This is a genomic window from Rhodoferax sp. (assembly GCF_030646845.1).
Lineage (GTDB): Bacteria > Pseudomonadota > Gammaproteobacteria > Burkholderiales > Burkholderiaceae_C > Rhodoferax.
Window position 1 is genome coordinate 57,672 of record NZ_JAUSLE010000076.1, and the last position, 46,160, is coordinate 103,831.

Annotated in this window: 38 protein-coding genes (1 of these 38 only partly in view); 14 read left to right on the top strand and 24 right to left on the bottom strand. The window is 56.7% G+C overall.

The window, feature by feature from the left end:
• The 5 genes from Q7T10_RS18935 to Q7T10_RS18955 all read right to left on the bottom strand — a co-directional run.
• Positions 1 to 540: the beginning of a carboxylate--amine ligase gene (locus Q7T10_RS18935; RefSeq protein WP_304751185.1), read on the bottom strand. Its footprint begins 630 nt before the window's first position; 540 of the gene's 1,170 nt are visible here — the first part of the coding sequence; the start codon lies at positions 538 to 540; the stop codon falls past the left edge of the window.
• Positions 541 to 649: 109 nt separating this feature from the next.
• Complete coding sequence (locus Q7T10_RS18940) at positions 650 to 1,549, bottom strand: glycosyltransferase family A protein (RefSeq protein ID WP_304751187.1); 900 nt, start codon at positions 1,547 to 1,549, stop codon at positions 650 to 652.
• Positions 1,550 to 3,010 carry an oligosaccharide flippase family protein gene (locus tag Q7T10_RS18945; protein WP_304751189.1) on the bottom strand — a complete coding sequence of 487 codons (1,461 nt, stop codon included), beginning with the start codon at positions 3,008 to 3,010 and terminating at the stop codon, positions 1,550 to 1,552.
• A gap of 37 nt (positions 3,011 to 3,047) precedes the next feature.
• Positions 3,048 to 4,292 (bottom strand): glycosyltransferase, encoded by a 1,245-nt coding sequence (locus tag Q7T10_RS18950; protein ID WP_304751191.1) that lies wholly within the window; start codon positions 4,290 to 4,292, stop codon positions 3,048 to 3,050.
• 42 nt (positions 4,293 to 4,334) lie between these two features.
• Positions 4,335 to 5,096 carry a tetratricopeptide repeat protein gene (locus Q7T10_RS18955; protein ID WP_304751192.1) on the bottom strand — a complete coding sequence of 254 codons (762 nt, stop codon included), beginning with the start codon at positions 5,094 to 5,096 and terminating at the stop codon, positions 4,335 to 4,337.
• Between the two features lie 785 nt (positions 5,097 to 5,881).
• Here Q7T10_RS18955 and Q7T10_RS18960 point away from each other — a divergent pair.
• Together Q7T10_RS18960 and Q7T10_RS18965 are read left to right on the top strand one after the other, a co-directional pair.
• Entirely contained in the window at positions 5,882 to 7,087 is a 1,206-nt protein-coding gene (locus tag Q7T10_RS18960; protein WP_304751194.1) for a 3-deoxy-D-manno-octulosonic acid transferase, read from the top strand.
• 82 nt (positions 7,088 to 7,169) lie between these two features.
• Positions 7,170 to 8,147 (top strand): GNAT family N-acetyltransferase, encoded by a 978-nt coding sequence (locus tag Q7T10_RS18965; protein WP_304751195.1) that lies wholly within the window; start codon positions 7,170 to 7,172, stop codon positions 8,145 to 8,147.
• Positions 8,148 to 8,334: 187 nt separating this feature from the next.
• Here the strand turns inward: Q7T10_RS18965 and Q7T10_RS18970 are convergent, their stop codons facing one another.
• The 13 genes from Q7T10_RS18970 to Q7T10_RS19030 all read right to left on the bottom strand — a co-directional run bounded on the left by Q7T10_RS18970 (position 8,335) and on the right by Q7T10_RS19030 (position 20,478).
• Entirely contained in the window at positions 8,335 to 9,585 is a 1,251-nt protein-coding gene (locus Q7T10_RS18970) for a glycosyltransferase (protein WP_304751197.1), read from the bottom strand.
• A gap of 159 nt (positions 9,586 to 9,744) precedes the next feature.
• Positions 9,745 to 10,497 (bottom strand): FkbM family methyltransferase, encoded by a 753-nt coding sequence (locus Q7T10_RS18975; protein ID WP_304751198.1) that lies wholly within the window; start codon positions 10,495 to 10,497, stop codon positions 9,745 to 9,747.
• Between the two features lie 81 nt (positions 10,498 to 10,578).
• On the bottom strand, positions 10,579 to 11,739 hold the full coding sequence (locus Q7T10_RS18980; protein WP_304751200.1) for an acyltransferase: 1,161 nt from the start codon (positions 11,737 to 11,739) through the stop codon (positions 10,579 to 10,581).
• Entirely contained in the window at positions 11,739 to 12,623 is an 885-nt protein-coding gene (locus Q7T10_RS18985) for a hypothetical protein (RefSeq protein ID WP_304751202.1), read from the bottom strand. Before Q7T10_RS18985 ends, Q7T10_RS18980 begins: the two co-directional genes overlap by 1 nt.
• A 118-nt stretch (positions 12,624 to 12,741) precedes the next feature.
• Positions 12,742 to 13,584 carry a 3-deoxy-8-phosphooctulonate synthase gene (gene kdsA / locus Q7T10_RS18990; RefSeq protein ID WP_304751204.1) on the bottom strand — a complete coding sequence of 281 codons (843 nt, stop codon included), beginning with the start codon at positions 13,582 to 13,584 and terminating at the stop codon, positions 12,742 to 12,744.
• 23 nt (positions 13,585 to 13,607) lie between these two features.
• The gene (locus tag Q7T10_RS18995) at positions 13,608 to 14,933 is read right to left on the bottom strand and encodes a 3-deoxy-D-manno-octulosonic acid transferase (protein WP_304751206.1); all 1,326 of its coding nucleotides are present in this window, start codon (positions 14,931 to 14,933) and stop codon (positions 13,608 to 13,610) included.
• Between the two features lie 37 nt (positions 14,934 to 14,970).
• Entirely contained in the window at positions 14,971 to 15,987 is a 1,017-nt protein-coding gene (locus Q7T10_RS19000) for a KpsF/GutQ family sugar-phosphate isomerase (RefSeq protein ID WP_304751208.1), read from the bottom strand.
• On the bottom strand, positions 15,980 to 17,038 hold the full coding sequence (locus Q7T10_RS19005; protein ID WP_304751210.1) for a GNAT family N-acetyltransferase: 1,059 nt from the start codon (positions 17,036 to 17,038) through the stop codon (positions 15,980 to 15,982). The genes Q7T10_RS19000 and Q7T10_RS19005 overlap by 8 nt, the downstream gene beginning before the upstream one ends.
• A 3-nt stretch (positions 17,039 to 17,041) precedes the next feature.
• A complete protein-coding gene (locus Q7T10_RS19010; RefSeq protein WP_304751212.1) occupies positions 17,042 to 18,202 on the bottom strand; it encodes a DegT/DnrJ/EryC1/StrS family aminotransferase in 1,161 nt (386 codons plus the stop codon).
• A complete protein-coding gene (locus Q7T10_RS19015; RefSeq protein WP_304751214.1) occupies positions 18,199 to 18,489 on the bottom strand; it encodes a hypothetical protein in 291 nt (96 codons plus the stop codon). The genes Q7T10_RS19010 and Q7T10_RS19015 overlap by 4 nt, the downstream gene beginning before the upstream one ends.
• Entirely contained in the window at positions 18,482 to 19,351 is an 870-nt protein-coding gene (locus tag Q7T10_RS19020; protein ID WP_304751216.1) for a hydrolase 1, exosortase A system-associated, read from the bottom strand. The genes Q7T10_RS19015 and Q7T10_RS19020 overlap by 8 nt, the downstream gene beginning before the upstream one ends.
• Positions 19,348 to 20,214 carry a hydrolase 2, exosortase A system-associated gene (locus Q7T10_RS19025; protein WP_304751218.1) on the bottom strand — a complete coding sequence of 289 codons (867 nt, stop codon included), beginning with the start codon at positions 20,212 to 20,214 and terminating at the stop codon, positions 19,348 to 19,350. The genes Q7T10_RS19020 and Q7T10_RS19025 overlap by 4 nt, the downstream gene beginning before the upstream one ends.
• Positions 20,215 to 20,226: 12 nt before the next feature.
• A complete protein-coding gene (locus Q7T10_RS19030) occupies positions 20,227 to 20,478 on the bottom strand; it encodes an acyl carrier protein (protein WP_304751220.1) in 252 nt (83 codons plus the stop codon).
• A 125-nt stretch (positions 20,479 to 20,603) separates the two neighbouring features.
• On the opposite strand from Q7T10_RS19030, the gene Q7T10_RS19035 reads away from it, so the two are divergent.
• The 11 genes from Q7T10_RS19035 to Q7T10_RS19085 all read left to right on the top strand — a co-directional run bounded on the left by Q7T10_RS19035 (position 20,604) and on the right by Q7T10_RS19085 (position 36,609).
• Positions 20,604 to 22,220 (top strand): acyl-CoA ligase (AMP-forming), exosortase A system-associated, encoded by a 1,617-nt coding sequence (locus Q7T10_RS19035; protein ID WP_304751223.1) that lies wholly within the window; start codon positions 20,604 to 20,606, stop codon positions 22,218 to 22,220.
• 80 nt (positions 22,221 to 22,300) lie between these two features.
• Entirely contained in the window at positions 22,301 to 23,506 is a 1,206-nt protein-coding gene (locus Q7T10_RS19040) for a pyridoxal-dependent decarboxylase, exosortase A system-associated (protein ID WP_304751225.1), read from the top strand.
• A 174-nt stretch (positions 23,507 to 23,680) separates the two neighbouring features.
• The gene (locus Q7T10_RS19045) at positions 23,681 to 25,492 is read left to right on the top strand and encodes a hypothetical protein (RefSeq protein WP_304751227.1); all 1,812 of its coding nucleotides are present in this window, start codon (positions 23,681 to 23,683) and stop codon (positions 25,490 to 25,492) included.
• Positions 25,493 to 25,653: 161 nt separating this feature from the next.
• Positions 25,654 to 27,066: a TIGR03013 family XrtA/PEP-CTERM system glycosyltransferase gene (locus Q7T10_RS19050; protein WP_304751229.1), complete on the top strand. Its 1,413-nt coding sequence runs from the start codon at positions 25,654 to 25,656 to the stop codon at positions 27,064 to 27,066.
• A 52-nt stretch (positions 27,067 to 27,118) separates the two neighbouring features.
• The gene (prsK, locus tag Q7T10_RS19055; protein WP_304751231.1) at positions 27,119 to 29,230 is read left to right on the top strand and encodes an XrtA/PEP-CTERM system histidine kinase PrsK; all 2,112 of its coding nucleotides are present in this window, start codon (positions 27,119 to 27,121) and stop codon (positions 29,228 to 29,230) included.
• The gene (gene prsR / locus Q7T10_RS19060) at positions 29,227 to 30,588 is read left to right on the top strand and encodes a PEP-CTERM-box response regulator transcription factor (protein ID WP_304751233.1); all 1,362 of its coding nucleotides are present in this window, start codon (positions 29,227 to 29,229) and stop codon (positions 30,586 to 30,588) included. The genes prsK and prsR overlap by 4 nt, the downstream gene beginning before the upstream one ends.
• 39 nt (positions 30,589 to 30,627) lie before the next feature.
• Positions 30,628 to 33,402, top strand: a complete 2,775-nt coding sequence (gene prsT, locus Q7T10_RS19065) for an XrtA/PEP-CTERM system TPR-repeat protein PrsT (protein WP_304751235.1) — start codon at positions 30,628 to 30,630, stop codon at positions 33,400 to 33,402.
• A gap of 281 nt (positions 33,403 to 33,683) precedes the next feature.
• Positions 33,684 to 34,304: a hypothetical protein gene (locus Q7T10_RS19070; protein WP_304751237.1), complete on the top strand. Its 621-nt coding sequence runs from the start codon at positions 33,684 to 33,686 to the stop codon at positions 34,302 to 34,304.
• A gap of 3 nt (positions 34,305 to 34,307) precedes the next feature.
• A complete protein-coding gene (locus tag Q7T10_RS19075; RefSeq protein WP_304751239.1) occupies positions 34,308 to 34,598 on the top strand; it encodes a hypothetical protein in 291 nt (96 codons plus the stop codon).
• A gap of 2 nt (positions 34,599 to 34,600) precedes the next feature.
• On the top strand, positions 34,601 to 35,515 hold the full coding sequence (locus Q7T10_RS19080) for an HprK-related kinase A (RefSeq protein ID WP_304751241.1): 915 nt from the start codon (positions 34,601 to 34,603) through the stop codon (positions 35,513 to 35,515).
• The gene (locus tag Q7T10_RS19085) at positions 35,512 to 36,609 is read left to right on the top strand and encodes a nucleotidyltransferase family protein (protein ID WP_304751243.1); all 1,098 of its coding nucleotides are present in this window, start codon (positions 35,512 to 35,514) and stop codon (positions 36,607 to 36,609) included. The genes Q7T10_RS19080 and Q7T10_RS19085 overlap by 4 nt, the downstream gene beginning before the upstream one ends.
• 135 nt (positions 36,610 to 36,744) lie before the next feature.
• Here Q7T10_RS19085 and xdp1 read toward each other — a convergent pair whose 3' ends face one another.
• Positions 36,745 to 37,515, bottom strand: coding sequence for an exosortase-dependent surface protein XDP1 (gene xdp1, locus Q7T10_RS19090; protein WP_304751245.1), 771 nt, complete (start codon positions 37,513 to 37,515; stop codon positions 36,745 to 36,747).
• Positions 37,516 to 37,702: 187 nt separating this feature from the next.
• Entirely contained in the window at positions 37,703 to 40,540 is a 2,838-nt protein-coding gene (prsT, locus tag Q7T10_RS19095; RefSeq protein ID WP_304751247.1) for an XrtA/PEP-CTERM system TPR-repeat protein PrsT, read from the bottom strand.
• Positions 40,541 to 40,677: 137 nt separating this feature from the next.
• Between prsT (Q7T10_RS19095) and Q7T10_RS19100 the strand changes: the two genes are divergently transcribed.
• Positions 40,678 to 41,493 (top strand): serine protease, encoded by an 816-nt coding sequence (locus tag Q7T10_RS19100; protein ID WP_304751249.1) that lies wholly within the window; start codon positions 40,678 to 40,680, stop codon positions 41,491 to 41,493.
• Between the two features lie 24 nt (positions 41,494 to 41,517).
• Here Q7T10_RS19100 and Q7T10_RS19105 read toward each other — a convergent pair whose 3' ends face one another.
• The 4 genes from Q7T10_RS19105 to Q7T10_RS19120 all read right to left on the bottom strand — a co-directional run.
• Positions 41,518 to 42,831: a GNAT family N-acetyltransferase gene (locus Q7T10_RS19105; RefSeq protein ID WP_304751251.1), complete on the bottom strand. Its 1,314-nt coding sequence runs from the start codon at positions 42,829 to 42,831 to the stop codon at positions 41,518 to 41,520.
• Positions 42,832 to 42,951: 120 nt separating this feature from the next.
• Positions 42,952 to 44,430, bottom strand: a complete 1,479-nt coding sequence (locus tag Q7T10_RS19110; RefSeq protein ID WP_304751253.1) for a mannose-1-phosphate guanylyltransferase/mannose-6-phosphate isomerase — start codon at positions 44,428 to 44,430, stop codon at positions 42,952 to 42,954.
• Positions 44,431 to 44,478: 48 nt separating this feature from the next.
• On the bottom strand, positions 44,479 to 45,582 hold the full coding sequence (locus tag Q7T10_RS19115) for an NDP-sugar synthase (protein WP_304751255.1): 1,104 nt from the start codon (positions 45,580 to 45,582) through the stop codon (positions 44,479 to 44,481).
• Between the two features lie 52 nt (positions 45,583 to 45,634).
• Positions 45,635 to 46,160, bottom strand: a 526-nt coding sequence (locus tag Q7T10_RS19120; RefSeq protein WP_304751257.1) for a GDP-mannose 4,6-dehydratase, incomplete at its 5' end; no start/stop codon positions are given.

The following is a 46,160-nucleotide window of genomic DNA, read 5'->3' on the forward strand; positions in this document are numbered from 1 at the left end:
GGCTGATTTCACGACGTAGGCTTTTTTGAAGCGTGCGCCATAGCCCGCGTTCTTTAGACCGGGCTTCAAGACACAGGGAAAGCGGAGTTGCGTGAGCAGGCCCAAGTCGGCCTTGCTGCGCAGACGCACTGCACGAGGAATGGGCAGGCCATGACGCTCGGCGTGGGTCTGCACGCCTTCCTTGTGCGTTAGATCCAGCATCACCTCATGCGAACCCAGCCGGAAGCGGTAACGATCCTGCAAACGCCCGCGCGCCGCGGAGACCACGCGCACTGCCTCTTCCTCAGTCAGGAACAGCACTGGCCGTCCACCCAGTTCATCGGCCGCGGCGAGCAATCGCTCAGGCAGGCCCGCGTAGTCAGCCGCGAGGAGGCGGCGAACCGCATAACGTGAGCGCATGGCAGGGGCACCGGCATGTTTAGCCAGCACCGCGACTCGCACGCCGCTGCGTCCCAGGCTGCGCACGACGCCGAGTGCATTGAGCCCTGCGCCAACAACTACTGCCCATTCACCACCTGGCGTTGCTGTCCGTGAATGCATCTTCTTCTCTCAAACTAAATAAAAAAACACCAGAATTCGACTAGTGGATTCTGTTCGGCTGCCATTGTGAGGGTAACCCACTGAGGAAACTGCAAGACTAGGCACAGACTCAAAAGAGGTGCCTGGTGAACGTCACGTAGCGTAACCCGCCGGGGAGGAGCAAGCTGCGCAAATGATGGCTAACTGCCTTTCCACGCAACCCCTGCGCCAAGGCGTTCGATGCGAGGTCATGCTCCGCCCTTGACAATCGTTCCTTCGCGGTACGAATCGCACTGGGTGGCAGGGAAAGTTTCAAGACCTCACGCAAAACCGTGGCATGCGCCTCCGAGTAGGCGGACGTCTTTGACAGGGAGTTGGGGGTGTCGTGAATGACATAAGAGGGCTCATTCAAGACGCAAAATGGGCCCATTCCTAGCAGCTTATAGGCGAGATAGGTCCATTCATGGTGAGACGGAATTTTGGCAAAGGTTTCAGCCGGCACGAGATTGGTACGAAAGAGTGCGCCGCAGGAGGTCATCCAGTTGTTGCTCGCCAGTTCGCCGTACGGGTCGACCTTGGCTCTTGGCAGGTTGTAAGCACTTGCGGTGCGCTGCCCATCCATTTCGCGGTATCCCTGTGACACGACCATCGCGCAATCTGAATTCGACTGCAGCGATTCGACTCTATTCGCCAGCGATTTGGGCAAGTATTCGTCGTCATCATCCAGAAAAGAAAAGAAAGGAGAACGGACTTCGGTCCTTCCCTTATGAAGCGCTGCGACGAGGGACGCCGTCAAAAGTCTCACCACTCTGATATCGCTTCGAGCCTCAAGTTCTGCAAGCAACAATGGGTCATATCGCTGTCCGTTGACCACAACCAGGACCTCGGTCGCCATCTCGTTCTGATTCGTGATGCTGGAAATGGCGCGTAGCAGCGATGCGGCGCGCGCCGAATCCGCTAGCGTTGGAATAATGACTGTGACAACTGGATTCGATTCTGAGCCGGTGCTTTGCATAAGGATGATTTTCAATCAACGCGTGGCTGTGATTTTGGCTCTCACGAAACGGAGTATCTCTCTCTCGTGTGAATCTGGTTTTCCGGCAAGCATCCAAAGCACTGCGATCGACACAACGTAGACGATGCCGGCGAAGATGATTGTGCCGAGCAGGTTTGGAATTGACGGCATCAAGGAGTTGCTCAGAAAGATCACCAGTAAGCCCATTGGAAGAGATGCAAGGGCAGGACGCAAGCAGACCAATAGGCATGACGAAATCTTGATGCGGATTTTTCTGGCCAGAAAGATATGACTTACCGCCATGAACGACACACTGGTTAGAAGCATCGCAAAGGCGGCCCCCATTACGCCGTACAGTGAAGTGAAAATGAACAGTGTTATCAGCAGGAGTCCAGCCCTTAGTGTGGAGAGGATGGCGCTTGCCTTCGATTCACCCAGTGAGAGTAAAACCACTCCATTATTGTTCACCAAAGCAGTCGGTAGAGCTGCCATTGCCAGTATCGGGATCAATTGAATAACGTCCAGCCAACGATTCCCCAATATGGCAGGTACGAAAAGCGGGGCGATTGTTCCAATCAGGATTGCCGCGGGTATCAGCACTAGCGCAGTTGCTGCAAGAGTTGATTGATAGACACGGACCAGTTCCAACGGCTCGTTCTGCAGTTTTGCGTAGGCAGGCATAGCTGCTCGGTTGACGGGTGCGGCAATTTCTGTCACCGGAACAGACGCGACTTCGTTGGCGAGATTAAAGATGCCCAATCCGGCAGAGCCCGAAAGCTTGGCAACAATGAAGTCCGCCGATCTGGTGTTTAGGAAATAGACGATATTGTGTACAAATAGCCAGGATGCAGACTTGAAGATGTCCTGGCGTTTTGCCAGAGAAAAGCGAGGTCGAAATGGATGTCTTGCGTAACTCAGAGCAACTCCGAATACGGAGCCAGAAAAAACGCCCACTAGAAGTGCGCGGTGATCCCGAAGGAAGTAGGCAGTTGTGAGCGTGGTGGAAACCGTGACTAATTTACCGGCGATGCCGTAATAGAAATCTTGACCGAATTGCAGGTTTTTTCTGAAGTCTATAACGCCAACATTTGCGAAGCTGGATATCAGTTTTGTCAGTGCAATAACAAGGAGCGCCAACACTAACCGATCCTCATTGTAAAAATCTGCAAAAAACCAGGCTCCGCCCGCCAGAATGGTGGCGAAAAGCGCACCAAATAGGATGCCTATGGTCCAAACGGTGTCGTAATGTTCACGTGTGGCATCCTGCAGCTGAATAAGCACGGTATCGAAGCTGAATGCTCCCATCAACTCAAGTGCTGCAAGGATGGATGTCGCAATCATCACGATTCCAAAGTGGTCGGGCAACAACCAGCGGGCCAGCACAAAAGTGCTGATCAAGCCCAAAAACTTGTTTGCGAATCTGCCGGCAATCATCCACGCCGCACCGCGTCCCATGGACTCGCCTATATTTTTCATTGCTTCTTCTTGGTAGGGTGCTGGACCGTGGCATTCGTCATCGTTGTATCCGCAGCACGGCCTCCATATGGCCGGCTAAAGTTTGGGTTCGCGCTTGACGCGACGCTGCCTGGATTGCCGCCAGTGTCGATGACTCTGCGCGGCCCAAGCGGACTGCGTCGACAAAGGAGGGCAACTGCCGTTCGATGTCATCGGCCGATGCCAGATTGCTTATCGCGTTAATGCCCGCATTTCGCAATACGGCGGCGGTATCTCCGCGTGGATCGGTCAGCCCCAGGATGGGGCGCCCGCTGCGCAGGTACTCGTAGACCTTGGCGGGGATCTGCTCATTGCAGCCCGAGCCTTGCATGACCATCAAGGCGTCAGATTGCAGGATTTCCTGCAGAGCCGCTCGATAGGGGATGGGCGGTAAGACCTCGACCAGCTCCTGCACCTCATTCGCGGCGGCCAATTCGTTGAGCAGGCGATCGTGCACTGCGGCTCGAAAACGCAGCTTGACCTCGCCACGCAGTAGTTTGCCCGCGCGCTTGAGCCGACCCAGCGCGACGAACAGGGCCGTAGGATCGCGCTCGCTGGGGTAGACGATGCCGCTGTGTAACAGGGTAATGGCGCCTGGATTCAGGCTCTCGCGGGCCGCGGCGTCGGTGCCGGAAAAACTGTCCTCGTCATAGCCATTTTCGATCACCGTTATGCGCGACGCCGCATCGGGGTAGCGCTCGCCGTACATGCGCGCCGCGCCGGGTGTCGTGAAGATATTGAGTCTGGCGTGTTGCATGGCGCTCTGTTCGATGGCACTGAACTGCTGCCAGGTTTTCGGGTCAGCCGGGTAGCCCTCTTGTGCCATCGGATCGCGGAAGTCGGCCACCCAGGGCAGGCCACTGCGGCGCGCCAGCTCGGCGCCGATCACATGAGCCGTGGCAATCGGATAGGTGGACCAGATCAGGTCTGGCTTGAATTCGCGGATCATGCGCAGACCCTCACGCACCGCGCTGAATTTCCAGGTCGCCCAGCGGTCGGGTCTTGCCATTGCCGCCACATAGCGGCCGGCAATCGCCAGATGGCGTGCCGTGTCGAGCGCGAAGGCGCGTCGCACCACGCAGTCCGCTGACACCTCGGCGTCGAGATCCGGGCTGCAGCGCTCATAGGCGCGCGGATGCGCGGTCAGCACCAGCGGTTGCCAGCCGAAAGCGGGCAACTGCTGAACAAACCGCAGCGTGCGCTGAATGCCGCTGCTGCCGGCAAGGGGCGGGAAGTGATAGGCGACCATCAGCACACGCCTCATGCCACTCCGCCCGTGATCAGAAAGTAACTGGTTGACATCCAGCTAGTCCGTCTGCGTTGCAGGCGCAGAGGCTGCTGAGATTGGCGCTGGTGCAGATGCCGCCGATGCCGGCAATCCGCCGCTCTCGGCTGTTGGCTCGGTCCAACGTCCGACGCTCTCAAGCCGTTGGCGCAGTTGGGGCCGGTCGAACCCCAATGCCATTGCCTTGTGTGCATAGGCCAAAGCCTGTCCATAGTCCTTCATGTCCGAGTAGAGCAAGCCGATGTTGTAGGTCGCGAAACCGTTATCGCTGACCATCTTGGCGACGAGTTCGAGCTGTTTGCCGGCATCGGCTGTGCGCGCTTTGTCGATCAAGAACTGGGCGTATAGCATGCGCACGATATGGTCGTCAGCCCTGAAACGAATCCCCCGTTCGAAATAGCATTCGACCGGATATGTCATGTTTGGCAGTTGATCCTTTTTTTGTTCCACTGCACGACGCGCGATGGAGATCAAGGCCCTGTGATGATTCGGTATACGGAGAATAGTGTAGTCAATGTCTGATCCCAAATGTCCGCGATTGCCCCGAATCCAAAGCTCCACGTGCGGTGGAAAGTGGGCTCCCTCAACTTGATTGACGTACCCACTCTTCGGCAATCGATAGTCGGAAGCGCTGGCGGCAATTGGCCCACACAATTCCGGAGTGACCTGCGCAAGCAACTCCCCTGGAAGCACCGAAAAAAACAAGAAGACGACTAGCAACTGAACGAACGCGCGAGCACAACTTGTAGCACGGGAAATTCTCTCAATGTTCGTGTGGGGCATGGGAGTCCTTTATACGGAATCGAAACTGCTAGCTTCGGACCACGGGATGGGTAGGCACTCTGTCATGGCCTGATCGCCGCACCAAGCCCTGCAAAGCGTCCCGGATTAACGCCATGTTGAAGAACGTCGCCAACGGGCTGCCTGCCGGAACAGAGTCCAACTCTGGATTGATCCCGAACCGCAGTGTGTTTCGCTTAACTACGACGTTACGCACGCTCAGGTTCGGAACTTCGCCTCGAATCCGTAGAACGTGCGCTTGGGTTTCTATGTCCATGTGTTTGCTATTGCGTCAGGGGCGAGGGCATAGTTGCCATGTTCAACCGTACATCTTAACCGGGCAATTTTTCCGGGCGATGTTTTCACTCAGTTGCGGGATTGTGTTGGACGTCATGAATACTATGCTGGCGCCTTGGCTGGATGAGTCTTTGGGTCGAAAAGTGCTGAACAGTGTCTTCGGAGCTTCAACTGCGGCACAGAAAAGTGTACTAGGACCGACTCTTGTGCGGCTGCATTCCGTGTGCGATGAAGTCGTTGACAATTCTCAAGGATGGACTCTCAATTAGGCTGGAGTATATCCAGCCAAGTTCAAATAGATCGACGCTTAAATTGAGTAGCGTGGCTGGCGCATAAATCAAAACCCCGTCCTTTTGGTGCACACCCGCTGCCACTCCATGAAATTGCTAACAATCAAGGAGCAGGGTCTCCTTCGGGTATTCAGGGGGGTCGAGGGTCTCTTGGGTTCTCGCGACGCAGTGCGAGGCAAGTCAAGTCGCGGAGGCGCTGAAATGTCGGGTTCTGGTCGACGATGGCTTTGGGTCTACGCATATGCCGTTGGCGAGCTCGGTGTTGCAGAGTTGCTTTTGCAGCCGCTGTTAGAGCGATGCCCCGAGCTCGGCTTACTCTTCATTGTCGGCAAGGGCAACTACCACAGCGCCTACCAGGCTCGATTCCCTCTCTGCGAGACGTGGAATATTGACCCCTGCGGGACGTCCGAGATCGAAAGAATGGCGGTGCAGTGTCCGCCTGCGGCATTGCTAATCATTGAGATGCCTTGCTTCCTATGGGAGGCGCCGTGCAGGTTTCCATTTTCTGTTGTCGAGCGAGCAAAGGCTGCTGGCGCGTTCGTTGCCGTTATTAACGGCTGGCTTTATGAAGCGCAGCCTTCATGTCGCATGGATCGACTCGAGAAGCGCTGGTTCGGCAAAGCGTATCTTCGGCATGTCGATCGCTTCCTCGTTCAAAATGACAATGTGCGAAATCGCCTCCTCGCAGCAGGCGTGGACCTGGCGCGAATTGCCGTTACCGGAAATATCAAGTTCGATGCCGGCGCAATGGTCACGACGGGGACTGCGTCCAATGTTCCGACACGCGTGTCGGCAGCGTTGAAGAAGCTTGGATCAGTAGTCATCGTTGCCGGCTCAGTCCAGGACATTGATGAACAGACGCTGGTTTTAGACGCTTTCATGGAGTTACTTGCGACCTATCCGGAGGCGGTCCTTATAGTTGCACCGCGGTATCCGGAGCAGCACGAGCGGCGGATATGTCTGGAAGCAATGCTGGCGCAGCGCCGACTCATTTACGTCTACCGTAGTACTGAATCCAGTGAGTGGCCGGCCCGGACTCAGGTCATTGTTCTCGATACGATGGGCGAGTTGCGCGACTGCTACGCAATTGCTTCCGTGGCCTATGTTGGACGCAACCATAGCGTGCTTGAACCGTTGTTGTTCGCCAAGCCGGTTTTCGTGACAGGTGGTTGGCAAGCGCGGTATCCAAGTTACCCAGTCAATCGATGTCTGGTCGATTCGGGTATCGTGATTGAAACCGAGACAGCCATAGCGCTGTGCGAAGCGTGGACCGATGCACTGGCCTCCCCGTCAGCGGAGCGGGGCGCACTTGTGGACTGCGCACTTGCAGAACTAGCCGGCGCACGTGCTCGAACGCTTGAAATACTGTTCAACTGCGGCCCATTTGCTGAGATTGGTCATGCGTAGCTCCTTGAGCTGCAGGCCGTGGACTTTGGCGCCCGGGTGGGAGCTCTCGAACCCGACCAATTCAGCGGCGTGGCAGCTAATAGTGGACAACCATTACGGGGGTCACCCGGCGCTCGACGTCTGCTTTGTAAACCAGTTGCTCTCAACCTTTGGCAATGATCGAATTCTGCTTGCGGTACACAAGACTCAAGACACCGTCACTTGCATGGCTCTCGTTGAGCCCTGCGGCGTGGGGCGATGGCGTGTATTTTCACCCGCAAATGCACCGCTGGTATTAATGGTGGTCGGAGAGAACGCATCGGCGAATACTGACTGCTACGCCGATCTCCTCAGAATCCTGCCAGGCTTCTCCTGGCTACTGGGATCGGAGCACCAGGATGCTCGTTTTCCAGTGCTGCCCACTGACGCGGTTGACCGCCGCTCAGAGTCGCTCCCGCATAAACCGAGTATCAGGATTGATATCCAAGGGAGCTTCTCTGACTATTGGAGGTCGCGCAGCCAGCGTTTTCGCCAGAACGTTGAGCGGCGCAGGCGGGGCATAGCCGCCGCGATGACAGGTCTGTCTTTCTGCTGGGTTCGGGAGCCTCATCGCATATGCGCGGCTGTTGATAGTCACGCATTCCTGGAATCGTCGAGCTGGAAGGGACAGACTGGAACCGCGATATCTGAGCAAAACGGCCAACTGTCCTTTTATAAAGCAGTCTTGAGTGAATTCGCCCTGACAGGCGGCGCGCTCGTTGGGCAACTACATGGCAATGATGGAGTCATTGCATCGCAGCTTGCAATCAAGCGTCGGGGTATCGTTGTATTGCTGAAAACTGCTTACGACCCGAACTTGGCACAGTACGGACCGGGTCGATTGCTGCAGTTTCACGTATTGCAGCATCTGTTCGAAGAGCAGAACGTTAAATCCATTGAATTCTGCACACAGGCCAGTCGCGAGGACCTGAAATGGGTTGACGAGTGCGTTGAAGTCCATGCGGTCAACTTCTACCGTGGCATTTGGCTCCGGAATATTTTCCGTGCATTGCGCAGATCGGCGTCTCACGGGATTGAGTAGCCATAGTGGACTTCCCCCTCTGTCCCCGAATGTTCGCGCATTGCGGCCTTCCTTGAAGCAAGGCGTCGGTGAGCCAGGGCTCTATATCAATTGTGCCGTCGCCCCCGGTCAAATGTTGGCCAAGAGCTGTCAAAATAACAAATGCCTCGTGCGCTCATTGGAGAATCTCCTGGTCTAGGATGCAAAATTAAATCAAGCTACGTGATAGCTTATCAATGCCATTCCTGTGTTGAAGCCATACGTCATCCAACTGGCGATAGACAATTTCGTCACCGAAATACTTGCGCGAAAATTCCCACGCAGCGTTCCTCAGCCTCATGCAACGGCCGGTGTCCTGTGCCAAGCTCAAAATTGTGGTCACATACTGTTCATCTTCATCCGCCACAATGAATGCGGAACCCGCGCCATGCTCTATTCCTTCTGCTCCGATGCTAGAAGTGACCAAAGCCACACCATGACTCAAAGCTTCGACATTCTTGATCTTCAGTCCGCCACCGGTTTCCACTGGGTTTACGAAAATATCAATCGTTGCAAAGACATCCGCGACATTCGCCGCATAGCCATGGACGTGCACACCATCGCCTAGGAAACTCGCCTCAATTCGACCACAAACACCTCCGTAAATATGAAGCTCCACCTGGTTGCTGATTCGTTCTCGCAGAGGACGAAAAATATTCTCTATCAGTCTTTTCGCCGCAGCAATGTTTGGAGACATTGAGGATCCAATGAATCCAAGTCGGATGACGCCTGACAACTGAGGCGCATACCTCGGCGCAGGCTGAACCGGCGGCGCCAATCCGGCAACGAGAATCTTTGCGTGCGGTACTAGCGTTTCAAGCTTCTGTTTGTCTGCCGACTGAATCGCAATAACGAAATTGGCAAGGCCGAGGGCAGCGGCTTCCTCTTTCGGCGATATGTCAATATCGTGCACAAGACCCCGTTCGTGAAAGCGACTCTGGCGTTCATATTGAACATCGTGGGTGTCAAGAAATGATATGCAGTGGTCCGGCACCACCCCGCGAATATTAGATAGCAGCCAGGCAAGGCGCACATACTCAACGATGACGATATCGGGCCTCACCTGCTCGCAAAGGGAGACAAACCTTCGCCTGACTTCTTCGTCATAGAAATCAGAAAGCTTTGGTTCATGAATCTGAAGGCCGAAGCGCCGGTAACAGATTGGCGGTGGTTTGGTGTGCTTGCCAATGGTCCGGCGCCAGTTAAGAACCAATTGCCTCACAACCGAGCGTACGAGTCTGGCAAACTGCCTTTGTCTACCGCTGAGATCCTGCCTAACTGGCTTTCTTGATCGCTCGCCTTTGGAGTGTAATCCGTATGCGGGTGGCGAAGCATTGAGCGCCGCTAGGTCTGGCTCATACAACCATCCCGTAAAAAAAACATCCACTGACTCCCCTTTTTCGGCCAGACGATCCACCATATTTGCTATCCGGGTGTGGGACCCCTGATCACGGCGCCAAAATCTGACGTCGGTAACAAATAAGAAATGCATGAATACCCTAAAAAATGGAAAAAGCGGGGTTTGGCACTTTCAGTGCAACCGAGACATTAACGATCACCAATTTTGATAGGAGGCTAGCTACTCGATACTCTCCTGATTGATAAAGTAAGCATCGAAATCTGTCACAACCGGAAACTGATCAGGGTTCGCAGGAAAAATCGCGCCCAAGTCGAACCCAAGTTGATTTAGTTCCGCAATTGACTGACCAAGGCCGACTATGCTCGAGTAAATCGGGATATTCGAGAGTTCAGCTTGGATTGCTGGGAATTTTGCAATACAGGTAGACGCGCCACGCAAAACCTCCATGTCATAGCCTTGCGTGTCCAACTTCAAGAAGGGACGCGCGAACTGAAAACTGCGCTTCAGCCCATCAAACACGAAATCTAAGGTGTCAATTCTGACATCTACAGTGCGCTCGACAACATTGTCTGAGCCTCTGTCCAAGCGTTCTGGCTGTATTGGCGCATGGAAAGAACTGAATTGACTGTCTCGCATTAGATTGAACTGCAGGACTCCTTGCTGTGCGCCTAGCGCATAGGGAAACACCTTCCAGTTGTCATCAGTGGCGGAGCGTCGGGTTATCTCGGCAAGACATTCAGGATGCGGCTCAAACGAGAGGATCATTCCCTTAAAGCCAATATGCGCCCTCAAATAATCCCTGTATTGGCCCTTATTGGCTCCAACATCAAAAACCAAATCGATCTGCTTCACGTCAAATAAGCGTCGCAAATAGTCGGTCTGATGGTACCTTTCAATCCGCCAGTCAGGAATAAATTGGCACCCAAAAATTCTGGTGAATCTGTTGGATAGTTTATTAACTCCCAAGGTCATATATCTTCCCTTAACGTTTCAAACCTCATGTGCGATCCTGACAGGTATGGAAAGCGGGACTATGTTTGAGTGGCTTGGCACTCATCGGCGGGCGTGACGTGGAACCGACCAGTGGAAAATCACGGTGATCCACCGCCTTGCCACCGATTTCTTCTGCTCGGTTACAAGACCAAGGAGAAGCACGCCGACAAGAGTCGAAAGTAGGATGAACGTCTGACTCGTCGGACTGGCGGCATCGTGTTGTATCAACGCGCCGAAGAAGTGCAGCAATGGCATGTGGAACAGATACACAGAGAAAGTGAACCCTGCCAAGAATTGAATGGGACGCTGGAATCGCTGCAAAAGTGGCCCAAATGTGCCGCAGATGCGCCAGAAACCCACAAAATTCGCTGCCACAAGCAGCCCAACGACATAGTTGCCGAAGAAGTCCTTCGACCAGACCAATTGGTCGATAACAAAGGGCTTGCCGAGCCATTGCACGGTGCGCCACAACAGATATCCAGGCAAGCCGAGGCTCTGGTATAGCGCGTAGGCAACGAAGGATCCGATCCACAGTAGCCATCCGAGTTGCACTGGTATCTGTCGCGTCCGCGCAAAATGGTAGACACCAACTCCTAACAGCCAAATGGGCAGCAACAGCAATATCTTCGGCCCGCACAGCGCGCAACAAAGCGCCAGCACTGCCCATCGCACCGGTCCATTCAGGAAATGGCCCGCAGCGAAGATCACGTAGTACCAGAACTCATATCCGAGGGACCAGTACGGGGTGTTCGTAAACGGGAGCAAGTTGGCAAACCACGATTGACCCTGGAACACGGCATTTGCCAGTAATCGTAGTGCGGCGTGATCGCCCTGGTACCAAGGGCCATCGTAAATGGGTGGATAGAGCCGACGGCCGACGGAGTCGGCAACGAAGCTCAGTAGTAACGCTGGCAGCGCCACCGACCATAGCCGCGCCAAGCGCGCCACAGCATAGGTCTCAATGTCACGCTCCTTTGTCTGTGTGACATGGGCAATGACCAGTCCGGAGAGAACGAAGAAGATCATCACTGCATCACTGCCGTAGCGACCCACGCTATCGAGCCACCCGTCTGTGAATCGTGGGTATTTGGCATGCGTGATGAAGACGCAAAGCGCTGCCAAGAACCGTACCAAATCAAGGTACAAGGAGAGGGCAAGCGGAAGACCGGCGGCTTGTCGCTGCGAGTCTGGTGCCGCTATGGTACCGGTTGCTTGAGTCATCAGAGGTATTTGGCCAGCCGCCAGCCTAGTGGCAATGCCTCCAGCGTTTTCTTTGCCGCCAGGCGTGCCGGCAGTTTCATTTCGAACAGATCGAAGCGCACGTCGCAGCAGAAATTGATGTGGCGCCGGGGCACCACCGTTGGTGTGCGCGGGCTCACCGCATGTATAGAGTGTGCCGAGTTCAGAAATAACACCAATGTGTTGGCCGCATAGTTGGCAGTCTTTACCGTTCGTACTTTTGCGTCGTCGATCTCTGCCGGCAGCGTCGAAATTCTGACCGTATGCGGGTTGGGATACAGTCCGGCCGTCGCTTCACAGATTTCCAGATTGGCGCCGACAGAGTCATCATCTTCACGGCGGAAATACAGCAGCGCGGCAAACAGCTCCGAAGGCCGGTCCACATGCGGTCCGCGTACGATTCGTGGTTGCCGCGTGTAGTTCAGGTAAAACTGGCACTCCATTGACACGTCAGCCCCTTCGGCTAACGGGTCGCCCCGGCCGCCCGGACGCATTCCGACGATGAAATCCTCCAGGCGGTGCCCAGCGCGTTGCTCCAGGTCCGGATTTAGCGCGCGCATTTGTGGCCCGGCCAAGGCCATCAGTTCGTCAAAGAAGGCTTTCGAGGTGTGGTAGGCGAAGAAGTCACGCCACAACGCCGACACACGCTCGTCGGCCACCACCTTGCAGGCCGGGTAGTCGAACCAGGTGTCCTTCGCGGCCCGTCCGTTGAGGATGATGTCGTCCGCCGGGAACTGGTTTGAGAGTTGTTCGAATATCTCGGGGTCAAGCGCATCGGTGATTACCAGATGCGGATAGGGCTCAGTCACAAAGTCGGCTTTGGTGGCTCTGGACAGGATGCTGAGTGGGTACTTCAGGTTTGTCATGGTGAGTCACAAGTGTGGCTCGCTCCACAAACGCGCTAATTGCGTTTTGTCAAATCCGGATGATCCGGGCCCTCACCCCAGACTGCGAGCGACGGCTGGTTGATGCAGTCGTCACCAATTAGGTAATGTGGAGCGGGGCAAACGACTTCACCAGATCATCCAAGGCCTTGAGCTGCGTGAGGAATGGCTCCAACTGATCGAGCGGCAAGGCACTCGGGCCGTCGCACTTCGCTGAGTCTGGGTCAGGGTGTGCCTCCAGGAAGATGCCGGCCAACCCAACGGCCAGTCCGGCGCGCGCCAATTCGGCCACCTGCTGGCGTCGGCCGCCCGAGGCCGCGCCCGTCGGGTCGCGTTGCTGCAATGCGTGCGTGACGTCGAAAATGATGGGCAGGTCGCTGCAAACCTTCTTCATCACGCCAAAGCCCAGCATATCCACTACCAGGTTGTCGTAACCAAAGCTGGTACCGCGGTCACAGAGGATGAGCTGGTCGTTACCCGCCTCCTTGAACTTCTCGACGATGTTGAGCACCTGTGAGGGGCTCAGAAACTGCGGCTTCTTGATATTGATGACCCGCCCGGTCTTTGCCAGCGCCACCACCAAGTCCGTCTGCCGCGCCAGGAAGGCGGGCAGTTGCAACACGTCCACCACCTCGGCCACGGACCGGGCCTGCCAGGGTTCGTGTACGTCGGTAAGCACAGGTACACCGAACTCCGCCTTGACGGCTTCGAAGATCTTCAAGCCTTCATCCATCCCTGGGCCGCGGTAGGAATGGATGGATGAGCGGTTGGCCTTGTCAAAGCTGGCCTTGAAAACATAGGGGATGCCCAGTTTCTGGGTGACCCGCACGTATTCCCCGCATGCGCGTAGCGCGAGGTCCCGCGATTCAAGCACGTTGATACCGCCGAACAGGACGAAAGCGCCGGTGTTTGAGACTCGGATCTTGTCGTTTATACAGATCATTCTTTCTCCCCAGGATTGTTTTTTCAGCGGTCCTTGGGCACCCAGGGTGCCAGAAGGTCCAGATGACGCGCCACGGAGCCGCGGGCCAGGGTCAGTGTCTCGTCGATGGCGTTGATGTGCTCTCTGTAATAGGTCGCGTTGTCAATCAGGTCTAGCCAGCGCTCCGACAACTCGTCCCCTGTGGTGACCTCGATCAGCGTCTGGCTGTCCATCAGGAGGCGGTAGACCGGGTAAGAGGGGTACGTTGTGTTCCACCCCCGTTTAACCGTGACGGGCTTTTTGAATCCCAGTGGTTCGAGCACGTTGTGATCGACGCCGACATGAGCGATCGTCGCTGCGGCGTAGAAATCGCGCAGTTCCCCCATGGTGTCAAGAACCAGGCAGGCAGTTTGGGCGGCAATCGGCGCATCCGCCAGCGCGGATCGAAAAACCGCTGGCAGGCTGCGCTGTTCGAGGTAGTTGCGCAGAACCTGCATGCGCTCGCGAACTTCCGGATGGCGCGGGGCGAGGACCAGCAGCGCGTCCCGGTGGCGGGCCCGTAAGCTGAGGAAGGCGTCGAGCACCATTTCCTGCTCCGCGAAGTGGGTAATGCAGCCAGCGACGATAACCGGTCGCACCGAGTCAATCAGCGCGCCGAGCATGGCCGGGCTGCGTGCCTTGGCCGCTGACCAGTCGGGTTGTTGCATGGCATCGAATTTGATGTTGCCGGTAACGACGACTCTGCTCGCATCGGCACCTGCCGTAAGCAGGTGTTGACGCGTTTCTTCCGTTTGTGCGCCGATCGCGTCGAAGGCGCAGAGGTATTCGCGTTTGAAAAGACGGCGCTCAATCGCGTCCATGCGACTTGCCGGCGTGTAGTGATAGAGCCAGCCGTTGACCAGCACGTTGACGGCACCCGCTTTTTTTGCTTGAAGCAGGAAGGCGAACGAGAAGCGGCAGGGTGCATCGGACGGCCAGCAGGGTATCTCGGCGACGACAACTAGCTTCGGTGGATAGTGGAGGGCGAGAGCAGTTGCATCGGCGCTGTGGCCAAGGGTCACGCAAACTTCAGCCGAGGGGTAGCGGGCGAGGTAGCTGTCGCGGTAGTGCGGATGATCGGTGATCAGGACGAGCTTGAGCTGCGGCAGGCGGGCGGCGATTTCGCGCAGCAGCGGATCGATGGCACTAAGTTCGCCGATGGTCGAGACGAAGACCCACAGCGACTGAAGCGGACGTTCCGGCCGGTCGAGTTCCAGATGTCCGGCGGTGCTGTTGCCGCGCAGGTCGCTGAGGTGTTCGAGCAGGCGGAACAGGCCCCATTTGACGCGGGTGACCAGTTGAATCTTGCTCGGACTTTGGCTGGTGGACATGCTCGATGGGAAGACTCGCTGCGGATGCTGATGTCGGTCAGAGGACGCCGGCCCGGAGCAGGTCGTGCATGTTAAAGACACCGACCAGCCGATTGTCGTCGTCGGCTACCAGCATGCCATTGATGCGCAGATTTTCCATCTGTTGCACGGCTTCCGCGGCCAATCGGTCGGCGTCGATCGTTCTCGGGTTGTGCTTCATCAGGTCGGCGATCCGGGCGCTGCGCAAGTCGGCGCCGCCAGCAAGTACGCGGCGCAGGTCGCCGTCAGTGAAGATGCCGAGAATTCGGTGGTCATGGTCGATGATCGCCGTCATGCCGAGCCCCTTGGCGCTCATTTCGAGTAGGGCGTCCGCGAGACTGCTGTCGATGCCCACCTTGGGCAGGTTCAGGCCTGTGTGCATGACGTCGCTGACCCGAACTAGCAGTCGGCGCCCGAGCTTGCCGCCAGGGTGCGAACGGGCGAAATCCTGGGCGCTGAAGCCGCGCGCCTTGAGCAGCGCCACAGCGAGCGCGTCGCCTAGTGCGAGTGAGGCGGTGGTACTGGAGGTTGGTGCCAGGCCGAGCGGGCACGCCTCCTTTTCAACGGCAGCGTCAAGATGTACGTCGGCCAGCGTTGCCAATGTCGACGTGCGTACCCCCGTGATGGCAATCAGAGTGGTGCCGTGGCGCTTTAGCAGTGGGACGATGGCGACGAGTTCGGCACTTTCACCGGAGTTGGAGAGTGCGATCACCACGTCTTCAGGGGTAATCATGCCGAGGTCGCCGTGGCTCGCTTCCGCCGGATGCACGAAGAAGGCAGGCGTGCCGGTACTCGCCATGGTGGCGGCGATCTTGCGGGCGACATGACCGGACTTGCCGATGCCGCTGACGACGACCCGCCCTCGGCAGTCGAGAATGAGGCGGACAGCCTGAACGAAGCCGGGGCCGAGACGGTCGACAAGACTGAGCACCGCGTCCGCTTCGATTCGCAAGACCTCACGGCCGAGTTCGAGCAGCTCCGCGGCCGAGATGGGCGCAACGGGCGCGGGGTTTTCGCTGCGACGTGTCTCAGGCATGGTTGGTCTCTGCGGCGGTTGCGGGTTGCGCGTCCGATTTGCGTACGCTGGCGCGCAGGTTGAGCAGTTGTCGTATGAGGGCGTAGCGGTAGGTGTTGGCGTGATACACGGTGCGCGCGTTCTCGGTCCAACGCGTGTGCCATTCCATGACCTTGCCATAGAACTCGATACGGTTGAACCTTTGTTCTTCAAAAAGTTGCTGGAATTCAGTTTGACGCATCAGTGTGGATGGTGAGACAGTCTTGTAGGATTCATCGTAGGTCGTTTTTAAGATCACGATAGCTATGTCGTCATGGATGCAAAGATCCATGGCGACCACCTTGTCACCGAACCAGTAGCGGTAAATTCGCCCCCGCCCCTGGGTGCAAAAATTTTCGAGCATTTTTCGATAGAACCGCCCTTGGGCATTGTCTGGGTGGATAGCAGTTCCATCGGCAGTCTTCCAGCCAGCGCTCTCGAGCGAGCCATAGTCTTCAATCGCTTTTGGCACGTCTTCTGCCGCGGTGATGCACTCCAGTCGGGTCTGAATACCTTCTGTCTGCAACTTATTGCGCTGTTTACGCGTGTTTTGCTTGAGGTTTTTACCGCGTGCTTCCCAATACGCGTCGAAACTACCTTCAATGTTGACCCATGCAGTCTGTATGTAGTCTTGGGTGCGCACTTTGGGACCATCTTCTGGCCGAACTTGAATGCGCGAGTCTAGTTGGGTGACTCCGACACCGAGGGATAAACCGGGAAGTTCGGGCACAAGTTCACCGCATGTGGACACCAGGTCGACACCCTCGGCTGAAATCCATGCACCCAGCGGAAGCTGCGACGGTTGAAAGGTTTGCCACATGCCGTTGCGTTCCCGTTGCATGATGGCCGCTGCGCGAAGTTGGCCCTTGGAATGGTACAGGCACAGTCGCTCGTCCCCACAGCCAAAGGTGTCGAGAATGGGTTGCAGAAATGCAGATTCCAGAAACGGGGTGCCGGGCCGGGACCGAACAAGCGTATCCCACTGGACTGCAAAATCAGCGAATTGTGTGATGGGGTGTAGGGTCCAAGTCATAACTCAACTGGTCTCATTAGGCGCATAGATTTGTTTCAACGTGTCGACCATCTGCTGCAACTCCTTGAGCGTAAGGTCTTGGTGGCAGGCAAGCTGCAGGATATGGTGAGACCATTTGATCCCACAGTCTCCTTCAATGGTTGCAACAGTTGGCCATAGCCTGTCCCATCGCGAGACAGGAAACCCCAGACGCCGCAACTCAGCGTATCCTGGATCTGGCTGATCGACCCAAAGCGGAAAAACGTAAGGCGCACAGCTATCTGGCAGGCTAGAACGTAGTGGATGTAAACCAGCTTGACCTGACAATGCGTGGGCAAAGAAATTGTAATTCTCTCGGCGACGGGCCACAATTCGATCGCGAGGTGCATGCTGGGCTATCCAGCGACTTGCATGTGTCAATGCTTGATGGGATTGGGCAATATCAATGGTGAAGCCGTCAGTCGGCGACGGATCAGCCGGACGATCATGGTGCAGGTTCTTTTTCTTGAACATGCCCAAGAACCTGAAAAGCCCCCTCACTAACGGCCCCAACCCTTTTAATCGGCCATGGTTCACGCCGCAATGGACGATGTCAAAACCAGCTTTGACCTGATTAGTGGCATCGGGTCGATGGAGCATTGGACTGACGCCGGGCACCGTGTTGTTTACCAGGCAGCCTCCCTCTGGAACTGGGAGAAACTTGGTCAGGCTGGCAATTGCCAGGTCGCCCCAGCATCCTATGGCCCGATCATCACTGGCGCCGAACAGAGCGTGTGCGCAATCCTCGATGAGACGCACGCCTTGCTGGTCGCACCATTGGCGGACTCCTGCCAACGGCTGAGGCAAGCCAAAGAAGTGGGCCACCAGAAGGGCACGGACTCCACGAGTGTCTTCTTGCGTGATCCAGTCCATCTTTGGCGCCCCATTGCCATCCAACGGATAAAAAACTGCTTGCGCACCCCGCGCAACAATTGGGGCGATCATGGTGGGGCAGTGATAGGTGGGTACCAGTACTTTGTCACCGGGGCCGATTCCAAGCATCTCTAGCGCCAACAAAATAGAGGCGCGGCCACTGTTGGTGAATTCGGTTTCTGGGTGTGTCAGCAGGCAGGGGATTGCCGATAATTTGGTGCCGGAGAACGTCGCCCAATCAAGAACGGGCAGCCTAGGAATCGGGTATGTCATGGTCTATCTTGCGTGAGCAACCGATGTTGCTTGGGCAGCAATTCACCGCCGGTCTTGCTGAATTTCAATGGTTCAACCTTCGGCGTGAAATGAGCGCCAACAACGAGCGGTAGCCTGGCCCGGTCGGTAAGGTCGTCGTAGGTGTCGAACTGGCCTTGGGAAAAAGCAGGCAAACCCCAAAGAAGACGCGATACGTTTGAAAGGCCCTTTGGGGCGGAAAGTTGGGCAATTATTTGGACACCGAAGACATCGTGCAGTTGCATATCTGGTCTTTCCATGTCACGCATTGGGTGATGGTGTCGCTCGCATGAGCCATTCGAGCATCCGGGCTTCAACCAGCGTCCGCCATGCTGCGCTGGAACAGGAGTGGTCGGCTTCCGGCAAGTCGCAAGTTTGTAGCAGTGCCTGGGCAAGCGCTCCTGACCAGTCGGCGCTGGTCTTTGCATATTCAATGAACTCCTTGGCAGTGTAATCATTCGCGCTTAGCAGCAGCAAGATTGGGTGGTTGAGGTTTTTCCATGCCTGCGCCATGCGAGTCTGGAATGGCCCGTCCTCTTCGCCGCCCTTCTTGGGCGCTGGACCTGTAAATGCGGATTTGAGACTGCGTAGCAACCCGCTCGCTGCGCCGACTGCGACATTGCCACTGAACAGCTTGACCCAGAACTCTTTTTGCCGCAGGCGCTGAGTGTAGTAATGCTTGACTTGAGTCTTGGCCAGGCTGGCCTCGGATCGGACCCACGGGTTCAACAGGCACAGAGCAGTTACTCGCGAGTCATGGGTGTCATGGCAGTAAAGCAGTGCGGCAGATGCGCCGTCGCACAGGCCCCACAATGCAACTTCTTTGACCGAGGGCATGTGTTCTTGCAGCAAGTCAATGGCGGCTGCAATGTCTGCACTCACGGCCTGAAAATCTCGTTGTTGGCCTTCGCTGTCGCCCATGCCCCGGTAGTCAAATCTCAGCACGGGGTAGCCCGCTGCGGCAAGTGCTCGGGCCAACAACACGAATTGCCGGTGGCTGCCGACCCGATACTGAGGACCGCCCACAATCACGACCACGCCCGTCTCCGCAGGGGCTTCTGGTCGCGCCAGAATGCCCAGCAGCGTGTCGCCGGCGCAGGCAAAGAGAGTTGCCTCTTCGGTGTATTTCATGCGGACATTGCTGCAAGGGCTGCAGTGGTTGCGGCGATTAAAGCCGGGGCGTCTTCAATCTCAGTGGTTTGCCAGAATGCGGGGCCATGTGCGATGTGGCTGCTAACGGCAAAGCCTGCTTCCTGCCACTGTGCGATGGTCTTGGCTGAGACGGGGTTCAAACTGGCGTCCTCTCGCGTGGATAGTTCAAACCATTCCAGACGTCTTGCTTGGCCCTGGTTCGCAGGTGATGCAAGGACGGCCTGCTCCAGCCCCATGGCGAGACCGGGCGAGATCATGTAGCCGGCGATTTCTACCGGTGAGCCGTTGGCCAACTGCTGGCGCATGGTTTCCATAATGCCTTTCGACTGGCCGCCCATCATGTCGCCAGCGACCTTGAGGCGCAAGAACTGTTGCAGCAAGGTCTTGCCCGCAGCAGGGGGTTGCCAGAACAGGAAGTTGCAGACTTCGTCCATCTGTCTGGCGGCATCAACAGCCAGCAGACACCCGGCACGAAGGCCCCATAGCCATAGCGGTATCTGGTCCGCCGCAACGCCCTGGGCGTCGTTTTTGCTACGCAGCCACCGGCATCCCCGTACCACGTCGTTTACCCACTGCTCCCAAGTGGCATCGCCAAAGTCGCCGGAACTGTCTCCGCAACCCAGAAGGTCGATCTGCAACACGGCGTAGCCTGCCTGCGCCAGTGTACGTGCCTGCAACGCCGCCATGCGACGGGCCTTGTTCATTTCTTCGGCAAATGGGTGAATGTAGAGTACCAAGCCGCGGATTTCTTCGCCTTGAGCGGGGTGGAACAGGCAAAACCGCTGGCCGCTACCGGCGGTTTCAGCCGATTCGGCAGGAATAAAGAAGGCTTCTGGCCGCACAAGTATCGGTTGTCAGGCAGCAAGTTTGCCGCTGACGAAGTCAGCTAGCGAGCCCACGGTGGCAAAGGTTGAGCCATCGATGTCGTCATCGTCAACGGTCAGGCCAAACTGATCTTCAAGGGTGGTAATGAGCGTAACAACTGCCATCGAGTCCAACTCAGGGATGGCGCCCAACAAGGGTGTATCACGGGCAAACGCGGCCGAGCGGCCCTGCAGACTCAGGACTTCGTCAAGAACACGAAGCACTTCTTTTGTAACATCCAATTCAAACTCCCTTGGGGCAAGTTACCCGAATCAGAACATTTTAGGGGCCAATCCCTCATGGGGGCTGTGAGATACTTTTCATTCACAGGCATTATTTCCGTCGGCGCTGTTTTCTTTGAATATTCATGATCGAATCCACACTCTTGCCCGAATTGATAGGTCTGACCGCCGAGCGCATGCCGCAAGCGCGTGCGCTGACCAGTGGCGCATCGTCTCTGAGTTACGGTGAGTTGAGCGCCGGCGTCAGCCAGTTTGCTTCTGGTCTGATGGGCTTGGGTCTGGAGCGTACGGAGCGAGTGGCAATTTATCTCGAAAAGCGTTTCGAGACCGTCATTGCCAGTTTTGGCGCGCCGGCGGCTGGCGCGGTTTTTGTGCCAGTCAATCCGTTGCTCAAGCCCGAGCAGGTGGCCTTCATTCTGCGCGACTGCAATGTTCGCGTGCTGGTGACGTCGCCAGAGCGTCTTGCCCTGATGAAGGACGTTCTGGGCGAATGCCATGACCTGCGCCATGTAGTGGTCACCGATTCTTTGACCCCGTCAGCCCAAGCGGTCACAACCCTCACAGGCCCATTGGCGTTGGTTGCCTGGAGTGACTTGCTCAGCAGCCCAGCCCGGCCCGGGCACCGGGTGATTGACGTCGACATGGCCGCCATCCTCTACACATCGGGCAGCACCGGCAAACCAAAAGGGGTGGTGCTGTCGCATCGTAATATGGTGGCGGGTGCCAAGAGCGTGGCGTCTTACCTTGAGAACAACCGAGAAGACACGATGCTGGCGGCACTGCCGCTGTCGTTCGACGCGGGTTTCAGTCAGCTGACCACCGCATTTCATGTGGGGGCCCGGGTGGTGCTGCTGAACTACCTGATGCCGCGCGATGTACTCAAGGCGATGGAGCGCGAGGGCGTGACCGGATTGACGGCCGTGCCGCCCTTGTACATCCAGTTGGCGCAGCTGGAGTGGCCCGCCGCCATCAATGAGAAGCTGCGCTATTTCGCCAACACTGGGGGGCGCATGCCACGTGACACGCTGAACACGCTGCGTCAGCGGGTGCCCAAAGCGAAACCGTTCCTGATGTATGGCTTGACGGAAGCTTTTCGATCCACCTACTTGCCGCCGGAGGAGGTTGACCGGCGCCCTGATTCGATTGGCAAGGCCATCCCCAATGCGGAAATTCTGGTGTTGCGCGAAGACGGGTCGCCCTGCAGCCCGGAAGAACCGGGTGAGTTGGTGCATCGCGGTGCCCTGGTTGGCATGGGTTACTGGAACGATGCCGAGAAGACCGCCGAACGCTACAAGCTGCTGGCGTCCGATGCGCCGGGCAGGCAGCCGGGCCTGCAGTTGCCCGAGTACGCGGTTTTCTCCGGTGATACGGTGCGTCGGGATGCAGAAGGGTTCTTGTACTTCATTGGCCGACGCGATGAAATGATGAAGACCTCCGGTTACCGGGTGAGCCCCACCGAGGTGGAAGAAATCTTGTATGCGACCCAACTGGTGGGGGAGTGCGTGGCCTTTGGTGTGGAGCATCCTACCTTGGGACATGCTATACATGTGATAGCTACTAAGGCAATAGGGTCGGGGGCTAGAGGCCTAAATGACTTGATGATTGAATGCCGTAGCCGCATGCCCGCCTACATGGTGCCAGCAGGTATTGAGATCGTTGCAGGACCATTGCCGCGAAATCCGAATGGCAAGATCGACCGCAAACTGCTATCAACCGACTGGGTGGCTCGCCATGCCCCGTAGCCGCACCCTTTCAACCTGAAATTCAAAGCCGAAGCAAACCTATGTCCGTCACTGAACGTCAGCTCCCTGTGCATGCCCCCATGAATCAGTTCGCCGTGAGCGAGGGGGAGTTGGTGGTCGGCGGCGATCGTTTGTCGCGGCTCGCCGCGCGGGTGGGGCAAACCCCTTTTTATGCCTACGATCGCGGGCTGCTGCGTGCCCGGGTGGCCGAGTTGCGCAACGTGCTGCCTCAGGGCGTCAAGCTTCACTACGCCATGAAAGCCAACCCTATGCCGGCGGTTGTGGGCTTCATGGCCGGCTTGGTGGACGGCATTGATGTCGCCTCGGCGGGAGAACTGAAGGTCGCGCTGGATGCCGGTGCCAACCCGCTGGAAGTCAGTTTCGCCGGGCCAGGCAAGCGCGATGCCGAGTTGCGGCAGGCGGTGGCATCGCGCGTGCTGATCAACCTCGAATCGTTTCGTGAAGTGACCGCGCTGGAGGCGATCTCCGGCGAGTTGGGGCTGCCGGCCCGCGTGGCAGTGCGTGTCAATCCGGACTTTGAGCTCAAAGGTTCGGGCATGAAGATGGGCGGAGGCCCCAAGCAGTTTGGCGTGGACGTGGAGCAGATGCCCGCGCTGCTGGCCGACATCGGGCGCGCCGGCCTGGCCTTTGAAGGGTTTCATCTATTCGCCGGTTCGCAGAATTTGCGTTCGGAATCGATCTGCGAAGCGCAACAAAAATCCTACGAACTGGCAGTACGGTTGGCGATGGACGCACCTTCGCCGGTGCGTTTTCTGAACCTGGGTGGCGGCTTTGGCATTCCGTACTTTCCGGGGGAGCAACGATTGGATTTGTCGCCAATTGGCGACAACCTGGCCAGGCTCGCCCAGCGCGCGCAGGCCGAGCTGCCCGAAGCCGCATTCGTGATTGAACTGGGCCGCTACCTGGTCGGAGAGGCCGGTGTCTATGTGGCGCGCATTGTGGATCGCAAGGTCTCGCGCGGGCAGGTGTATCTGGTGGCAGACGGCGGGCTGCATCACCATTTGTCAGCGTCCGGCAACTTTGGGCAGGTGGTCCGGAAAAACTATCCCGTGACGATTGGCAACAAGGCCGATTCGCTGGACAAAGAAACCGTCTCCGTGGTCGGACCCTTGTGCACCCCTCTGGATCTGCTGGCTGACCGCATGACCTTGCCTGTGGCGCAGGTCGGTGATTTGGCGGTGGTGTTCCAGTCGGGTGCCTATGGCGCCAGTGCCAGTCCGCAGGGGTTTCTGGGGCATCCGGCGTGCGTAGAGGTTCTTGTCTAGAGGCTTTTTGCTTTGTTGCTTGGTCGCCATGACAGCTTGTTTCAAGGCAGGTCACTGAAATCCCTTGTCTGGCTGCTCGTAGCCCTGGGCGGCTTCTCTGCAGGGGCTGCGCTGGCCTGGCACCATCCCTTGTGGCCGATGGCGACGTTGGCGGTTTTTTGGCTCTGGTGTCTCATGGTTGTGTGGCGCCCTGGCGTCTGGCTCTTTGTGGTGCCGGCCTGTCTGCCGTTCCTGAATTTTTCGCCCTGGACAGGATGGCTCATTTTTGAGGAGTTCGACATCCTTTTGTTCGGGGTCCTCGCGGGAGGCTATGGCCGCCTGGCCTGCTCCTCCTGGTCGGGAGGCGGGACAAGAATGTCTGCCGCCCTGTGGGGTCTGATGTCCTTGCTGGGGGGGGCGAGCCTGTTGGCGCTGCACCGCGGGTTCTCGGATGCCGGTGGCTTTGTCTTTGACTGGTTCGCCGGGTACACCGATGCGCTGAACAGCTTGCGTCTGTTCAAGAGCATGGGCTTTGCGCTGCTGTTTCTCCCTTTGCTGCAGCAGCAACTGGTCCATTCCAGGACGCTTGCGAGTCAGCGCCTGGCGACCGGCATGGTGGCTGGGCTGACCGTGGTCTCACTGGCGGTGCTGTGGGAGCGTGCGGCATTTCCCGGGCTGCTGGACTTTTCGACCAACTACCGCACGGTCGGACTGTTTTGGGAAATGCATGTAGGGGGCGCTGCGATCGATGGTTATCTGGCGTTGACAACGCCTTTTGTCGCCTGGGCTCTGGTCACTACACGTCGCCCGGTGGTATGGGCTGCTGCTGCCGCTCTGGCCTTGTTGACAGGCTATGCCTGCCTGACGACCTTTTCCCGCGGCGTCTACCTTGCTGTTGCGGCCCCCTTGGTGCTGCTGGCATGGTTGTTGTGGGCGCAAAGGCATGACCGTCATGCCTCGACGTTTTTTGGTCCAATGTGGCGACGGCACAGCGCTGAGGGCTGGCGTTTCAAGGCCGGCCTCATGTTGATGCTGGCCCTGACGGCAGAAGTGGCGGCGGTACTGGGGGGAGGTTCGTTCATGGCGGAGCGGCTGGCCAGCACAGACCGTGACCTGGGTAGCCGCGCCACACATTGGCGGCATGGTCTCGCTCTGCTGGATGGACCCGCCGACTGGCTACTGGGTAAGGGGCTGGGCCGCTTGCCGGCGAACTATGCCGCGCAAGTTCCTCAAGGTGAATTATCGGGCGAGGTGCAGGTGCGCAATGAGCAGGAGCCGGGACGGATCCCGAATGGGTTTGTGACGATCCGAGGGCCGTTGACCACAAGAACGCTAGGAGGCCAATTTGCCTTGACGCAACGTGTGGGTTCCGATTTCGCCGGACGACACCGTGTCAGTCTGGATGTTCGGGTTCAGAAGGAAACCGATATCCATCTGGAGTTGTGCGAACGGCACATGCTGTATGACGGAAGCTGCCAGTCAGCATTCGTTCGGATCTTTCCAGGCAAGGCGTCATGGCAAACCCTTGTCTTGCCGCTTAAAGGACCGGCTCTGGCCGGCGGTACCTGGTATGCGCCTCGCATGGACGTGTTCGCGCTGTCGGTTATCAACGCCGGTGGAGTTGCCGATTTCGACAATGTGAGGCTTATTGGGCCAGATCGGAATCCATTGCTTGCGAACGACAGCTTCTCCAGAGGACTGGCGCACTGGTTCCCCGCCGCGCAGTCCTATTTCCTCCCTTGGCATATAGACAATTTGCTTCTGGAGGTGCTGATTGAGAAGGGGGGCATCGGATTGCTGCTTTTTGCCACGCTGATGGTCTCTGTCCTATGGCATCTGATTTTCGGACGAGCCCGGGCGGCGGCATTGTCCCCTTACCTGGCCGCGTCGTTGTGTGCGGCCCTGCTGGTTGGGTTGGTGAGCAGTTTGATGGATGTGCCCAGAGTGGCCTTCCTGCTGTATCTTCTGGCGTTTTTTTCCATTCAAACTGTGGAAGAAGTCACATGACTTCACTTTGAAACGACTGTTACGACGTGTACCATGAGCCGGGTATCTACTTGGTCCTGAGCCGTGTATAGGGGTTGCCTGTAGAAAGGAAAGCCTGCGACGGGTTATTCTCGTTTTTGTGACAAAGATCAATTTGTTGCAGATTGTTCGATGCAGACTCGATGCTGAGTCAGGGATTGTGGAGTTTGAACGTGATAAGAATTTTCAATCATTATTTTCATAAGCGTACGCTTATGCAAATCTTTTTTGATCTTGGTCTGGTGATTGTTACGGTGCTGGTGTCCATCCTGTCCCAAGTGGCGCATCCGGCTTCGGTCTCGTCTGTTGTCTTGAGCACATCGTTCTTGTTGGGCGTCAGTATTCTGGTTATTAATGCGGGTCTGGGTTTCTACCAAAGGGTTCACAGCCGCACATTGGGTCAGACGCGGGCCCGCGCTGTGTTGTCCTTGTGTCTATCTCTGCCCCTGGCCTACGGTATTTTTCGCCTTTCGCCTTTCAGATTGGAAGATGGCAAGGCGTTCATGTTGGCGCTGATGGCGGGCTTGATCCTTATGCTGATGCACCGGGTTTATGTGACCCACGCCACGCCGAGAGCCCTGATGCGACAGCGCGTGTTGATATTTGGCACCGGTGCCCGTGCCAAACTGGTTGGTAGAACGCTGAAGAAGTCAGATCCCAACGTCGATCTGGTAGGGTATTACGCCAGTCCCAATGAGGTTGAAGCAGAGGTTTCGACAAGGGGGCTTTTGTTGCCCGAAAAGTCGCTGACTGACATTGTGATGGATGAGCAGGTGGACGAGATTGTGATCGCGTTGTCAGAGCGCCGTGGCGGCAGCATGCCTTTGCGGGAACTGCTGGATTGCAAGCTGCGTGGTGTGCGGGTGGTCGATATCGCAACCCATTTCGAAGAAACCTTGGGTCAGATCCGGCTTGACTCAGTGTCTGCGGGCTGGCTGATTTTTGGTGATGGATTTGAACAAGGTCTGGTACGCACCATAGTCAAGCGTCTGTTTGACATTGTCTGTGCCACGGTGTTGCTTGTGCTGGCGTTGCCCATCATGCTCGTGACTGGGATCTTGATTCTTTTGGAGAGCGGAGGGCCCATTTTGTACCTTCAGGAACGCGTGGGCCTGAATGGACGAATTTTCAATGTGGTGAAATTTCGCAGCATGCGCACAGACGCTGAAAAGGACGGGCAACCACGGTGGGCCTCAGCGGGGGACGACCGCATCACGCGGGTTGGCCGGGTCATTCGTAAGCTGCGAATCGATGAATTGCCTCAACTGTTCAGCGTGCTTGGCGGTGATATGAGCTTGGTGGGGCCGCGTCCGGAGCGGCCTTATTTTGTTGACAAACTGACGCAAGAGATTCCTTACTACGCAGTGCGGCAAAGTGTCAAACCCGGCGTAACCGGGTGGGCGCAGGTGCGTTACCACTATGGCGCTTCAATTGAGGATTCGGCAGAAAAACTGCAGTACGACCTTTATTATGTCAAGAATCACACTCTGTTTCTTGATCTTGTCGTTCTTTTTGAGACGGTGGGTGTCGTCCTAATGGGCAAAGGGGCTCAGTAATATGGTTTTGACTACGGTTGTGGGGGTGTTCCAGTGCCGCAGTTTTTGAGCCATGGATAGCGGCAATCTTGTTCTGACCGCTTGGGGCTATGGCTTGGTGGGCTTGGCCTATTCTGTTTTTGCGCTGCGGCTGCTTCAACTTGGCTACTTGCCCAACGCGCGTGAGCCTTCCAAAACGACGATGCTCGCGGCGGTGACATGCAGCGCCTTGTGGGGATGGTTTGGGTTGGCTCTTCTGGTGACGGGCAAACCGCTGTTTCTGTTGCTCAGCAGCCTGGCTGACGTGCTCCGGTACGGTTGCTGGTATGCCTTTTTGTTGATGTTGCTTCGATCAGATCGAGCACATGGCAAACCCGCTGGTATGGCCTCGATGGTGCCAATTGCTGCAGCGATGACGGGCTTTGGGCTGCTGGCGATCACTTTCGCTGCACTGCGCGTCAACGTTTTGGGAGACACTTCAAAACTGCTGCTGTTCAGCTCAATGGCCTTGCCGGTTTTTGCGATGGTGTTGCTCGAACAGGTGTTCCGAAATGTCGCCGAAGATTCCCGCTGGAACATCAAGCCCTTGTGTCTTGGGCTGGCCGGTGCATTCATGTTCGACCTGTATTTGTTCTCAGAGGCGGTTTTGTTCCAACGCCTTGATGGAGATGCCCTCAGCATTCGGGGGGCGGTGCATGCTTTGATCGTGCCCCTTTTGGTGCTTTCAAGCACAAGGCGCAGCGACTGGATTGCGAAAATTCGCCTTTCGCCCAAGGCGGCTTTTCATTCAGCAACCCTGCTCATCGCGGGCATTTATCTGGTCTTCATCTCAGGTGTTGGCTACTACGTACGGTACTTTGGCGGCGAATGGGGGCGCGCACTTCAGTTGGCTCTCGTATTCCTGGCCTTGATCGTTCTGATGATTTTGGCATTGTCCGGCTCTGTGCGTGCCAAGCTCCGGGTGTTCCTGGGCAAGCACTTCTTTCGCTACCGCTTTGACTACCGCGAGGAGTGGCTGAAATTTACGCGCACCTTGTCGGCCAAGAATTCGCCGCAGGAAATGGGCCAGCAGGTCATTCGAGGCTTGGCGGACATGCTGGAGAGTCCAGCAGGGGCGCTTTGGATGAAGACCAAGGGAGAGGCTGCATTCAGTCAGACGGCTCGCTGGAATCTCGCACAAACCCTGGAAAAAGAAGACGCCAACTCGCCACTGTGCGAGTTCATGACGTCCAGCGGTTGGGTGATCAATTTGGAAGAGTACAGGTCATACTCTCGACGTTATGGGCAATTGAAACTGCCAACCTGGTTGCAGGAACTCGCGAAGGCGTGGCTTGTGGTGCCGCTTATGGTGGGGGAGGAGCTCATTGGCTTCGTGGTGCTGGCCAGCGCACGTACGCGTGTTGATGTGAACTGGGAAGTCAATGATTTGCTGAAAACGGCCGGCCAGCAGGCGGCCAGCTTTTTGGCGCAGATGCAGGCCACCGAAGCACTGCTGGAAGTACGCAAATTTGACGCGTTCAATCGCATGTCCGCCTTTGTGGTGCACGATTTGAAAAACATCGTGACGCAACTCTCGCTCATGATGAAAAACGCCAAGCGCCTGGGCGACAACCCGGAATTCCAGCAGGACATGCTGATGACGGTTGAGAATTCCCTGGACAGAATGCGGCAGTTGATGCTGCAGCTGCGCGAGGGGGCCACGCCGCCAGGGACCGCATTTGGGGTAAATCTGGGCGGGATTATTCAACGCATTGAAGCTGTCGCGGCAGGTCGGGGCAGATCTCTCGAAGTCCAGTTGCTGGACGCCGTCGATGCGCGCGGTCACGAAGAGCGACTGGAGCGAATCATCGGTCATGTTGTGCAGAATGCTTTCGATGCCACCGATCCTGGCGGACGAGTTTGGCTCCAGCTGGATCGTTCGGGTGGTCAGGCCAGAATTGTGGTGGGCGACACGGGACAGGGCATGTCACAGGATTTCATACGGGATCGCCTGTTCAAACCCTTTCAGACCACAAAACAAGCCGGAATGGGGATTGGTGCTTATGAAAGCTTTCAGTATGTCCAGGAATTGGGGGGGCGAATTGAGGTTGACAGCGAATTGAACAAGGGAACGACCGTCACAATACTCCTGCCATTGTTTGAAACCAAGAAGGAATCCGACCTTCACTCGCTGGAAGCTGCATGACATCCGAAAAAACGCGTTCTCTGCTAATTGTTGAAGATGACCTGGCCCTGCAGAAGCAAATCAAATGGTCGCTTGACCGGTTTGACTCAGTGACCGCGCATGATCGGGAAAGCGCTTTGCTGCAATTGCGGAAAAGCACGCCTGCGGTCGTCACGATGGACTTGGGGTTGCCGCCCGACGCGGACTCGGTGTCCGAAGGATTCAGGCTGCTTGAGCAGATCATGGCGTTTGACCCAGACATCAAGGTGATCGTTCTTACGGGACAAAACGATCAAGCCAATGCCTTGCGTGCTGTCGCCATGGGTGCTTATGATTTTTTCGCGAAGCCGTTCGAGCCGGAGTTGCTCAACCTGACCGTTGAGCGCGCCTTCAGATTATTTGAGCTGCAACGAGAGAATCGTCGCCTGCAGGCAATGCATCAACCCGATGCCTTGGCGGGTTTGATGACACGCGATCCGGAGATGCTGCGCGTCTGTCGCACCATTGAGAAAGTCGCGAGCAGCAACGCTACGGTCATGCTGCTTGGCGAGAGCGGCACGGGCAAGGAGGTACTGGCGCGCGGTCTGCACCAGTCTTCACCCCGGCGGGCGGAGAAGTTTGTTGCCATCAACTGCGCTGCCATTCCGGAGAACCTGCTGGAGAGTGAGCTGTTTGGTTACGAAAAAGGGGCTTTTACCGGCGCTGCAAAAATGACGCTGGGAAAAATCGAAATGGCCAATGGCGGCACCCTGATGCTGGATGAAATTGGGGATTTGCCTTTTCCATTGCAGGCCAAGCTGCTGCGATTTTTGCAGGAGAGAACGATTGAACGCGTCGGGGGACGGCAAGAAATACCAGTGGATGTCCGAATTGTTTGTGCGACGCACCAGGACTTGAATGCCCTGAGCAAGGAAGGTCGATTCCGTGAGGATTTGTATTACCGGCTGGCTGAAATCGTCGTCAAGATTCCACCGTTGCGTGCCCGCGTAGGCGATGCGGCACTACTGGCGCATGCGTTCGTGCGGCGCTTTGCACAAGAACAAAACAGGTCCTCCATGACGCTCAGCGAAGACGCTGTCAGGGCAGTTGAATCACACCCGTGGCCAGGCAACATCCGCGAACTGGAAAATTGCATCAAGCGCGCCACCATCATGGCAGATGGCAGCCAGATTTCCAGCGAAGATGTGGGCCTGAAAAGCACGGCTCTGGACGAGGTCGACCATTCACTTGACCTGCGTGTGATTCGTGACAACGCAGAAAAACGGGCGATTATTGCCGCGCTTGGGCGCGTGAACGGCAATATGGTCAAAGCGGCTGAGCTGCTCGGCGTGAGCCGGCCCACGCTTTACGATTTGATGCACCGGCTGGGTTTGAAGTAGCAGGTTGTGTCCTTAAATTCTGTTTCAGGGAATCAAAATATGAACGCCAAATATTCAAAGCCTCGCATGGCGATGTCAGCCTTGCTCATGTCATTGCTTCTCGCAGCTTGCGGCGAGAAGCCGGAGACGATGCTCGCTTCCGCCAAGGACTATTTGGCGAAGAACGACAGTAAGGCTGCAGTCATCCAGATCAAGAATGTGCTGCAAAGCAATCCGGACTCGGCCGAAGCACGTTTCTTGTTAGGTAGCGCGCTTCTTGACGGCGGTGATCCCGTTGGTGCTGAAACGGAACTGCGTAAGGCCCTGGATTTGAAGCATCCGCAGGATTTGGTGGTTCCGAAATTGGCCAAGGCATTGTTGGCGCAAGGGCAGACGAAGAAGCTGACAGATGAGTTCGCCAAGGTTGACCTGAGCGAGGCGTCCGCCAAAGCAGGCCTCCAGATGTCGCTTGCAGTTGCGTATTCAACGCAGGGCAAGTCGGAGCTTTCACAAGGAGCGTTGAACGCTGCTTTGCTGGCGCAGCCAGGGTATGCGCCCGCTCTGATTGAGCAGGCACGACAAAAGGCCGGGCAACGCGATTTTGATGGCGCGCTGGCGCTGGCCGATGAGGTGATTGCCAAGTCTCCGGGGAGCTATGAGGCCTGGAAGCTCAAAGGCGACATTTTGTTGTATGCAAAGAATCAACCCAGCGATGCATTGCTTGTCTATCGCAAAACAGTTGAAATCAAACCGGATTTTCTGCCAGGACATGCCGCCGTCATATCGATGTTGCTGCAACAAGGCAATCTGACGGACGCGGCGGCCCAACTGGAGCAATTGAAGAAGTTTTCGGCGAATCACCCGCAGACCAATTACCTTGCGGCCCTGTTGGCATTTCAAAAAAAGGATTTCAAATCCGCAAGGGAGTTGGTGCAACAGGTTCTGAGGACTGCCCCAACGAACATACAAGGTTTGCAGTTGGCCGGTGCCGTGGAGCTTCAACTCAATTCACTCCTGCAGGCGGAAGGCTATTTGAGCAAGGTCGTGCAGGCCGTACCCACGCTTGTGCTGGCGCGTCGGTTGCTTGTCGTGACCTATCTTCGGTCAGGGCAGCCGGCCAAGGCGATGGCGACGCTGTTGCCTGGCCTGGAGAGGGAAAATGTCGACCCTGAACTGCTTTCAGTGGCAGGCGAGGTTTATCTGCAGAGTGGCGATGTCAAGAAGGCGGAGGAGTATTTTGCGAAGGCGGCTCAGCAGAGTCCCAAGGACGGCAGAAAACGGACATCCCTCGCGTTGACCCATTTGATGACCGGACCAGCCGATGTTGCTTTTGATGAGTTGCAGGATATTGCGTTGTCCGACACTGGGACCACTGCTGACCTCGCATTGATTAGCGCGCACTTGCGGCGTCAGGAGTTCGACAAAGCTTTGAAGGCGATCGACGGTCTTGAAAAGAAGCAGCCTGACAAGCCTTTGGCGGCGCATCTGAGGGCCAGAACCCTGCTGGCCAAGAAAGACATTGCCGGTGCGAAAAAGAGCTTTGAGCGCGCGCTGGAGATTGATCCGGAATACTTCCCCGCAGTGGCCAGTCTGGCAGGGCTGGACATGGCCGACAAGAAGCCTGAGGATGCCAAGAAGCGATTCGAGGCGGTGTTGACCAAGAATCCCAAGAATGTCCAGGCTTGGCTGGCGCTTGCGGACATGGCATCAAGATCGGGGGCTGCCACAGAGGAGGTAGCCAAATTGGTCGGAAATGCGATCACAGCCAGTCCGACAGATGTGGCTCCACGTTTGTTACTGATTGATTTCTACCTGCGAAAGAAGGAGATCAAACTGGCGTCATCGACGGCCCAAAATGCAGTGGCTGCGTTGCCCGATTCGCCTGAGGTCCTGGATGCATTGGGCCGTACCCAACAGGCTTCGGGGGAATTCAACCAGGCCATTGCCACTTACAGTAAATTGGTAGTCATGCAGCCACTATCGCCGCAACCCCATATGCGCCTGGCTGAAACCCACTTGGGTGAAAAGAACAGGGAGGCTGCGGCCCAAAGCCTTCGAAAAGGGCTTGCGATCAAACCGGACTTGCTGGAAGCGCAGCGCGCCTTGATCGCGCTCGACCTGGAGGCGAAGAATTTTCAGGATGCAATGACGACGGCCCGTACGGTGCAGAAGCAACGGCCCAAGGAAGCGGCAGGCTATGTCCTGGAAGGCGACATCAACGCCTCGCAGAAAAACTGGGATAGCGCTGCAACAGTTTTTCGTGCCGGCCTGAAGCAGGTGAGTTCCCCTGAACTGGCATTGAAACTGCATGCTGTCTTGCTGGCCTCCGGGAAGCGCGCGGACGCAGACAAGTTTGCAGTCGCATGGCAGAAGGACAATCCCAAAGACACAGTCTTCCTAGCTTACCTGGGCGACCGTGCCATTGCGCGTCAAGACTACAGCATTGCGGAGAAAAACTATGCGGCGGTGGTCAAGCTGCAACCCAGCAACGCGGTCGCCTACAACAACCTTGCATGGGTCACCTCCAAACTGAACAAAGAGGGTGCCATCGCTTACGCCGAGAAGGCCAATGCCTTGGTCCCCAATCAGCCCGCCTTTATGGATACCCTGGCTGTGCTGCTGTCTGACAAAGGCGACTATCTGAAGGCGGTGGAGCTGCAAAACAAGGCGTTGGCCCTGCAGCCGGAGAATGCCTTGTTCAAGCTCAATTTGGCAAAAATTCACATCAAAGGTGGAAAAAAGGACTTGGCAAAGAAAGAACTGGACGATCTGACCAAGCTAGGTGACAAGTTTACGGGACAGGCTGAGGTGGCCAGTCTCTTGAAAACCTTATGAATCGATGTGTCGGGAAATTTTACACAGCTTGAATCTTGCTGACGACTCGGGACTGATGAACGGGGATAACTTCTTGCCAATCAATCACTTACACTTCAGGTGGGCTTGTGGCTCGAAAATTGCTGGACTTGGATTGAAACGGTTCTTGGTGTAATACGGCAGTTGGCCAAGTGGATGATTTCAGGAAGAGTGTCACGGTGTTGGCGAGTAGTCGCACGGTAGATTTGACTAAGCGGTTGTGCGTGGGTCGAAGCTCCAGAATTTGAAGTAGGTGGTGTTTCATGTTAGAAAATTCGAAAACTGAAGTCCAAAGTTCACATGACGGGTCAAGCGTAGAGTCGGGTTTGGCTCGACGGCGACTGATCCGTGCCGGGCTTGCCGCGACGCCTGTCATGTTTGGGTTGACGAGTCAGTCGGCGCTGGCAAACGACGTTTGTATCAAACCGTCGGCATTCTCGTCGCTTAAAGCCGCGAATATGAAACTCAGCCACAAGCCAAATCAAGGGTGGACTTGTTTTTCTCATGGCTACTGGAAGAACCACAGTCACCCAGCTCCCTATTCAGATAAAACGAAGTCTTTTTTCCTTACCAAACTTCTGGGGCCAGGAGAAGTTACAGCTGGTTTCACGAGCAATCCGGGGAACGAATATACAGGCAAAACCCTGCAACAAGTCCTTGAAATGAACGGAAACGCCAACGATACAACCGCTTTGGCGCGCCATGTAGTCGGCACTTTTTTGACGGCTGTTGCAAATGGGGACGACTCGACCAAAGTGTTGCTTACCACATGGCAATGCAAGCAGATTTGGGACAATCAAGGTAACTGGTCTCCCGTGGCGGGTCAGACTTGGACGATGGCAAATTGGCTTGAATATTTCGATTATGTCTACGGTGGTACTTGAGCGGTGACCGCAGTAACTCAAACTGACTTTCAGTGGTGCTGTAGTCGTTCAGCGGATTTTTCATTGCGTCAGTGGCCAGATGGGGCTGTTCTGTTTGATGACGCGGGCGGACAACTGAAGTGCCTGACGCCAGCTTCAGGTGCCGTCATGGCCTTGCTCATGGGGCGAATGCATTGGACCTCAGTTGAACTTGCTGAGGAGTTGATGGAAGACGCGCCGACCGATGATGATGTGAAATTGATTGAAAATGTCCTGCATCATTTTCAATCATTGAAACTCATTGATCGGTCTTAGCTTTGACTCGAACGACTGTTGCTTCCCTATCGCGGGGTGAGCTTGTACGGCGGCTTGCCCATGGCGGGATATGTCTCCGCCTCCCGCCATTTGTTTTCAGAGTGCAGAGCTCGATTCCAGTCGTCGCTGAGGGAATTGCTGCGCTTTATTCTGAATACGAGTGGTTTCCTGATGGAAGCGAGTTCTCGGACTTTCATGTCGCAGTGGTGAAAGGAAGACCATTCCCCAAGCCGCTTTGCGTATTTGAAATGGACGGTATGCAGCCGTTCACACCGTTGGCGGCCGGCGAGGCCTTTGCCTTTCTTGAATGGGGGTTGAACTGGTGTGTGACCAGCTATTGCCACACTTGGATCACTGTGCATTCCGCCGTGCTGGAGCGACACGGGCGCGTTCTCATCATGCCCGCCCCGCCGGGGTCCGGGAAAAGCACGCTCTGCGCGGCGCTTTTGCTGAATGGCTGGCGCCTGCTATCGGACGAAATGGCTTTGCTTGACCCTGCGACGGGTCTTGTGACTCCTTCCCCGCGACCGGTTAGCCTGAAGAACCAATCGATCGAAATCATCCGAAAACTTGCGCCCAGTGTAGTCATGGGTCCGGTTGCCTACGACACGATGAAGGGAAACGTGGCGCACATGCGGGCACCGGCTGACAGCTTGCGCCGGGCAGACGAAGCAGCGCTGCCTGCCTGGGTGGTTTTTCCTCGTTTTGTGGCCGATGCACCGGCCTCTTTGGAAGTTCGTTGCAAAGCCACGAGTTTCATGCAGCTCGCCGAAAACAGTTTTAATCAGAGCGTCCATGGGCGACGTGGGTTTGAGGCCTTGTCGGATTTGATTGGTCGTTGCGATTGCTACGATTTTTCGTATGGCCGACTGGACGATGCGATTGCTGTTTTCTCCAAATTGCCAATGCCCGAATGACATTGCCCTCAATCAAACTGCTGGTTGATGCACTGATGGAGCCCGTGAGTGTGACGGACTTGAGCATGCAGCAATGGGATCGTCTGATTCGTCAGGGCCGCAAGGCTGACATGCTTGCCCGCATTGCGGCCAATTGCCAGGCTGCCGGATTGATGGAGCAGCTCCCGGAGCAGCCCCGACGGCATCTTGAGTCAGCCGCCAATTTGGCACTTCGTCAGCAGCGTGAGCTCCGATGGGAGGTGCAACTCATCGAAGAGGCGATGGCGCGCACTGGCGTAGCGGTGGTGTTGCTCAAGGGCGCGGCGTATGCGATGGGTGGTCTGGCGGCTGCACGAGGACGGACGATGTCTGACATCGATATCCTTGTGCCACGTGATGCCTTGCCAGAAGTTGAGTCGGCATTGATGATGCGGGGTTGGGTATCTGAGGCGAAATCTGCCTACGATCAGCGCTACTATCGGACCTGGATGCATGAGCTGCCGCCCATGCGGCATTTTCAACGCGGAACGGTTATCGATGTTCATCATGCGATTGTCCCAATTTCGTCTCGTTCCCATCCGAGTTCGCACTCCCTTCTTGCTTCGGCACGTCCCGTCCACGCCGATAGCACGGTAAAGTCGCTGGCGCCGCCGGACATGCTGTTGCACAGTGCGTCGCATCTGTTCCATGAAGGGGAGCTTGATCAGGGATTTCGTGGCATCGTCGATATTGACAGTCTGCTGCGGGAGTTTGATGGCCAGGATGCTTTCTGGCAGACCCTTGTCCCACGAGCCATTGAGCTGGAGCTTGTGCGGCCACTGTTTTACGCGTTGAGATACGCAGCGCTCATGCTTGCCACGCCGATGCCAGCGGCAGTGATAAAGACAATCAGGAGCGCGCCAGGAGCCCCAACTTCACCTGCTCACTTGGCGGTGATGGATGCCTTGTTTCTGCGTGCACTGAGACCAACCCATGCAAGCACATCCGACGGTTGGACACCGTTGGCAAGGTGGCTCCTCTACTTGCGTGGGCATTGGCTGCGCATGCCGCCCTGGCTTTTGATTCGGCATTTGGGACGCAAGCTGGTCGTTCGTGCCAGGGTGCAGGATGCGTGAGATTCGGATCACGGGCTGGAACCTGATTTCCAGTTAAGGAAATTCTGGATTAACCGCGCCATTTCCTGCGGAACTAACGATTTGCTATCAAATATGTAGCGAATTAGGCTTTGAATTTAAGGCCTAACGGCAAGATCAGGCTGCTTTCGCGCTGCGGCGCCGTGCAGCCATCAAGCCGAGGACTCCCGCACCAAGCAGGGCAAGAGAGCCAGGTTCTGGGACTTGGGTTGTATCCTTGCTGGCAAAAGACATAATTTTCATGTAGTCCGAAACGCTGTCAAGTGAGCTTCCACCGTAGCCGCTGTTATAGGCGCTGATGATCCACCAACTCGAACTGACATTCCCCGAATTCACGGTGCTAACAATGTCGTTATTTCTGGTGTCAGGGGAAAGAGTTCCACCCGCATTCGAATAATTTCCAATCAAACTCCAAGACGAAGCCAAGGTTCCGATTGTTTTTCCCGCAATCTTGTCACTGCCCGTATTGTTGGGAGTTCCGGGCCCATTCCAGGCAAACAAGGAGAAATCCGCATCGCCTTGGGTCCAGCCCAAGGTAATTTTGTCCAACGCCACCGACTGGTCAAATCTAAAAGCGATCAATTCCGTCCGACCGTAGTTGTCCATTGCGTGTTCTGGCGAGGTCGTTGATTCACTCCCATACGCCACCCCTAAACCAGAACCAGCATATCGAAACAAATTCGCACCATTAAAAGTCGAGCTCACCGCATATGCGTATGCATGGACGCTGTTTCCTGCTGAGCCACAACCCGTACCTGCGGACTGCAATGTGCTGACTGTGCAATTGCCAACAGCCCAAGTTGAGGCTGCGTAAATGGGTAGTGCCATCATCGCAGCTGCACAAAGAACCAGACTCCGGGCGACATTCGTAGATATGGTGGTTTTCATGGTCTTGAACCTCAAAAATAACAGCGCTCTTCAGAGGGGTTATGACGGTCAGCGCTATTCTTCTCGGCATCATGCGAGATTCGTGCCAAATGAGTTTTTACTTATGTTTCAATGAGTTACATTTCACTTAACATGCAGGAGAATTCGTTCTGTAAGAAATGTCGACACATTTGAACCGCATGTGCCGCTATTTGACAGCCTTCATCAGCACTGCGGCATCTGCAGAACTCTCAAACACCGCGCCGCTTGTCAATGCCGCTTCAAGCTCTTCGCGGGCTTCAGTTTTGCGACCAGTCTGCGCCAACACCACCGCCAAGTGGTAGCGAATCTCGGGGTTGCCGGGGTCGCGTAGCCGGGCATCGCGCAGGAGCTGCAGGGCGCGGTCGGTTTGGCCCCCTTGAAACTGGGCCCAGCCCAGGGTATCGATGGCGTTGGGGTTGTTGGGGTTCTTGGTCACGGCCAGCTCCGCAATCCTGACAGCGCCCGGATCTTTCAGCCGCAACAACACATTGGCCAGGTTGTTCAAGGCCTCACCGTCATCCGGTGTGATTCTGATCAGGTTTTCGTACGACGCCCGTGCCAGCAAAAAATTTCCGCCTCGTGCATGGGCGTCGGCCAGTGCTCTCTGGGTGCGGGCGTCTGTGGGGTGGGCCTTCATCCATTGCTCAGCTAGCTGCACAGCAGGTTTGCCGCCGTCCTGGCTTGCCAGTGTGCGAAACAGTCGCAGCAAAGTCTCCGTCGATGGCTCAAGTTGATGGGCGCGGCGGTAAGCGTCCAGCGCCGCAGGGGTCTGTCCCCGGGCTAGGGCCACGTCGCCCAGCAGACTATGACCAATGGCGCGTTTCGGATTTTTCGCAATAATATCGCGCGCGCGTTTTTCCGCTTTGGCGGGCTCTGCCTGGCGCAATTCCACCTCTGTCATTAAGGCCATGGCGGGCAGAAAATCGGGTTGACTGGAGAGTGCCTTTTCCAGACTATAGGCCGCGCCCGGCACGTTCTGCGCAGTCAGTTGCAGCGCGGCGATTTGGAGCTGCAACCCTGGGTTGTAGTCGGCAACCCGGGTGGCGCTGGCCAAGGTGCTCTTCGCGCCGGGACTGTTGCCACTTGCCAGTTGCGCTTTGGCATAGGCCAGCAGCACGGACAGGTCATGCGGCGCCTTGCCAGACACCTGCTTGGCCGCTTCCAGCGCCGGGCCGGGACGGCCATTGCGCAGGTGAAAATCAGACAATGCCAGCCCCCAACGGACTTCCTTTGGGCCAGAGAGGTCGTTGGCTTTTTCCAGCCAGCGCTGCGTCTCGGCGGCTTGGCCTAGTCGGTCCGACAAGGTCGCCATCTCAAATATGGCCTCTGTGTTTTTTTCGTCTGCCTTGAGAATGGCGGCAAGACGGATAGCGGCCGCGTCATAGGCCTTATTGGTTATGTCCAGACGCGCCAGGTTGATCTTGGGTGATATCAGGCCGCTGTCGAGCTTGACTGCTTGGTCAAACGCAGCTTTGGCGCCCGTCAGGTTTCCAGCTTGCCCTTTGGCGAGTCCCAGGAGATTGAAAAAACTGGCATTGGAGGCCTGTTGTTTCACCAGGCCTTCAGCAACTGCCACTGCCTTGGCGGCCTGCCCACTGCGCAGATACAGACCAACCAGGGCGGCGCCTGCCTGGGTCTGGCGGGGGTCTTTCTTGTAAGCGGCTTCCAGTTCTGCCATCCCATGACTCGCCTGACCGCTGCGGATCAGGCTCAAACCGAGTACGGTACGAAATTCGGGTGCGTCTTTGGTCTTCAGCGCTTGCTGCATCAAAGCCGTGGCGCGTGCATGTTGACCCTTGGACATGAGTGCCGAGCCCAACAGTGTCATCGCCTGACCATCGGCGGGGTTTGATTTCAAATAGGTTTCCAGGACTTCGATGGCGCGGTCAGTGCTGGATTCGCCCAAGTAGATCTGCGCCAGCAGTTTGGACGCCGGCGAGTTGCTTTGCGACTTCTGGAATACCTCCAGGTATTGCTTTGCCTTTTCGCGCTCACCGAGGCCAAAGTGGGCCAGTCCATTGAGCATCAGCAGTTGAGGGCGGTAACGGATGAAATCGATGGGCACCGGGTCAATCAGCCCAACCAGGTCTTTCAGCGCTTTGCTTGCGAGCTCGGGTTTGTTGTCGCGCTCAGCCAGCAACGCCTGCAGATAGGACGCTCGTGGCTCGTTGGGTGCAATGCGCTTCAGTTCCTCCACATCCTTGGCCGCGTCGGGCTGGCGGCCGAGGTCCAAGTACAGGCCGGCGCGGGCCACGCGCGCTTCCACGTGCGTGGCATCGAGTTTGATAGCCCGGTCGTAGGCGGAAAGTGTGCTTGCCAGATCCCCCGACACGTGCGCCACGGAGCCTTTCTGGTACCAGGCTTCAGCGAAGTCGGGCGTGAGTGCCAGTGCGCGTTCAGCCGCCGCGCCAGCTTCGCTAAATTGGCGTGAGCGGATGCGTATCGGAATTTCAGCCAGCCAGACCGCGGCCAGTTTTGGATCAATGGCACGGGCCTCATCAACCGCCTTCATGGCGCTACGTACATCGCCAAGATCAGCGCTGGCGGCGGCGCGAAGCAGCAGAAGCTGCAGTTGCACGCCCGAAGGCAAACCGGCCAGGTTGAACTGCTGCTGCTCAAAGATAAGATTATGTTTGCCTTGGGCCATAAAGGCCTGCCCCAGCGGGACCACGACTTCTGCGCGATTCACGCCCAGGCGGAGGGCTTCCGTCAAGGCGACCTCTGCCGCCACCACATCGCCGTTTTGCAGCAAGGCCTTGCCGAGCAGCATTTGCACCGGCAGCATGTTTTTGTCAATTTGCAGTGCGTTTTTCAGCTGAATAATCGCGCCGGTGAGGTCTTTTTTCTCGTAGCGTCCCAAGGCGTCCTCGTAATACTTGGACGCTTTGCTGTCTGCAGCCCAGGATTCATAGGGGGCAAAGACTACGAACGAAGTAACCAAAGCGAGGGCGAGGGCCCGAACTTTGGCGTAGTGGACAAGCCGGGGGGTGATGGTGGCAGACATAGATGACTCGGACAGTGCAATGATGCGTTCGTGCGTTCAATATGAGTGTATGTTACGAGACCAGATGCGCAGCCTCGATGCACCGAATCCAAACCATAACGGGTGGCAAGGCCGCATAATTGAGTGGCTCATCGAGTATGAAAATCATGGAGGGTGAACAAATGAAATCGAAGCTAGTTCTTCTCGTTCCTATTCTTGCTGGCGTTTTTTTTGTCGGGTCTGTCAGGGCTGACATCTCCAGCACGATTACCAAAGTCAAGCCGTCGGTGGTCATTGTAGGAACCTACAAGAGCACAAACAGTCCGCGATTTTCCCTCAGGGGCACCGGTTTCGTCGTGAGCAATGGAAGTGTGGGTGGAAGCAATCTGGTCATCACCAACGCGCATGTCCTTCAACAACCGGCTGAACAGGATGTTGAGGCGGCTTTGGTCATTCAGCTCAGGGTGGGCAATAGTGAGGTTCAGATGCGACCCGTCACGGTGCTCGAAGTGGACAAACTTCATGACCTGGTTTTGTTGCGTTTTGACGGCCCGCCAGCACCGTCGCTCAGTGTGCGTGATTCGAGCGCCGTTCAAGAGGGGCAAGCCATTGCCTTCATGGGGTTTCCAATCGGGGGAGCTCTTGGTTTCTCGCCCGTGACGCACCGTGGCATGGTTTCTTCCATTGCCGCGGCTGCTCTGCCCACACCTTCCGCCCAGCAACTCAATGAAAAAACGATACGCAGCTTGCGCGGCGGGAGCAGTTTCGATGTCTTTCAGCTAGATGGAACGGCTTATCCCGGAAACAGTGGCGGCCCCTTGTTTGATCCAGAGACGGGCGAGGTTCTGGGCGTTGTCAATATGGTCTTTATCAAGGGGACGCGGGAGTCCGCTTTGACGAACCCGTCGGGGATCAGCTACGCAATTCCATCGGGCTTTGTTCTGCAATTGCTGCAAAGAGGCAAGGCTAACTGATATTGAATTCAGGGATTGGACCGCTCAGTCTTGCAGAAAACGGGTGGCATTGTCCAAGTCTTCATGGGTTGTGCCAGATTTGAGCACACCGACGAGTTTTCGCCAGGCCAGATCTGATTCAGCCAGTTTGAATCCATAGAAGCCGTAGGAGCCCTTGTGATTGCCACGAACTACCATGGCTTTCACGACTGATTTCTCCTCGCTCCCCAGTCGAACGCTGGCTGCGCCCCAAACGTTTCCAGGCAAGGGTGTCTTGGAGTTCGCCAGAAAACCATCATCGGAAAACTCAACCACGCTTAGCGCGTAGACAGCTGTCTTTCCATCGGTAGTGACAGAAAAACTACCGGGGCATTTGAGTGAGTACCGCTGATGCTTGCGCTGACGGACACGGAAGGTTGACTCGGAAAAAACCGGCGGCAGTACGCGTTGGTATTCCGGCAAGTTGTAGATGGAATGGAGCAGACCCTTCTCCCGGTCATCTAGATCCTGAAAAGTGTGGGTGCGCTCGTTGAAGAAGTAGTCGAGCAGGTCCGGAGTCATCACAGGATCATTCGTCGTGAAGTAGCGCCGACCTGGCATGACAATGTTTCGCAATCGGGTTCGCAGGAAATATAAGTACAGATTCTTGCGTCTCGGTTTTTTTCCATAAACCCGTTTGAAAATCTCAGGCGCTACGTGCAAGTCAAGAGAGGCCCCTACAGCAGGCGCTCCATTTGCGAAATCGTAGTTATCAACCGAGTTCTCCGTCAGTCTTTCAAAGAACAAGAGAGACTCGTACATTTCAATCCGGTTGGGATTGACTGCGATCACAAGATGGCGGGTATCAAAGTAAGTGGTGCAATATTCATACATGAATTTCATCAGCGGAAACAGAATGGTTCCCCCTGTTTTCCGAAATTTTGGATGCACCGCAAGCGCAGATACTTCAGCGACTCTGCCCTTTTTCTCACGAACGTCGTGCAGGTCAAAAATGGACTGTAAGGGAAAACCGAAAACACTTTCGCGAATCAGCGATAACGTTCCTACAACCTCGCCATCGAACTTGGCGCAGAGCGTGGTGGTGGTGGGCAGGGCATGGTAGATGGTGGCACGCATGCCTGATGGATCGGGCTTCATGAACCCGCTGCCAACATAAGCATCATGAAGAAGCCTGAAACAGGCCTCCAGTTCTTCCTTCGTTTCAGCTATCTTGAGCACCAGGCGTTTGTCGGGTTTGGGATCGCAGTCAACAAAGGACCGGTACACCGCAAACCGAAAGGCTCGCGGAAAGAAAGAAAATACTTTCCGAAGTGTTTGATGCAAATGTCTTTTTGCACCGGATGCCCGGGAATTTCTCATTCAGCTTCTTGTAGCGTTGTCGCTTTGTCTGTTCGGCCAAAAATTGGGTGACATGGCGTTTTCATGGTCACTTGTACTTTATTGCATGACATGGACATTGACGTTTGACAAGGCGGACATCTAACGCCCATAGACATCGTCAAACCGGACAATGTCGTCTTCACCCAGATAGGCACCTGATTGCACCTCGATCATTTCCAGCGGCACCCGCCCGGGGTTCTCCAGACGATGGGTCGTGCCCAGCGGAATAAAGGTCGACTCATTCTCTGACAAAAGGAACGTATTGTCACCTCGCGTCACTTTGGCGGTACCGCTCACCACAATCCAGTGCTCGGCGCGGTGGTGGTGCATTTGCAGGGACAGTGTGCCGCCTGGTTTGACAACGATGCGCTTGACCTGAAAACGCTCTCCGGCGTCCACGCTGTCATACGAGCCCCAAGGACGAAATACCTTGCGATGTATCTGCCCCTCGTTTCGCCCGGCCAGCTTCAGTTGGTCGACGATCTTCTTGACGTCTTGTGTCTGGTCCTTGTGAGCCACCAGAATGGCATCCGCAGTCTCCACCACGACCAATTCGTTCACGCCCACACAGGCAATGAGCCGGCTCTCCGAAAAAGCGAGCGTGTCATGACAGTCTTGCAGCAGCACATCACCTTGAGTGACGTTGCCGGATGCGTCTTTCGGGAGTACCTGCCAGAGCGCGTCCCATGCGCCCACGTCGGACCATCCTGCGGTGAGTGGAATGACTACCCCGGGCGGGAGCGAGGCGGAAGCTGCATCGGAACTGGATGCGCTTGCGGCGATCCGCTCCATCACCGCGTAGTCGATGGAGTCGCTGGGGCACTTGGCAAACGCTTCCTTGCCAACTCGAACAAACTCGGCGTCCGTGGAGCCCTGGTCCCAGGCGGTTTGGCAGGCCGCCAGGATGTCGGGTCGACAAGCACCAATGGCCGTCAGCCAGACCGATGCACGCATCATGAACAGGCCGCTGTTCCACAGGTACGAGCCCGCATCCAGATAGCTCTGCGCCGTCGGCAGGTCCGGCTTTTCCACAAAACGGGCGATCAACCGGGCCGGGGCCCCGTCTGCCTTGCTTGAGTGTCCCGGGTAGGCCGCGCCCGACTGGATGTAGCCATAGCCGGTTTCCGGGGCATCGGGCGTGATGCCAAAGGTGACCACTGCACCATCGGCCGCCAGCATCGCGCCCTGGCCGACCACACGCCTGAACGCGGCCGTATCGGTGATCACGTGGTCAGCTGGCATGACCAGCAAAACCGGGTCTGCTCCGTTTTTGATAGCGGCAAAGGCAGCCAGTGTGAGGGCTGGTGCCGTATTGCGACCGGTTGGCTCAAGCACGATGGTGCCGGGCTTGCCCAGCAGGCGCAACTGCTCGGCGATGACAAAGCGATATTCCTCGTTGCACACCACCATGGGGGGCGCCAGCTCGGCGCCAGCGATGCCCTCGACCCGCCGGATGGTGGCTTGCAGCAGGGAGTCTTCGCCAATCAGTGGCAGCAGCTGCTTGGGGTATTTCTCGCGCGACAGGGGCCACAGGCGGGTACCGGAGCCGCCGGACAGGACAATGGGTTGGATCAACATGGGATGCGCAATCTCAAATCAAAAGAGTGAAACAATCAGTTGCAGTTGTCATGCCCTGGCATCGCCCCAGCGCAGCTGCGCGGTGTCGTCACCGCGGTACAGCGTGTCGCCGTGCCGGTCGACGCAGTAGTCGGGCGAGACAATCATCTCGCTGAATCGCATGTCAGCGGCGATGCGGGTGTACTCGAACAGAATGCTGCGCACCACCTTGGCGCCGGTTCGAATATGGCTGCCATGGCCGATCCACGCCGGCCCCGTAATGGTTGCGCCAGGCTCTATTCGCACGCTGGAGCCGATGTACACCGGCCCTTCAATCGTGACCTCGTCCCACGGAATGGAGGTATTGAGTCCGACCCAGATGCCAGGCTTTATCTCCCGCCCCGGTATCTGCATCTGGGCTACTTCCCCCCGTAGCACCCGCTGCAACACAGACCAATAGTCGCTGACCCGGCCAATGTCGATCCATTTGAATGGACGGTTCTGGGCAAAGAAGGGCAGATTCTGCTCGACCAATTGCGGGAACAGTTGCGAGCCAATGTCATAAACCTGGCCGGGGGGCACCAGGTCCAGCACGGCGGGCTCGAAAATATAAATACCGGTGCTGGCCAGGGTCGACTTGGCTTCTGAGGGCTTGGGTTTTTCCTGAAAGGACAGAATGCGCCCGTCAGGCGCCGCCACCACGATGCCATAGGCCTGCACCTCGGCCAGTGGCACATCGAGGGCGACCACGCTGGCGATGGCGCCCTTCGCCTTGTGCTCGGCCAGCGCGGCGGTGATATCCAGATCAATGAGCGCATCGCCGCATAACACCAGGGTGGTGTCATCAAAGAAGCCACCAAAGTCCTGAATGCGCCGCATGCCGCCGGCCGAGCCCATGGGGCGGGGCAGGATGTCGCCATGGTCGCGAACGCCCTCGTATGAGTAACCAATCTGGACACCCCAGCGGTGGCCGTCGCCAAAGTATTCTTCAATCTTTTGATGGTGCCAAGCCACATTGACCATGATCTCGGTGATGCCGTGGCGCGCGAGGTGCTCAATCAGGTACTCCATGACCGGTTTGCCCAGCACGGGCACCATTGGTTTTGGCAGGTCGTTCGTCAGAGGACGCACGCGGGTACCTTGACCGGCCGCCAGAATCATTCCCTTAGCCATACTTGACTCCATCCCAGGTATTCATCTTTATCGTTCCTTGCAGGCCTCAAATTCAGTCGATCGCGTAACCGGTGGGGTTGCCGCTTTGCCAGCGCCACGCGTCCGCACACATGGCATCCATCCCGCGTTCTGCGCGCCAGCCCAGCAACGCCAAAGCCTGGGTGGGGTCAGCGTAACACGCGGCTATGTCGCCGGCCCGTCGTTCAGCCAACTTGTAGGACACCGGTTTGCCGCTGGCCTTCTCAAATGCTCGCACCATGTCCAGCACGCTGTAGCCGGTCCCCGTCCCCAGGTTGACGGCCAGGCACTCGGCCTGTTTTTTAAGTCTGTCCAGGGCCTTGAGGTGTCCCAAAGCCAGGTCCACCACATGAATGTAGTCGCGCACACCGGTGCCGTCGGGTGTGTCGTAGTCGCTGCCCCAGACATTCAGGAACTCGCGTCGCCCCACGGCCACTTGCGCCACGAACGGCAACAGGTTGTTGGGCGTGCCTTGCGGGTCTTCGCCGATCAGGCCGCTGGCGTGGGCCCCCACCGGGTTGAAGTAGCGCAGGATGCCAATGTGCCAGGTGGGGTCGCTG

Coding starts and splice junctions, on each gene's coding strand:
- Q7T10_RS18945 (WP_304751189.1), bottom strand. CDS start 3,010: ATGAAAAATATAGGCGAGTCCATGGGACGCGGTGCGGCGTGGATGATT.
- Q7T10_RS18950 (WP_304751191.1), bottom strand. CDS start 4,292: ATGAGGCGTGTGCTGATGGTCGCCTATCACTTCCCGCCCCTTGCCGGC.
- Q7T10_RS18955 (WP_304751192.1), bottom strand. CDS start 5,096: ATGCCCCACACGAACATTGAGAGAATTTCCCGTGCTACAAGTTGTGCT.
- Q7T10_RS18960 (WP_304751194.1), top strand. CDS start 5,882: ATGTCGGGTTCTGGTCGACGATGGCTTTGGGTCTACGCATATGCCGTT.
- Q7T10_RS18970 (WP_304751197.1), bottom strand. CDS start 9,585: ATGGTGGATCGTCTGGCCGAAAAAGGGGAGTCAGTGGATGTTTTTTTT.
- Q7T10_RS18975 (WP_304751198.1), bottom strand. CDS start 10,497: ATGACCTTGGGAGTTAATAAACTATCCAACAGATTCACCAGAATTTTT.
- Q7T10_RS18980 (WP_304751200.1), bottom strand. CDS start 11,739: ATGACTCAAGCAACCGGTACCATAGCGGCACCAGACTCGCAGCGACAA.
- Q7T10_RS18985 (WP_304751202.1), bottom strand. CDS start 12,623: ATGACAAACCTGAAGTACCCACTCAGCATCCTGTCCAGAGCCACCAAA.
- kdsA (WP_304751204.1), bottom strand. CDS start 13,584: ATGATCTGTATAAACGACAAGATCCGAGTCTCAAACACCGGCGCTTTC.
- Q7T10_RS18995 (WP_304751206.1), bottom strand. CDS start 14,933: ATGTCCACCAGCCAAAGTCCGAGCAAGATTCAACTGGTCACCCGCGTC.
- Q7T10_RS19000 (WP_304751208.1), bottom strand. CDS start 15,987: ATGCCTGAGACACGTCGCAGCGAAAACCCCGCGCCCGTTGCGCCCATC.
- Q7T10_RS19005 (WP_304751210.1), bottom strand. CDS start 17,038: ATGACTTGGACCCTACACCCCATCACACAATTCGCTGATTTTGCAGTC.
- Q7T10_RS19010 (WP_304751212.1), bottom strand. CDS start 18,202: ATGACATACCCGATTCCTAGGCTGCCCGTTCTTGATTGGGCGACGTTC.
- Q7T10_RS19015 (WP_304751214.1), bottom strand. CDS start 18,489: ATGCGTGACATGGAAAGACCAGATATGCAACTGCACGATGTCTTCGGT.
- Q7T10_RS19020 (WP_304751216.1), bottom strand. CDS start 19,351: ATGAAATACACCGAAGAGGCAACTCTCTTTGCCTGCGCCGGCGACACG.
- Q7T10_RS19035 (WP_304751223.1), top strand. CDS start 20,604: ATGATCGAATCCACACTCTTGCCCGAATTGATAGGTCTGACCGCCGAG.
- Q7T10_RS19040 (WP_304751225.1), top strand. CDS start 22,301: ATGAATCAGTTCGCCGTGAGCGAGGGGGAGTTGGTGGTCGGCGGCGAT.
- Q7T10_RS19045 (WP_304751227.1), top strand. CDS start 23,681: ATGGTTGTGTGGCGCCCTGGCGTCTGGCTCTTTGTGGTGCCGGCCTGT.
- Q7T10_RS19050 (WP_304751229.1), top strand. CDS start 25,654: ATGCTGAGTCAGGGATTGTGGAGTTTGAACGTGATAAGAATTTTCAAT.
- prsK (WP_304751231.1), top strand. CDS start 27,119: ATGGATAGCGGCAATCTTGTTCTGACCGCTTGGGGCTATGGCTTGGTG.
- prsR (WP_304751233.1), top strand. CDS start 29,227: ATGACATCCGAAAAAACGCGTTCTCTGCTAATTGTTGAAGATGACCTG.
- prsT (WP_304751235.1), top strand. CDS start 30,628: ATGAACGCCAAATATTCAAAGCCTCGCATGGCGATGTCAGCCTTGCTC.
- Q7T10_RS19070 (WP_304751237.1), top strand. CDS start 33,684: ATGTTAGAAAATTCGAAAACTGAAGTCCAAAGTTCACATGACGGGTCA.
- Q7T10_RS19085 (WP_304751243.1), top strand. CDS start 35,512: ATGACATTGCCCTCAATCAAACTGCTGGTTGATGCACTGATGGAGCCC.
- xdp1 (WP_304751245.1), bottom strand. CDS start 37,515: ATGAAAACCACCATATCTACGAATGTCGCCCGGAGTCTGGTTCTTTGT.
- prsT (WP_304751247.1), bottom strand. CDS start 40,540: ATGTCTGCCACCATCACCCCCCGGCTTGTCCACTACGCCAAAGTTCGG.
- Q7T10_RS19100 (WP_304751249.1), top strand. CDS start 40,678: ATGAAAATCATGGAGGGTGAACAAATGAAATCGAAGCTAGTTCTTCTC.
- Q7T10_RS19105 (WP_304751251.1), bottom strand. CDS start 42,831: ATGAGAAATTCCCGGGCATCCGGTGCAAAAAGACATTTGCATCAAACA.
- Q7T10_RS19110 (WP_304751253.1), bottom strand. CDS start 44,430: ATGTTGATCCAACCCATTGTCCTGTCCGGCGGCTCCGGTACCCGCCTG.
- Q7T10_RS19115 (WP_304751255.1), bottom strand. CDS start 45,582: ATGGCTAAGGGAATGATTCTGGCGGCCGGTCAAGGTACCCGCGTGCGT.